Below are 57113 nucleotides of genomic sequence, written 5' to 3' on the forward strand. Positions count from 1 at the left end.
GGTCAAATACAGTGTCGCGGGATGGAGCAGCCCGGTAGCTCGTCAGGCTCATAACCTGAAGGTCGTAGGTTCAAATCCTACTCCCGCAACCAAAATTATCGGCCAGATATAAAACACTTAGCCTCGCATAACGCGAGGCTTTTTGCATTCGGGCCAACACAACTGGAAGCACTGTGGAAGCAACACTTGCTTCCGGTGAGGTTAGTCGCCGGAGTTAAGCATCAGATTAAGCGTTACAGAAAATATCAAAAAACGGATCATGAGTAACATTTATCTTGCCGCGAATCGATGTGACGCTTATTAACCGACCTATCGGTCAATTATTGGCATGACATCAATTTTGGAGTGTTCGTTACATGGACGCCTTTATCTGCGACGCCCAGCGTACCCCAATAGGACGATATGCAGGCAGTCTGAGCCAGGTGCGTACGGATGATCTGGCGGCAATTCCATTGGCTGCGCTCGTTGCCAGAAACCCTCAGGTGGATTGGGCTAGCGTGGATGACGTCATTTATGGAGACGCCAATCAAGCCGGAGAGAGCAACCGCAACGTGGCGCGGATGGCTGCGTTGCTGGCAGGATTACCAGTCGAAGTTCCAGGTACAACGCTCAATCGGCTCTGTGCGTCCGGTATGGATGCGGTGGGCATGGTCGCGCGCGCCATAAGGGCCGGGGACTATGACATGGCGATCGCGGGAGGTGTCGAAAGCATGTCGCGCGCGCCTTTTGTAATGCCCAAGGCGGCAGCCGCTTATTCACGCACAAACGCGGTTTACGACACCACTATTGGCTGGCGGTTTGTGAACCCGAAGATGAAGCAGGAATTTGGCATCGACTCGATGCCCGAAACAGCAGATAACGTTGCGGAAGCTTACGGTATCAGCCGCTCTGATCAGGACGCGTTTGCCGAACGCAGCCAGGCCCGATGGGCCGCGGCGCACCAGGCCGGGGTGTTTCAGGAGGAGATCACCCCGGTCACCATCCCTCAACGCAAAGGCGATGCGATTGTCGTCGAAACGGATGAACATCCGCGCCCCGGAACAACTGTAGAGAAACTCGCTGGCCTGAAGGGGATCAACGGGCCCAACAAAACTGTCACCGCTGGAAATGCCTCGGGCGTGAATGACGGTGCTGCCGCTATTTTGCTGGCCAATGAGGCCTCGGCGGTCAGGAATGGCCTAACCCCCATTGCCCGCGTGGTTGGGATGTCTGTCGCAGGTGTCGAGCCGCGCATTATGGGTATTGGACCTGTTCCTGCCAGCCGCAAGGTTCTGGCGCGCGCGGGTCTGAACATCGAACAGATGGATGTGATAGAGTTGAATGAGGCCTTCGCGTCGCAAGGCCTTGCCACGCTGCGCGAACTGGGTGTGGCCGATGATGCACCGCATGTAAATCCAAATGGTGGGGCAATTGCGATCGGCCATCCGCTTGGGATGAGCGGCGCGCGACTGGTCATGACAGCGGCCTATCAGCTACGCCGTACGGGCGGACGCTATGCGCTTTGCACAATGTGCGTGGGCGTGGGCCAAGGTGCCGCACTTATTCTTGAACGCGTGTAAGGGAGGAGACCCGACATGTACGCTCAGATGGTAAAATCAGCTGGAACCGGTGTGAAATCCCGCGAGGAGATGACCGAGCAGGAGCGCGCCTTTCAGGACAAGATTGACGCCGATATCAAGATCGAGCCCAAAGACTGGATGCCCGATGATTACCGCGCTACGCTGATCCGTCAGATTGGTCAGCACGCGCATTCCGAGATCGTTGGTCAACTGCCCGAAGGCAACTGGATCACCCGCGCGCCGACGTTGGAACGCAAGGCGATCCTGCTGGCCAAGGTGCAGGATGAGGCCGGGCATGGGTTGTACCTATATTGTGCAGCTGAGACGCTGGGCGTCAGCCGGGATGAAATCACCGAGATGCTGCTGGATGGCCGCATGAAATACTCGTCAATCTTCAACTATCCGACGCTGAACTGGGCCGATATCGGTGCGGTCGGATGGTTGGTTGATGGCGCCGCGATCATGAATCAGGTTCCGTTGCAGCGGACATCCTTTGGACCGTATTCGCGCGCCATGATCCGCATCTGCAAAGAAGAAAGCTTTCATCAGCGTCAGGGCTATGACGCGATCCGCAAGATGGCAGAAGGCACGCCAGAACAGCGCAAGATGGCACAGGATGCAATGAACCGGCTCTGGTACCCGTCGCTGATGATGTTTGGTCCATCGGACAAGGAAAGTGTGCATTCGGCGCAATCCATGGCGTGGAAGATCAAGATCAACACCAATGATGAGCTGCGCCAGAAGTTCGTGGATCAGACTGTGCCGCAGGCCGAATATCTGGGTCTGAGCATCCCCGACCCGGACCTGAAATGGAACGAAGAGCGGGGCCACTACGATTATACTGACCCGGACTGGTCCGAGTTCTTCGACGTGATCAAAGGCAACGGCCCTTGCAACGTCGATCGTCTGGCTGCGCGCAACAAGGCCTGGGATGATGGCGGGTGGGTGCGCGACGGGCTGCTGGCCCATGCCCGCAAGAAACGAACACGCAATCTGGCTGCAGAATAAGACTGCCCTGAGGAGGATACCAAATGAACAACGAATGGCCCCTGTGGGAAATCTTCATCCGCGGTCAGCATGGGATGAGTCACCGTCACGTCGGCTCACTCCATGCACCCGACGCGGAAATGGCGATCAAAAATGCCCGCGATGTCTATACCCGCCGCAACGAAGGTGTGTCGATCTGGGTGGTTGAGGCCAACAACATTTCGGCCTCGTCGCCCAGCGACAAAGGCCCGCTGTACGAGCCCAGCGAAAGCAAGGTCTACCGCCACCCGACCTTCTTTGACATCCCCGATGAAGTGGGGGCAATGTGATGACCCGGGACGAGGCATTCCTGCAATTCCTGCTGCGGATGGGGGACAACTCCCTGATCCTGGGCCATCGCGTTAGCGAATGGTGCGGCCATGCGCCGGTGCTGGAAGAAGACATCGCGTTGGCCAATACCGCGCTGGACCTGATCGGTCAGACCCAGATGTGGCTGGGCTTTGCGGGCGAAATCGACGGAGGCAAAAGTGCCGATGATCTGGCCTTTCTGCGTGACGCGTGGGATTTCCGCAATGTCCTGTTGGTCGAAGTTCCGAATGGCGACTTCGGTCGCACCTTGATGCGCCAGTTCCTGTTCGATGCATGGCATTCGATCATGTTGGGACGGCTGATGAAATCCTCTGACGAACGGGTTGCGGCGATCGCCGCCAAGGCCAGCAAAGAGGTCACGTATCACCTCGAACGCTCGGGCGATACGGTTGTGGGTCTCGGCGACGGGACCGAGGAAAGCCATGCCCGGATGCAGGACGCGCTGAACTATCTCTGGCCCTATGTGGGCGAGATGTTCGCCAGCGACGATGTGGACGCCGAGATCGCCAAGGCCGGAATCGCACCGAACCCCGCCGATCTGCGTGCGGAATACGACGAACTGATCGGACGGGTTCTGACCGAGGCAACGCTGATCATCCCTGAAAGCCGCTTTGCCCATAAGGGCGGGCGCGACGGGTGGATGCATACCGAACATCTGGGCCATCTGCTGACGCAGATGCAGTGGCTGCAACGCGCCTATCCCGGCGCAACCTGGTAAGGACGGATGCGCGCCGCAACGGATCAGATCTGGGGTTGGCTCGATGCCGTTCCCGACCCCGAAATCCCGGTGATATCCGTCGTGGATCTGGGCATTGTGCGCGACGTACGGTGGGAGGATGACACGCTGAAGGTTACGGTCACGCCAACCTATTCCGGCTGCCCGGCGACATCCGTGATTGCGATGGATATCGAAACCGCCCTGCGTGATCACGGGATTGATGATATCCGAATTGAGACCAGCATCGCCCCTGCCTGGACCACCGATTGGCTCAGCGAAAAGGGCCGCGCCAAGCTGGAAGAGTTTGGCATCGCCCCGCCGCAACCCGCAGGCGGCCCCGAACGTTGTCCGCGCTGCGCCAGCAAGGCAGTTGAAAAGGTCAGTCAGTTTGGCTCGACCCCGTGCAAAGCGCACTGGCGCTGCACGGACTGCCTGGAACCGTTTGATTATTTCAAGTGCATCTGAGGAGGAGCACCGGATGGCAAGATTTCACGATCTTGAGGTCACCGACATTCACAAAACCATCCGCGATGCGGTGGTGGTGACACTGAAGCCGGAAAACGGCGCGGCCGAAGAATTCGATTTCACCCAAGGCCAGTACCTGACCTTCCGCCGTGATTTTGACGGGGAAGAGTTGCGGAGGTCCTACTCGATTTGTGCGGGCAAGGATGAAGGCATTCTACAGGTAGGGATCAAACGTGTGGACGGCGGCGCGTTTTCGACATGGGTTAATGCGGACTTGAAAGTCGGTGATGTCGTGCAAGCGATGCCGCCGATGGGAAGTTTCCACACCGCGATCGATCCTTCTGCGGAAAAGCAGTATCTGGGCTTCGCGGGTGGGTCGGGTATCACACCGGTATTGTCCATTCTTAAGACAACGCTGGCGCGTGAACCGCATTCACGTTTCACACTGGTCTACGCCAACAAAGGCGTGAACACGATCATGTTCCGCGAAGAGCTGGAGGATCTGAAGAACCTCTACATGGGCCGCCTGAACGTGATCCACATTCTGGAAACCGACGCGCAGGAGATTGAGCTGTTTACCGGGTTGGTGACTCAGGAGAAATGCGCTGAGCTGTTTGAGCACTGGATCGACATCAAGAACGTCGACACAGCCTTTATCTGCGGTCCTGAACCGATGATGCTGGGCATCGCAGCTGCCCTGCGCACCCACGGGCTGGACGATGGGCAGATCAAGTTCGAACTGTTCGCCAGCGCCCAGCCGGGTCGTGCCAAGCGAAAGGTCAGCGATGCAGGCACTGTGTCTCAGACCAATCAAACCAAAGCATCGATAACAATGGACGGGGCGACGCAGACCATCACGATGCCCAAGGACCAGTCGATCCTCGACGCGGCGTTGGAAAACGCAATGGACGCTCCTTACGCCTGCAAGGCCGGGGTTTGTTCAACCTGTCGCTGCCGCCTGATCGAGGGCGATGTCGAGATGGTCGCCAATCACGCATTAGAAGATTACGAGGTCGAAAAAGGCTACGTGCTGAGCTGCCAAGCCTATCCACTGACCGACACTGTTGTTGTCGATTACGATCAGTAAAGGGGAAGACCAATGGCCGAAGACATGACACTTGAAAGCTATCTGGCCGCAGGCGGGATGCTGACCAATCCCACCAATGTCCCACCGCGTTACCGTGCTGAACTGATGAAACTGATGGCGACGTTTGTTGACAGCGAATTGGCTGGGGCGGCCGGTTTTGCCGATATCATTAATCAGGGACCGGGGATCAAGGAACGAATTGCAGCGGCAAAGATCGTTCTGGAAAAGACCGACAATGCCGAACGTGTGCTAAGGCTCATGGGTGAATTTGGCGCCAACGCCGACCGTTATGCAACCCACCACCCCTGGACCACCCGATTGGATCGCAACGCCGATATCGGCACCACCCGGACCGGGCATGACATGCGTCTTGCGGTATTCAACTACCCGATCGAAGGCTGGGAAGACGCGGTTGTAATGAACCTGTTGATGAGCTGCGCTGTCGCGGTTCAACTGTCCGAGTTCTCGCAGATCTCTTATCAGCCGCTGGCCGAAGCCTTCCGTGATATCACGCCTGTTGAAGCACATCATGGCGAACTCGCTTTGGAGGGCGCGGTAAAGCTGATCGAGCAGGGCAAGGCGACGCAGATGCAGTCGTCAGTCGAATACTGGTGGCCACGCGTCGCGGCGAGCTTTGGCGCAGGTGGTGCAGAAAAAACCGAAGCTTTACATAGGATGGGATTGCGAAAACGAACCGGGGCAGAGCTGAGAGACCTTTGGGCGACCAAGGCTGAAGAAATGGTTCGTCACCTCGGGCTGAAAACACCCTAGCGCATCATGCCCGACGTCTGCGACTGAGCAGGCCATATTTCACAGCCCATCCGCGTAGTGATCAGCGCTTGCGTCTGCCCTGCTTCAGCGCCTGTTTCGACGGCGCGCCGCCTATTCGGTTAAACTCGAATACGTCGATAATGCGTTCAGCGCAGCCGCAGGTCTCGCCCTTTGTGACTGGGGTGATCCCGTGGCATTTTTCCTTGGCGCTCGCGTGCTTCAAACGGGCGATATGGGCCATGCTGGATCACACCACCAATTGCCCCAGAATACTCTGGTGACGGAACTTCAGTTATTCTGATAGTAAAACGAAAGCCTGCGGCTTGACCCGCTTGGTGGGCGCGGAAACGGGGCTGCTCGCATGACTTGCTCTTTTGCCGCGCGTTCGATCTCTGGCGAGCCTGAGCTGTCTACAATGTCAATCCAGGCCAATGATCCGTCGGGATTGATTTCAAAGAACACCTGAGCGAAGCCACGAACCGGCACATAGACAACAGGCGCACGGTTCAAATGGACAAGGACCTGACCCGCATAGTTGGTAGTATTGGAATTGCCCGTACCACGACCTGTAGATTGATTTCGATTGGCCGTGAATGGATCAGTTCCTTCCTTTTGATAACGGCTCAGAGGCGATTCCAATGTTGTTTCAGGAAAGCGTAATTTGTCGAAATTCTTGAATCCACTGAGACCACTCTGGGTCTCTGGCGCTGGTCTGCGATCCGGAAGGCGCGGGCGTTTCGAAACAGTCACCGCCTGTTCTGAGGTGTCCGTTTCCGGCTCATCGATTGCACTCGGGATTTCCGGATCAACCTCTGCGTTCTCGGAAGGGATCACCGGGGCAGCGGGATCGTTTGCAGGAGGTAGCGCGGCCAACCTCTCTGGTTCCTGAGTAACGGGAGGCGTTACCGCAGCGTCGGAGTTCGCAGTTGTTTCGGTGCTGGACGGGGCGACCGGCTCGGTCAGAACTTCTTCCTGCACCTCCGATTGTGGAGAGGCAGGGGCCCCTACATCGGGTGAAGTTACCTGCTTTGGATCGGGAGATGCGACATGGGTTTCGCTGATCGGGATTTCAGCACGCTCTGGCGTGATGACCTCTTCGATCGGCGGTTCCGGGGTTACAGCGGGTTCCGGTTGAACCGGATCGGGTGTGATTTCGGTAAAATTTTCGAATGAGTTACCCAGTTCTACTGCATTAATCGGGCCGTCATCAGATCGATTCTCGGTCAGGTTGGGTCCGAAAAAGTTGATCCCCAGGAAATGCAGGAAAAGTGATAGCAGACCAGCCGCAGCGGCGACCAACGCCGACTTCCGGATCATTTCAGCGCCTGCGCGGTCACGAGGAACACCGATGATGCACCATGCCTTCGAAGGTCGCCGGTGACCTCCATCAATCGTTGTCCCGAAGCATTGCGATCAGGGACAATCCTGACAGGCCCCTGATCACGGCTGGCCATGAAGGTTTCGGGGTCCGTTTGCGCTCCACGAAAACTGAGCACCCCATCTGCTTTCAGCACCAACGCGTCGGGCGGTTCGCGCCCCTCGAGTTCTGAAGTGTCAACGAGTTGAAGTTCGGGGTCGAGCGGTGGGGCCACCGTGCCGGCAATCAGAAAAAAGATCAGCATCAGAAAAACGACGTTGATCAACGGTATGGTCGAGTCACGCTTACGGTTTGGGCGAACGTAGCGGATCATCGGCTTACTCCAGTACCGTCACTGCCAACCCATCGCGTCCGCGCAGCCTGACCAGCAGGTCAACAAGTCGCTGAGCTGACGTGTCGGCGTCAAGACTCACCAGGGCTTGTCCGGTACCGACCTGCGCAGACAGCTCGTCAAGCGTTACGGGTTCACCGTTCAAAACTATCCGCTCGGCACCGATCTGGATGAATGCTCGCTCTGTTGGCTCTTGCGCTGCGGTTGCTCCTGCGGTCGCGCTGCTCAGTTCGATTTCCGCGAACTTGGAGAATGTCGAAGACAACATGAAGAACAGCAACAGCAGAAATATGACATCAATGAGTGGTGTCATCGACATAGGTCGTCTGACAAAGGGTGCCGTGTTACGCATGTTCAGCGCTCAGAAACGCGTTGGGGTCAGCCTCGGGATTGATGGATTGGTTCGGCACCAGAACCGTACGCAGCGCTTTGTCTGCAAAGACACGTTCCCGCGCGGTTCTGCTTTCAAACCAGGACAATACCATTGAAGTTGGCATTGCCACGGCAAGGCCGACGGCGGTCGTTACCAATGCAACCCAGATGCCACCTGCCAACAACGACGGATCGACCGAAGAGCCAGCGGACTGAAGGCTTTGGAACGCTTCGATCATCCCCAGAACCGTTCCGAACAATCCAAGCAGTGGGGCAAGCTGGGCAACCGTATCCAACAGGCGAAACCCGCGTTCCAACCCGGCCAGCGCCAACCCGGCCTCGGCATCCAGACGGGCGTCAAGATCCGGAGTATCCGGCGCATCCATTGCTGCTTGTACAAGAGGAGCGAGATAGCTGCTGCTCTGTGCTAGGCGCGTCCGTGCATTGGCCCGATCACCCGCATCCCAGGCCTGCAGTGCTTGCGATAAAATTTTGTGCCGACCCACACCACACGCCGCGAATTGCCACAGCTTATAAAGGCTAACCGCCACCGTCAGGATCGACATGACAATCAGGATTGCGACTACGGGCCCGCCGAGGGCCAGGATTTCACGAATAGAAGACAATACACTCATCCTAGCAATTCCACGTCTATCCGGCTGCTGAGCGATAACGCTGATTGACATATATCGCTCTGAGAGCCGTTTATCACACACGAACTTGCACCATTAATCAGTGCACGCCCTACCGCGGCGCAAGCCATCCCCGGCAGATCGAACTGACGCACACGCGGACGATCCATTGGGAGATCACGAAAATCAAACAGCGAAAGCGTAACCACACCACCATCAGCGTTAAAGATCACAGTCTCGAACACGGCTTCGTCAATTGCCGATCCGGATTGGTTGTTAACCAGAAATGTTAACCTGCAGGCTTCACCGACATCCTGAACGGCATTGAGTTCCAGTGAAAGCTTGGCAAGAGGAGTCTCGGTGGTTTGTGCCAGGGCTCCAAATGAATAAAGACATGCGGAACATGCAGCAAGGAGACGAAGTATTAGCATTGGCGGGTACCCATTTGCTTGTACGAACCTAGATTGTCCGCGAATTAATACCGACAATGATAGTTCCTTACCTGATAGTACAAGCACATCAAGGGATCGCTGAAACTATTGTGAATTCGTCAGTAAAGACAGGTGCGTTTTGGAATGATGTATTTGCATGACATAAGTGGCGAACCACAAGTCACATGATCGATTTCGATCACAAGGCCATAAGGCGGCAAGATATGATCGCAGGTACGGCCCACACCCCTTTTCAGCGTCATTTGCCGACGATGGGGGCTGCGAACTGCAACGTCGAAGATCAGAGCTTCAACGGCTACTTCGTAAGCAGACCCGGTGGTCCTCCAGTGCAGCAGTTTTGACCGATGTTCACAAAGTCCATGACAGGACCATGCTGATTGCCTAGAAATGTCAATTAAGTTTGCGATTGGAACCAGGTGATCCAAGTGGAGCAATTGGCATTTACTTACGAGATGGGTGTGGTTTCCGCGCTTTTGGCCTTTACGGTTTTCTTGTTTGTATCCGAAATCGTCAGAATTGATCTCTCAGCCATTCTTGTTTTGGTGATCGTTGGCCTTCTAAGTTATGCACCTGGGCTCGAGAATCTGGCGGATGTCCCTCATCTGTTTGATGGTTTTGCGTCAAACGCAGTCATTTCGATCATCGCGGTCATGATCGTGGGGGCAGGGCTGGATAAGACCGGTTTGATGAACAAGGTTGCCTCGGTCATTCTGAAATATGGCGGCAAGTCCGAAAAGCGTGTGCTGCCGATCATATCGGGCACCGTGGGCGTAATCTCATCATTCATGCAGAATGTTGGGGCGGCGGCGTTGTTTCTGCCAGTGGTCAGCCGCATTTCATCGAGATCGGGCATCCCGCTATCACGTTTGCTGATGCCCATGGGGTTCTGCGCCATTTTGGGTGGGACAATGACAATGGTCGGGTCATCGCCTTTGATCCTTTTGAATGACCTGATCCAGACCGCAAACGAAGGGTTGCCAGAAGCACAGAAGATGCAGCCATTTGGACTGTTTTCGGTCACGCCCATCGGGGCGGTGCTCATCCTTACGGGGATCGGATATTTCTTGCTTCTGGGCCGGTGGGTGTTGCCGGGCGATTCAGGGTCGAAAAGCACGGGTACCGGGCGGGGAACGAAAGAATATCTCCAGCGGGTTTATGGACTGAAGGCGGATGTTTTTGAGGTCGTGGTGCCGGCCGACAGCCCATTGGTCGGGCAGATTCTGGCGGATATCAATTTCGAAAACCACCTCTATATCATTTCGACCTTCTATCGCGGTAAAACGTCAATGGTTCAGGTGCTGACGGCCGAGATTGCCGCGCCCTGCAGATTGGCAATTGTCGGGCGGCGCTGGGTTGTCGAAGAATTTGCCCAAAAGTATGGGCTGACTGTGCTGCCGGATCTGGATGTCTTTGTCGAGGAATTTGCACCGACAAATGCCGGGGTGGCCGAAGTGGTGGTAACGCCCGATAGCAAGTTGATTGGCAAATGCCCCCGCGAACTTCTGTTCCGCAAAACATATGGAATGTCTCTGCTCGCCATCCACAGGGGGGAAGAGACGCTGAGCCATGTCGAGACAGACACGCATGAATCCACGCAGATCGGGCTTGAAGAATTCAAGGCCGGTGACATGTTGGTTGCCCATACCCGTTGGGACAACCTGATGCGGATCAAGCGTGATCCGGACTTTGTTGTTGTCACGTCGGACTTCCCGCAAGACGAATTGCGCCCGCAAAAGGTTGGCTGGGCACTTTTGTTCTTTGCAATCTCATTGTCGCTGATCCTGTTCACGGATGTGCGGTTATCGCTCTGTTTGCTGACCGGCGCTGCAGGAATGATGTTGACCCGGGTGCTGAGCGTGGACGAGGCGTACCGGGCAGTCGGGTGGAACACGGTCTTTTTGCTGGCTTGTCTGATTCCATTGGGTCAGGCCGTGCAGAATACAGGGACTGCAGCGTGGATCGCGCAGCAGATCATGATCATTCTGGACGGCTGGCCCATCTGGTCGCTGCAGGCGGGGGTTGCCATTTTGGCGACGGCGTTTTCGCTGGTGATGTCGAATGTCGGGGCCACCGTTTTACTGGTACCCCTTGCGGTTTCAATTGCCGTTGCCGCCGGTGGCAATCCGGTGGTCTTTGCGCTGACCGTCGCGATTTCGACCTCGAACAGTTTCATTATCCCGACCCATCAGGTTAACGCGTTGATCATGGGGCCTGCAGGATACAAGGTGACGGATTTCGTACGCTCCGGCGGTATCATGACGATCATTTTCTTGATCGTCTCGCTGTTGATGCTCAACGTGATCTTCTGACTCAATCGACTATTCAGTCAGTCTAATCGTTCGGCCCTGTTCGGATGCCTGTTGCGCAGCAAGCCCGATGCGGACGGCCCATATCCCATCACGCAGAGTGACTTCGGGTGTGGTGCGCTCCCCCCGGACCAACTCCAGGAAACCTTTGTGTTGATAATAGGTCGAGCCATTGTGGTCTCCCGCCGCCAGCAATTCGGGATCAACTGGGATGTTACGCTGGATTGGGCCCTTTGGTGCGCGAGGGCTGATGATCAACTGTGGCATAGGCGCGTCGCTCAGATGCTCGGGCCAGAATCGGCCAGGGCCCGGGACCAGCGCTTCGATCTTGGCTTTAGACCCGATTGCCGAGATCTCCTCCTGATAGCGTGCGCCTTCAGCAAACATGCAAAGCTCCAACATGGCGCGTGCGCCTGAGGCGAAATCGACGATGACATAGCCGTGGTCCAGTATGTCCGGAGTCTCGCCGTCATACTCTTCGTCCAGGTGATTGACGGCTTGGCCGCCGCTTGCTGAAACCCGCACAGGGTCGGATTGCAGGATCAGGCGCATGAGGTCAAAGAAATGGCAGCATTTCTCGACGAAAGTCCCACCGGTATTGCGGCTAAATCGGTTCCAGTCGCCGACTTTTTCCAGGAAGGGGAAACGATGTTCGCGGATCGACAGCATTTTGACCCCACCGCTGGTGGTTTCAGCTTTGTCGATCAACGCGGCGATGGGTGGCATATAGCGATATTCCATCGCAACCCAGATCGGGTGAGGATAGCTGCGTTCCAAGTCCTCAAGCCGGTCAAGATCGGCGGGATCGGTGAACAAAGGTTTCTCGATCAGCAGGGGCAGGGGGCGGGTCTGCGCTATCTCGGCCAGCTGTTCGACATGCAAGTGGTTGGGGCTGGCGATGACCAAACAGTCCAAGTCGCTGATGGTCAGAAGGTCCTGAATTGACGAAACCATCTGCGCCTCGGGCGCGATGGCCTGTGCCTTTTGCGCCATCGCCGGGTCAGGTTCAAATATTGCAGCGACGCGTGTGCCCTTTAGCAGAGCGATATTGTGCAGGTGTTCCTGCCCCATCATGCCGCATCCGATCAGCCCGTAATTGGTGGTCCGGGTCATGCGCAGTTCCTTTTACTTCAGGCGTTGGACGTATGTGGCCCGATCCGGGTCGAACCATGTTTTCGAGAATTCGACGGGTTCAGCTTTTTCAGACCAGCTAAACCGTTCGATATACCCTGCGGTCTGGCCTGCAGGTTTGGTGAAGCCACCGGGAGTCCAGTCGGGCAGGGTGCCTATCGAAACGCGATCCTCGGCCCTGGTAATCCAGAAGCCAAGCTGTTGCTGATAATAGCGATACAGCGAGTCGGATAGCAGACTCCGGTCGATGATTCCGGCCGATTCGTCCAGCCAGATTTCTTCGACCGCGATGATTGTGTCATTCAGATAGCGCATCCGGCGCACGCGCGAACCGTAGTCAGACAGGCCAAACCTTGGCAGGTCTGCGGGCTTCTCCAGATAATCGACCGACAAGATATCGGCGCGCGGCAAACCACCGCCTTCGGGCAGTTCTAGCCGGAACATCGCATAGACGCTGTTCTGCGTTCCAGTCTCGCGTATGTAATTGCCCGAGCCATGAATACGCTCCAACATGCCTTTTTTCTCAAGCTCGGCAAGCGATTTTCGCAACGTGCCGACCGAGACATTCAAGCTGACAGCCATGTCGCGCTCAGGCGGTAGTCGTTCGCCATCGATCAGACGGCCTGCCGCGATGTCGCGGATCAGCAGTTCGGATATCTGTACATAGATCGGCAGGGCGTTGGGGTTGCGGTTGTTTGGGGTCACTTGCGGGCGCTTCATTCGGTCGCAGGAAAAATTGATACACTATTGATCTACATCAATGTGATTGCTACGCAAGAGAAAAGTAAAAGATGCACGGAGCGCGAATCAAATGACCATCGTCCCCATCACATCCCCCGACCTGGATGCGGCCGAGGTTTCGTGGTTTGCAGCACTATGCTCGGATGACTATCAGTTTCTGGGTGTGCCCGATGGTGATCTGCGATCCAGTTGGGATCATTGTTCTGGCATCGTGAAAGAAGCCGAGGCGCAAGGGTTCCGCAACATCCTTTGCCCATCGTCTTATCAGGTCGGTCAGGACACGCTGAGCTTTGTCGCAGGTTGCGCGCCGATCACGGAAACGATCAACCTGCTGGCCGCCGTGCGGTGTGGTGAGATGCAGCCCATCATGCTGGCCCGCACCATCGCGACGCTGGATCACATGCTGAAAGGTCGGTTGACGGTTAACATCATCTCGTCCGATTTCCCCGGTGAGAAAGCCGACAGCGCGTTCCGCTATCAGCGCTCACGCGAAGTGGTCGAAATTCTGAAACAGGCCTGGACACGAGATGAGATCAACCATGCGGGTGAGGTCTACAACTTCTCGGGCCTGACTACGGACCCGGCCCGGCCTTATCAGAGCGGTGGCCCGCTGCTCTATTTTGGTGGCTACTCACCATCTGCTCTGGATCTGTGCGGCGAGCATTGTGACGTTTATCTGATGTGGCCAGAGACCAAAGATCAACTGGCTGAGCGGATGAAGGCGGTTCACGCAGTGGCCGACAGCTACAACCGTACGCTGGATTATGGCCTGCGCGTTCACATGATCGTCCGCGATACCGAGGCCGAAGCACAGGACTATGCGGATTACATCGTCTCGAAACTGGATGACGACTATGGCCGCGCCATCCGTGAACGCGCGCTGGATGCGACCTCGCTGGGCGTGGCGCATCAGTCCAAGAACCGCGATCTGGCGGATGAGTATGGCTATGTCGAACCCGGACTGTGGACGGGTGTGGGGCGCGCGCGGTCGGGCTGTGGTGCGGCGCTGGTCGGGTCGACCGATCAGGTCATGTCCAAGATTGAAGAGTATCAGAAGATGGGCATCCGCGCGTTCATATTCTCGGGCTACCCGCACATGGATGAGGCCAAGCATTTTGGCGCCCGCGTGATGCCCAACCTGAAAACCTGCTCGTTGCCCGAAGCTTATGGGCGCGTGCCTGCAAACACCCCGGCGACCCCGCTGGGCAACGGAGTTCGTCGCTGATGCAACGTGTGAAACTATCCGACAGGCTGGAATTGAGCCGCCTTGTCTACGGCATGTGGCGGCTGGGCGATGATAGCGATACATCAACTGCGCATGTTGAGGCCAAAATTCAGGCTTGTCTGGATCAGGGTATAACCACCTTCGATCAGGCTGACATTTATGGCGGATACGCGGCTGAGGCCGTTCTGGGCAACGCCTTGCGCGCCAATCCCAGCCTGCGTGCGAAGATGGAGATCGTCACCAAATGTGACATCGTTGCGCCGATGGGGCGCTATGCGGAGGCGAAGGTCAAATACTACGACACGTCGCGCGCGCATATTCTGAAATCGGTCGGGACGTCTTTGTCGGAAATGGCCATTGACCATATAGACTTACTGCTGATCCACCGACCTGACCCATTCATGGATCATCATGAAACCGGCGCGGCGTTGGACGAGGTTGTGGCCAGCGGCAAGGTCGGCGCGGTTGGCGTATCCAATTTCCGTCCGTGGGACTGGTCTTTGCTGCAGTCGGCTATGAAAAACCAGCTGGTCACCAATCAGGTTGAGATTTCTCTGGGCGAGATCAGCCCATTTACCAACGGCGATCTAGCGTTCCACCAGCAGCATGGGCATCCGTTGATGGCGTGGTCTCCGTTGGGCGGGGGCCTGCTGATGGCCGGGAACCCCCCGGTCGGTGTTGTTGCGGATGAAATTGCTTCAGAATTCGGTGTGGATCGAGCCGCTGTAGCGGTTGCCTTCCTGCTCGCGCATCCGGTGAACATCCTGCCGGTTCTGGGCACCAATAATCTGGGCCGCATCAAGCGCGCCTCGGACGCTTTGAAGGTCAAAATGGATCGCGAAACCTGGTACCGCCTGTATGAGGCGGCGCTGGGGCATGAGGTGCCATGATGAATGCAATCTCGCGTGACATGACCTATACATTCGTCCCCCGTAAGGACGATACCCGTACGTTGCGCGACGCGTTTGGCCGTTTTGCCACCGGTGTCACCGTCGTGACCTGCGACAGCGAAGATGGGCCGATCTGCATCACCGCCAACAGCTTTTCTTCCCTGTCGCTGGATCCGCCGCTGGTGATGTGGGCCGGCGATCGTAGTTCACGCCGGTTCCGTTATTTCCACGCGGCGCGTCACTTCAGCGTACATGTCCTGTCTGCCGAACAGGCTGAGCTGTGCTTTGGCTGTTCGAAAGATGCCCACGCGCTGCGTGAAATCGAACATGACCGGTGTGAAAACGGCACCCCTTTATTGCCGGGCAGCCTTGCCCGGTTCGAATGCGAGCAGCATGCCTCTCACGATGCAGGCGATCACGTGATCGTGGTGGGCAAAGTTCTGAAGGTCAGCATGGCGGATGGAGACGCGCTGACCTTTTACGCCGGAAAACTCGGCCAATTCGCGCAGGACTAAGCGCGATATGACGACTGCGGGAAAAACCCGCAGCCGAAATTGGGAGGATCCGCATGGGCGGACTGGCATCGGTGCTGGCGCCGATTGCATTCGTGAACGAAACCGCGCTGCGTCTGGGCCGCGCGGTTGGTGTCGTTGCGATTGCATTCATGGTCATCGCAATCCTGATCCAGGTGTTTTTCCGATATGTATTGGGAAACGCCCTACCTTGGCCCGATGAGGCCGCGCGGTTTTGTATGCTGTGGATGACCGGCCTGATGGCCCCCACCGCGTTTCGCCGCGGGGGCTTTGTCGCTATCGATATGCTGCAGCGTTTCCTGCCACGCGTGTTGGGCCTCTCACTCAATCTATTCCTGCAGCTGATCTCGCTGGCTGTCCTGCTGGTCGCGGTCAATATTGGCTGGTCCGAGGTCACTGGCTTTGGTGGCCGTTTCACCACGGCGGCTCTCTATCTTCCCACCTCCTTCGGGTTCGATGAATGGTACCGCATTCCGCGAAGCTGGATGATGGCTTCGCTGTTGGTGGGGATCGTCCTGCTGATTTCGGTCAATATCGAACTGATCCTGCGGTCTGTCGTCACCCTACTTGGTGGCGCACACCTTCTGCCTGAAATTCCCGAAGCTGCAGTGGGGGCTGAATAAATGCTGATCTGGTTCCTACCCACATTCCTGATCTTCCTGCTGATCGGCCTGCCGGTCTTTTTCGCACTGCTTGCAGCGCCTGGCATCCTTCTTTGGCTAAACGGTCAAACCAACGACATCACGCTGCTTTACCGCAATGTCTATAACGGCATGGACAGCTTCCCATTGATGGCGATCCCCTTTTTCATGCTGGCCGGAGAGCTGATGAATCGGGGCGGCATCACCATCCGTCTGGTCGAGTTCAGCCAGGCCTTGATGGGCCATTTTCGTGGCGGTCTGGCTCATGTGAATGTCCTGAGTTCTATCCTGTTTGCTGGTCTTTCGGGGTCGGCGGTTGCTGACACCTCGGCGCTGGGCTCGATGCTTATCCCGGCGATGGAGAAACAAGGCTATACTCGGAAATTCGCCGCTGCGATTACGGCTGCCAGTTCCGTCATCGGACCGATCATCCCTCCATCTGGCATCATGATCATCTACGCCTATGTCATGGGCGAAAGCGTCGCTGCTCTGTTCCTTGCGGGCATCGTGCCTGGCGTAATGGTCGGCGTTGGTCTGATGCTGATGATCAAGGTCATGGCCGACAAATATGACTTTCCCGTTGCCAGCCGCAAATACACCTGGCCCGAACGGCGCCAAGCCAGCCTCAAGGCATTTTTTCCGCTGATGACCCCGGTGATCATTCTGGGCGGTATTCTGGGTGGTATCTTCACACCAACCGAGGCTGCAGCGGTGGCCGTGGGATATGCGTTCATCATCGGGTTCTTTGTCCTGCGCACCCTGACACTGAAGGAAGTTCCCGAGATCCTCAGCAACGCCGGCATGACCTCGGCGGTTGTGCTTCTGTTGGTCGGGGCCGCGATGGCGTTCAAAACCGTGGTCAGCCTCAGTCACGCGCCGGAACAGCTGGCCTCGCTGATCCTCAGCCTGTCGGAAAACCCGCTGATCCTGTTGTTCCTGATCAATCTGCTGCTGTTCGTCGTCGGCATGTTTCTGGACGCTGGCCCCGCGATTATCATCCTTGGCCCGATCCTTGGCCCCATCTTCACCAGCCTCGGCGTCGACCCGATCCATTTTGCCATCATCATGAGCGTCAACCTGACCGTTGGGCTGGCCACGCCGCCGATGGGGCTGGTGCTGTTTGTGGCCGCCGCCGTGTCACGCGAACGGGTCGAAACCATCGCCAAGGCGATCCTGCCATTCCTGGCAGTCGAAATCATAGTGATCTTTCTGATCACATACATCCCGGCACTATCGATGACGATCCCGAGGATAACGGGATTTGCAAACTAACTGAGTATCACAGGGAGGAAACGCATGCTCAGAAGATTTATCAAAACCGCAGCGGTGGCGACATCGCTGGTGGCCGCGTCCGCCATCGCCGCGACAGCGGCCGATTACACGCTGCGCGCCACCGCGAATTCAAACGAAAACGATGAGGACTATGACGGCCTGGTCGTTTTCAAGAACTATGTCGAGGCCGCATCGAACGGTGCAATCGAGGTGGAACTGTTTATCGGTACGCAGCTGTGTTCGAACGGGGCAGAATGCCTGCAGGGCGTGGCGGATGGAACCATCGACATCTACATCTCAACTTCGGGCGGGGCCTCGGGTATTTTTCCTTACGTGCAGGTGCTGGATCTGCCCTATCTGATGGCCGATGACCGCATTGCCGAGCATGTCCTTTCCGGTGATTTCACCCGGCAGATGCGTGATATGGCACTGGAGGATTCTGGCGGCGCGATCCGTCTGATGACCATTGGCAATACCGGCGGTTGGCGCAACTTCGCCAATACACAGCGCCGCGTGGCCGAGCCTGCCGATATGGAAGGCTTGAAAATCCGCACCGTTGTCGCCGACTTGCCACAGGAACTGGTCAAGGCGCTGGGCGCGTCGCCGACCCCGATCCCGTGGCCGGAACTGTTCACCAGCTTCCAGACCGGTGTTGTCGAGGGGTCCAAGAATGGGATTACCGACATCATGGGGATGAAATTCCCCGATGCGGGTCTGCAATATGTCACCCTTGATGGTCACGCCTACATGGGCGCCCTGTGGTGGATGAACAATGCAAAATTCCAGGAAATGCCCGAGGACATGCGCCGCGTTGTTGTCGACGGTTTCTATGCTCTGCAGCAGGCCACCTTTGCCTCGCCCAAGCGTAAGTCGATCCAGGCTTATGAGGATTTCGTCGCCGGTGGAGGTGATCTTTACGTTCCCACGCCCGAGCAGAAAACCGCGTTCAAAGAGGCCGCGACTCCGGTCTATGCCTGGTTCCAGTCCAATGTGGCGCGCGGAGACGAAGTGTTCAATGCTCTGAACGAAGCGGTCGCAGCGGCCGAGGTAGACGTAAACGCCTCACGCGATGCGGACCTGAACTAAACTGTTGGGTCGGGCCATTTGGCCCGGCCTTTACCGAAACGGGTACATCCACCCCTTGTAGTCATTGACCAGAACATGCGCCCTTTCGATTTGCTCCGGTGTCATTTTCTTGATTACTTCCTCAAGGCTGATCGCCGCATCGGGATCGCCGCCAATGGCGCTGAGCGTGTACCACATATAGGCCCGAACCAGATCAGGCGCGGGCAAGCCCAGACCCAGTTCATAATACCATCCGATACCGGACTGCGCCCCCGGATGCCCTTTCATCGAGGCGCGCAGATACCATTCGAACGCCCGTTCATAGTCCTGTTCGACCCCAAGACCCAGCCCGTACATGACACCGATCAGTTCCTCAGCCTCGGCATTGCCCGAACGCGCGGCGGGCAGCAGTTCCTCGCGGGCGGCCTCGAAATCCCCGGACTCCATCAGATCGCGTGCTTGTTCCAATTCGGCCAGCGCCGGCGATGCAAGCAGGCAAAGGGCAAATACAAACTGACGCATGGCGTTGCTTTCCTTTTGGCCGGGGCTGCGGCAGCACAGGATTTGCCGCGCCCTCTGACGGATGACGATTTCATCCCCTTTGATATGGAACAGGCCGCCATCGGTCATCAACTGTTTTACGATCCGATCCTGTCAGGTAATCACAACATCGCCTGCGCCCATTGCCACCACCCGGATTTTGGTACCTCGGACGGGTTGTCTTTAGGCATCGGCGAGGGTGGGCAGGGTCTTGGTCCTGACCGTACGCCCGGCACCGGAGCAGACAAGATCCGTAAACGTATCCCGCGGAATTCTCCGGGCCTGTGGAACTTGGGCGCGAAAGAGCTGCATACCGTCTTCCACGATGGCCGCCTGAGCATATCTGACGTGTATGGCAACGGCTTCAATTCCCCCGCGCAGGAATGGCTGCCCGAGGGTCTGAATTCGCTCTTGGCCGCGCAGGCGTTGTTCCCGATGACGTCGCAGTTCGAGATGGCGGGGAATGTGGCTGAAAATGAAGTCACTGGCGCGGTACATGATCGGATCGACAAGGGGTGGCCGATCCTCGCCAAACGAGTACGCACCGATCCGCGGTATGGCCCTGCCATGGTTGCAGCTTTTGATGAAATCGAGACAACTGAGGAGGTTTCAATCACCCAGATCGCCAACGCGCTGGCCGCTTTCATGGCGATCGAATGGCAGAGCACAGACAGCCCCTTCGATCAGTATCTGGCCGGAGACAGCACCGCCCTGACGCCGCAGCAAAAAAACGGGATGGCCCTGTTCTTTGGCAAGGCTGATTGCGCATCTTGCCATTCCGGCCCGCTTTTGTCGGATCAGGGGTTTCACGCGCTCGGCTTACCTCCGTTTGGTCCGGGCAAAACCCGGCCCTATGATCCCTATGCACGCGATGTTGGCCGGGTCGGAGAAAGTGACCGGACCGAGGATGCCTACCGGTTCCGCACACCGATGCTGCGCAATGTCGCCAAAACCGCTCCCTACGGCCATAACGGCGCCTTCCCTGATCTTGAGGGTATCATTCGCCATCACCTGAACCCCGGCGAAAGCCTGGCGGCGTGGACCCCGGACATGGCGGCTTTGCCCAAGGTGCCGTGGCTGAGGAGTATTGATTTCATCGTCTGGCATGACCGTCTGGAAATGGATCGCCAGCGTCGCAAGGTCGATGTTGCACCACTGGATTTGACGGATGAACAGATCGCCAGCCTTGTTGCCTTTATGCACTCGCTGACCGGAACCACCCTTGATGCACCTGTATTCGGCGCCCCGGACGATTTCGAACCCTAAGGCAGACCTGTTGCGCCCGCGCAAAAAGCCTGCGCCCGACGCCGTGTCAGCATTGGACATCTGTTCGAAATCTCTTAATGCTCCGGCGCAAGTATTCGGGTCGGACGCAGCCCGACATAAGCCACGGAACAGAACAACCTCCGAGGGGGCACATGCAATATCACAACAAGCCTTATGACAAGTTGAAGGTTGGCGACTCGGCTGAGTTGACGCGCATCTGTACCGAGGACGATTTCTTTGTTTTTGCCTCGAACTCGGGCAATCACAATCCACTGCACCTGTCCACCGAGGACGGAGACGGTGACTCTGTGAACGAAGCGATTGCCCCGGCCATGTTCGTGGGCGCGCTGATTTCTGCCGTGCTTGGAAACATCCTACCGGGGGCAGGAACGCTCTATAAATCGCAGAGTTTTGAATTCGGCACCAGGGCAAATGCAGGTGATGAACTTGCGGCGCGCGTAACCGTAGTTGAAATGCGGGCCAGCCGCGAAGTTGTTCTGGACACCAGTGTGATCCGGCCCCGTGACAATGCGGTGATCGTGTCCGGCAGTGCGGTGGTGATTGCGCCGGAAAAAGAGATGTCATTCAGCGAGATTGAGGTGCCTGGCCTGGTGGTTCAGCGGCACCGGCACTTCGACGCATTGCTCGATCGTTCGCGCCCATTGCCGCCGATCCCAACTGCGGTTGTTGCGCCGGAAGAACCCAACTCGTTGGGTGGTGCTTTGCTGGCAGCGCGTGAGACCATTATCAAGCCGATCCTGATTGGCGATCCCGATAAGATTGCTGTGGCAGCGCGTGACCTGGATCTTACTTTGCAGGATGTCGAGATCGTTCCCGTTCACGGCCATCTAGATGCCGCCAACAAGGCGGTTGATCTTGTTGCGGACGGGCGCGCCGAGGCATTGATGAAAGGGCACTTGCACACCGACGATCTGCTGCGCGCAGCACTTCGGCGCGATCGCGGCCTTAGGGCGGGTCGCCGATTTACTCATGTATTTGTCATGGATGTGCCGGGGCAGCCGCACCCGCTGTTGGTGACAGACGCCGCGATCAATATCGAGCCGGATCTGGAAACCAAGATCGATATCACGCAGAACGCGATTGATCTGGCGATTTCGATCGGGATTGGCGCGCCGAAAGTCGGGGTTCTTTCAGCGGTTGAGACAGTGAACCCTGCGATTCGGTCATCGATCGACGCGGCGTTGCTGTCGAAGATGGCTGAACGCGGGCAGATCAGGGGCGGGCTGGTCGACGGGCCGCTTGCCATGGACAATGCTGTCAGCCTTGCGGCGGCGCGCACCAAGGGTATCGTGTCCGAGGTGGCTGGGCGGGCGGACATTCTGGTCGTGCCCAATCTGGACGCTGGCAATATGCTGGCCAAGCAGTTGACCTATATCGCCCACGCCGAAGCTGCCGGGGTCGTGCTTGGCGCGCGGGTGCCGATCATCCTCAATAGTCGGGCGGATGACGACAAGGCGCGGTTGGCATCCTGTGCCGTTGCGGCGCTACACGCGGCACGCATGTCGGGCAAGATCTGATGGACCACATCATTACGCTGAATTCGGGTTCTTCTTCGTTGAAATTCGGGCTGTTCGCAGCAGGCGGCGCTGATCCGATCCTGATCTGCTCGGGCGAGGTTGAACGTATTGGCAGCCCTGATGCGCGGATCAGTGCAACTACCACGGATGGTCGAGTGCTTGCAGATACTTCCTCCGAAGTGCTGCGGGATCAGGCCAGCGCGTTGGATTACATTCTGGATTTGTTCGAGCGCCAGTTCCCATCTGCGCGCGTGGCGGCGGTGGGGCATCGCATTGTGCATGGTGGGCCGGACAATGATCAGCCCATTTTGCTGACCCCTGACAGTTTGCGGATGCTTGAGCAGTTGGAACCTTTTGCACCGCTCCACCAACCCTATAACCTGCATGGCGCGCGCGCTGCGATGGAGAGATTCCCCGAGGCCAAACAGGTTGCCTGTTTCGACACCGCCTTTCACCGCCATCACCCTTGGGTCAACGATACCTTTGCGTTGCCGACCGAGTATTACGACATGGGCGTTCGGCGTTATGGTTTTCATGGGTTGAGTTATGATTATATCTCCGACCACCTGGCCAAGACCGCACCATTGATTCACGGGGGGCGGGTCGTTGTGGCGCATCTTGGAAACGGGGCCTCAATGTGCGCCATGATCGGGGGCCGCTCGGTCGGGTCCAGCATGGGGTTCTCGGCCATGGATGGCTTGCCGATGGGGACACGCTGTGGTCAGCTTGATCCGGGTGTTGTGCTGTATCTGATGGATCAGCAAGGCATGAATGCAGACGAGATTTCTGACCTTCTGTATCGCAAATCCGGTTTGCTCGGCCTGTCGGGGATGACGAATGACATGCGCACGCTTGAGGCATCAGACACGCCAGGTGCGCGCAACGCGATCAACTATTTCACCTTCCGAATACGTCGCGAGTTGGGGGCTTTGGCCGCTGTACTGGGCGGATTGGATGCGGTTGTGTTCACCGGGGGGATCGGAGAGAACTCGACCTATATCCGTGATCGGATCTGCACCGATATGGGGTGGTTGGGCGTTGAGCTGGATCATGATGCCAATGCGGATAACGGGCGGGTTATTTCGACCGATCTGTCTCGTGTGAAACTGATGGTCATCCCCACGAACGAGGAACTGGTCATTGCCAGGGCGGCGGCCGCGAACGCGGCTTGAAAACCGGTTTTCAAGACCCGGCCGGTTAAAAATTCTTCAGTGCCGGAAAAAAAATTTCGGGCACTACGGGAATCCCCCAATATCGCGGTTCGCATGGGTGCGTTAAACATTGATTAACTACCGGGCCAGTGCGCCCAATCCACTTTCACTGATTTCCCCCGATGAGGGGCTGGCTTCTTACCCCCTCAGCCGGCCCCTCAATCTTTTTGAGGCCGTGCTTGCAACGCCTCGTCCTGCACAATTTGTCGAACAAGATCCGGCAACGCGGCACTGTTGTCATAGCTGAGCGTGTGCGGCAGCGCCGAGACGGGTGATTTCCGATATCCCCGCTCAAACAGCAAAAACGGCACCTGCGCGCGCTGGGCTGTTTCGGCATCTACCTCACTGTCACCAACGAATAGTCGCGGCCCGACGGATGGCAAGGCGTCGAAGCTGGCGTGCAGATGTGCCGGATCGGGTTTGCGTGTCTCCAGCGTATCGCCGCCCAAAACCGCATCGAAATAGGTCAACAGGTTCAATTCGCTCAGCACATGCCGGGCAGGCGCTTCGGGTTTGTTGGTGCAGATGCCCAGAACGCAGCCCATTTTGCGCAGTTCATCCAATGCCCCGACCACGCCGGGATAAACGGTCGTCCGATCACACGCGCCTGCATTGTAATGCGTCAGAGTAAGTTGCGTGAGTTCACTGTGGCGTTCCGGGTCCAAAGCGCAATGGGTCATCACACGCTCGACCAGTTTGGGTAGGCCGTTGCCTACGAATCCGCGGATCGTTTCCTGCGGCAGAGCGGGCAGTCGCTGATCGGACAGCATTCGGTTTGCTGCAGCCGCAAGGTCTGCAAGGCTGTCTATCAGGGTACCATCCAGATCAAATACTACAACTGCTGTCATCTGCGAATCTGCCTTTGTTTACTGGTGTTCAATGCCTAGAACGCGCCGCGTTACGGCGCAATAGCGACCCGAGAAAGACGTCATAAAAACCCAAGCTTGACATATCTTACTATTTTTATCAGATTAAGCTCACGAACAGATAGCCAACCCGGTTCAGGGTCAGCCAGATAAAGCGAAACAAAGACAGACAAGGCCATGTGCCAATGACGCTCTGGAGATGTCCGATGAACGCGCAATCCCCTACTTCGACTCAAAGCTATGCTGTTTCTATGCTGCCGTCCCACAAGGCTGAAGACCTGACAAAAGGTGGCAATCTGGCTCATATCGAGCTGGGCGATCAGCTTTATACGCTGCGCATTACCCGCGCAGGCAAACTGATCCTGACAAAATGAGCGCGCCAACTTCGCGTGGTGGGGCAGCCGTTGGTCGCCTGAGCGACCTAAGCCCTGTTGAGGCGGGTGCCGTCATGTACCTGCGCCTCTGGGGCGATGGGGTTGAAGGCCGCGCCAACGCCGCAAGCGATTTTGACATCGCGCTGGGTGCAAATCAGGGCCGCGCCACGATGCTGACGCTGGATCGGCTGTGCTCACTGTGTGCACATCACGGCCGTCGGCCTCTGGTTCGTCACGGGTTGGGATGTGCGTGTCTTGGGGCGGATGAAAACTGTTTTGCCCAGATGATTGCAGCCGCTTCCGAAGGTGCGCGCGAAGACGCAATGATGATGGCCTCACTGATCGTGCGACCAGATTTTGCCCCAGCGCTGGCATCATTATCCGAAGAACTGGGTCTGGCTTTGCGCCGAATGACTGCAGCGGTACCTTTGCCGACGACCGGGCACCAACCCCCAATTTCGGTGCTCCACTGATCGGTGGTAGCAGAGCCCCGGCTATTTTGCCGGGGTTTTGTTTTCTCAGCAGCAACCACAACCTGCATGATGGTGGTCGTGTTCGCACTCGGGAACTGGAGAATAGTCGCCGACCTCTGCAAGCACATCGCGCAGTGCCCACAAGATCATGTCCACATCCTCGGCCTCGATGGTCAGCGGTGGCCGGATTTTCAGAATGTTATCCTTCGGCCCCTCGCTACCAATCAGGATGCGGTGATCGCGCATCCGATTTTTTACATAGCCGCAAATCTCGCCACTTTCCGAGCCGTCCGGATTGATCAGTTCAACACCCAGAAACAGGCCCATACCGCGCACATCACCAACGCAGCCAAAGTCAGCCTCGATCTGTTTGAGCCCGTCCATTAGACGCGCCCCCATCGCGCGGGCGTTCTCTTGCAGGTGTTCGTCATCTACAACATCCAGCACCTCTTTCCCGATCCTGCAGGACAGGGTGGAGCCACCGAAGGTCGAGAAGAACTCGATCCCGTTATCGAAGCTTTGGGCGATCTCTTTGGTGGTCACTAGCACGCCCAACGGATGGCCATTGCCGATGGGTTTGCCCAAGACAACGATATCGGGCAACGCTCCTTGATGTTCAAAGCCAAAATAGTACTCGCCCAACCGTCCAAGGCCGGTCTGGACCTCATCGGCAATACAGACGCCTCCGGCAGTTCGGATCTTTTCGTAGACCGCAGACAGATAGCCCTTGGGCGGGATGATCTGCCCCCCTACCGAAGGGAAGGTTTCGGCAATGAAACCGGCTACACCATGACCCTTAGATTGCAACGCGGCTATTGCGGGGTCGACAAAATTCGCGAATTTAGCGGCACGGTGCGGGTCATCACGCTGGAACGAACCGCGATAATCATCCGCGACCTCCACCAACTCTACCCAATCGGCCTGCCCGATTCCACCGGGTTTGTTGAATTTGTAGGCTGAGATTGCCACCGCAGCGTTTGTATTGCCGTGATAGCCATGATCCGGCGTTACGATCCCCTTTGCCCCGGTATGCGCGCGCGCCAGACGCAGGGCCAGTTCATTGGCCTCAGTCCCAGAGTTCACGAAAAAACAAACCTCAAGATGATCTGGTAGCTTCGATAAGATCTTATCGGCAAAGGCGGTCTGCGCTGGATGCAGATAGCGCGTGTTCGAGTTCATTCGTTTGAGCTGATCAGCTGCAACCGTCTGAATACGAGGATGCGCGTGGCCCACATGCGGAACGTTGTTATACGCATCCAGATAGGGCCGCCCCCATTCGTCGAACAGGTGATGTTTCCAGCCGCGCACTAACATAACCGGGTCATCATAGGTCAGGCTGAGATTGCCGCCGAAGTGATCCCGGCGCTGCTGCAGGATCGAATGCTTATCGGTGGGGTGATAAAAAACCTTCTCATCAGGCAGGTTCAATAAAGCTGCCGGATTGGGGCACACCGCGTGCCACAGCTCAAGCTCATCCGGGTCGGCGACGCCGGGCCAGTCGGCCTGCATGCCGTCGGTGGTCAGCGCCAGCTGGAAATGCACATGCGGTGCCCAGCCGCCATTCTGGCTGGCATCACCCAACCGCGCAAAAGCTGCGCCTTGTGCAACTGGATCACCGGATTTCAAGCGCTCGCACAGCTCGGGATCCAGATGGCCGTATAGCGTATAGAACGCATCACCTTCGGGTGTTTCGTGATGCAGGATCACAACCCCGCCGTAATCGAGATGAGAGTTCCGGTTTTCAACCGCCTCGACCCGACCACTCAGTGGCGCATGAAGCACGGTTCCGGCGGGCGCAAAAACATCCACTGCCAAATGCACTGTACGCCGATCCGACGCTTTCCAAGGGCCTTTGCGGAATCCAGGCTCTGCATAGATCAGGCGGGGTTCACTGTAGTACCCAAGCCAGAGACCTTCCCCGAATTCTTCTCCGACCCGTGCTGCCTCTTTAAGTGGCATGTGGAACGGATTCTGTGGCCAGGTCGAATTTTCAACGGATAATGAGCCCATTGGCGCGTCGCTCAAATCCTGCCCAAACATGTGCGCGAAATGCCCGCAATGACTGGACAGGTAGGCGTGGACCCGTTCGGCACCGTCAACAACCGGCAGGCCACAGGCGGCGCGCAGGCGGGCGGACATGAGCGCGCCATTGATTGATGCGTCCTCCAGAAACCGCCACGCCGGGGCTTGGCTAATCGTCACATATGGATCGTCCGGGTTCTCGGCCGCCATCAGGGTCGAGTTCACCACGGACACCGCCAGCCGCATCTTCAGCAAAGGCCAGATCAGATCAATCTCATCGGGTCGCAAACGGTTGGCGGCATGATAGCCGCGCACCAATGCTGCCAATGCGCGTTCGGGTTTTGGGTGGTCTAGAACGACATAAGCCCCGGCAATGGCCAAGTCGCAAACACGCGGTGCCGCGCACATGTCGCCAAGGTCGATCAAGCCCGAGACGCTCCGACGTTCACTCAGCTCGCCTTCTACCAGGATATTGTAATCATTGGCATCGTTGTGAATCGCCTGTTTCGGCAACCCATTTAGTTGATCACCAATGGCATCAAAATCCGAGGCTATCTGCTGCAGCCTCGCACGCCTCGCCGGATCAGAAATCGCCTCCAACCGATCGACGATCCAACCAGCCTGGGTCAGGTCCCATTTGAAATCGGCACGATGCAGGCCATCATGCTTGAACCCCTCCAGCGCCCGGTCCGTTGCACCTAGAACGCGCCCCAGCTTGAGTATCAGGTCCTCGCTTTTGGGGGCGCTGCGGGCAAAGCATTGGCCTGGCATTCGTTCAAGCAGCCAGACCAGCCGCGGCTGCCCTTGCGCATCGGCTATTTCTGGCAACGGTGCTCCGTTCAGATCAGAAACAACGGCAGGAAACGGCAGGCCCGGCGCCTCGGCATCAAGGTGCTCCAGCGTCTTGATCTGCAAATCCACCAGATCAGCATCGCACCCGGCCCGCATCACTTTGAGCACATAGTCCTGCCCATTCGTGGCCTCGACCAAAAAGTTGAGGTCATATTCCCCATCCAACCGCGTCAGGCGGGCTTCCAATCCCCAGTTCTGACGCAGCATTCCAGCCCAGTATGCATTCAGATCGCCCATGCGTTACCCCTTGCCATTCCCAATTTGATCCACTTCATCTGGCCGAAAATACCTTCGGGGGAATCGCGCCTTGGCGCGATGGGGGCAGACAGCCCCCTTTGTCCTTAACCCAACGTGCGCAACCGTTTGAACAGCGAGGAGGTATCCCACCGGCTACCACCAAGCTTCTGCACGTCCTTGTAGAACTGATCGACCAGCGCGGTCACCGGCAGCGAAGCTCCGGTCTCATTCGCGGTATCCAGACAAATACCCAGATCCTTGCGCATCCAGTCCACGGCGAAACCATGTTCAAAATGATCGTCCAACATAGTCTCGTACCGGTTCGCCATCTGCCAACTACCTGCGGCACCCTGGCTGATCACCTCGACCACGGCGCGCCCATCCAGACCAGCCTTTTCAGCAAAGTGCAGCGCTTCGCTGAGACCTTGCACCAGCCCGGCAATGGCGATCTGATTACACATCTTGGTCATCTGGCCGGCGCCGTTGTCACCAATGCGGCGGCAGATCTTGGAATAGACCTGCATCACTGGTTCAGCTGTGTCATAGGCCACTTGATCGCCGCCACACATGATCGACAATACACCATTTTCAGCCCCCGCCTGACCGCCCGAAATCGGGGCATCCACAAAAGCGATCCCCTGCGCTTTGCCGACCTCGTATAACTCGCGGGTCACCTTGGCAGAGACGGTGGTGTGATCGACAAAGATCGCTCCCTCGGTCATTCCGTGGAACGCTCCATCCTTGCCGGTGCAAACCATACGCAGATCGTCGTCGTTGCCGACACAGGCCAATACGAAATCTGCCCCTTCTGCGGCCTCGCGCGGGGTCAGCGCCATGGCTCCACCATGTTGCGTAACCCAGTCTTCGGCCTTGGATGCAGTGCGATTGTATACAGTGACGTCGTGGCCCGCAGCTTGAAGGTGCCCAGCCATTGGGTAACCCATGACACCAAGGCCAAGGAAAGCAACTTTTGCCATGTGAAAATCCTCTCTGTAAACTGACCCCGGCCTGATCGGCACGACAGGGCGTGAAGTCTAGCAGAGACAAAGCAAAGCTTGGGCCAAAGGGCAACCCTGCGTTAGGGTTTGCCGCCCAGGTCTTTCAGGATCGGGCAATCCGGGCGGTCATCTCCGGCACAGGCGTCGACAAGATGGCTGAGTGTTTCACGCATACCCTTGAGATCGTCGATCTTGGCGTCAATCTGCGCCAGATGGTCCCGCGCGACACGTTTAACGTCAGAGCTGGCCCGGGTCTCGTCCTCGTAAAGGGCCAGCAGTGTGCGGCAATCTTCGATCGTGAACCCCAGCGCGCGGGCGCGACCCAGGAATTTCAGCTTGTGAATATCTTGATCTCGAAACCGGCGATACCCGTTGTCGTCTCGCAGCGGTTTTATCAGGTCAATATCTTCGTAATAACGGATGGTTTTGACGGGCAGGCCCGTATGGGCTGAGACCTCTCCGATGTTCATGCCGCCACCTCCTGACGAAATGCTTTGTCGCCGATATCCGGCATGCTGGTCTGGATACGCCGTAGCCTCAGGGCGTTTGAGACGACAAAGACGCTGGACAACGCCATGGCCCCGGCGGCCAATGCCGGTGACAGTAGATGGCCACCCAATGGGTACAGCGCTCCGGCCGCAACCGGGATCAGCAATGTGTTGTATCCGAAGGCCCAGCCGAGATTCTGGCGGATGTTGCGCATTGTGCGCTGGCTGATTTCGACCGCATTCGCGACCCCGCGCAAATCGCCGGACATCAGCACGACATCTGCAGTTTCAATTGCCACATCTGTGCCGGTTCCGATAGCCACGCCAATATCCGCCGCCGCCAGAGCAGGTGCATCGTTGATGCCATCACCGACAAAAGCGAGAGTGCCGAATTTGTGTTGCAGCGCTTTGATTGCTTCAACTTTACCCTCTGGCAGCACTTCGGCGGTAACGTGATCGATGCCCAGCTTTTCAGCCAGTGCCTGCGCAGTTTGTGCGTTATCGCCAGTGACCATGGCCAGAGTCACGCCCATCGCGTGTAATCGTGCCAGCGTCTCTGCCGTGCCCGGTTTGATCGGGTCTGACACCGTGAGGGCTGCGGCGGATTGCCCGTCGATCGCGACATAGATCGGCGTTGCACCCTTGGCGGCTCGTTCCTGGACTTTAGGCTGCAAGTCACTGATGTCGATGTTGTGCTGCTCCATAAGCCGGTCAGCACCGATCAGAACCGAACGCCCTTCGACCTGTGCGCGCAGTCCGAGACCGGTCAAAGATTCGAACTCCTCCGGGTTGGGCAACTCGGCGGGTCCTGCGCGCACGATTGCAGAGGCAATCGGATGCTCGGAACGCGCCTCGGCAGCGGCAGACAGGCGCAGGACATCGGCCCGGTCAAATCCATTTGCTGTCATTACATCTTCCAGCTCTGGACGGCCCAAAGTCAGAGTGCCCGTCTTGTCTAACGCGATCACTCTGGCCTGTTGCAAGAGTTGCAGCGCATCGCCCTTGCGGAACAACACGCCCAGTTCAGCCGCACGCCCGGTGCCCACCATGATTGAGGTTGGCGTAGCCAGACCCATCGCACAGGGGCAGGCTATAATTAAGACCGAAACCCCGGCCACCAACGCCAGCGGCAAGGCAGGGGCTGGCCCATAGATCAACCACGTAGCAACCGTCATCAAGGCCATGCCCATGACGGCAGGCACAAAGTAGTAGGTGATCCGATCCACCAACCCCTGAATGGGCAGCTTTGCACCCTGCGCCTGTTCGACCATACCGATGACCTGCGCCAGCACCGAGTCAGCGCCCACATGCGTCGCGCGAATGCGCAGCGCACCAGTTCCGTTCACGGTTCCGCCAACAACCGGATCGCCCTTGGCTTTTCCGACCGGCACGGGTTCACCGGTGATCATGCTCTCGTCGATATACGTGGTGCCGTCCAGCACGTCTCCGTCAACAGGTATGCGCTCACCTGGGCGGATTTGCACGATATCCCCTGCGACGATTTCAGCGAGGGGCCGATCAAGCGTAGCCCCGTCCCTCTCAACCCGGGCAGTTTTGGGCTGTAGCCCGACCAGTTTGCGGATCGCGGCCCCGGTTCGCCCCTTGGCGCGGGCCTCCATCAGACGGCCCAGCAGGATCAGCACAACAATGACAGCTGCGGCCTCGAAATAGACATTGGCGGTGCCCTGCGGCAGCAACTGCGGCGCAAAAGTCGCCAAAACCGAGTATAGATATGCAGCGCCTGTCCCCAGCGCGACAAGCGCGTTCATGTCGGGCGCTCCGCGAAGCAGCGAGGGGATGCCTTTGGCATAAAACACCCGTCCCGGGCCGATCAGCAGCGCCGAGGTCAGGGCAAACTGGATCAGATAACTTGTCTGCAGGCCAATGGCCGCGTGCACCCAATGGTGGAATGCAGGGATCAGGTGGCCTCCCATTTCCAGCACAAAAACCGGCAAGGCCAGCGCTGCAGCAACCAAAGTCGTCCGGCGCAGGCTGGCGAGCTCATCGGCTCTATCATCAGGATCCGGAACACCACAATCGACTGGATGTGCGGGATATCCCGTCTCGGTCAGGGTTCTGGCCAGCGTCGCTGGATCGGTTGCACCTTCGACATAGGTCATCATGGCACTGTTGGAGGCAAGATTGACAGTAGCTTCGGTCACACCCGGGATCGCCTTCAGCGTACGCTCGATCCGGGACACGCATGAGGCGCAACTCATGCCGTCTATGCTCAGACGAGTCTGCCGTGTCGCTGCTGGATACCCCGTTGCTTTGAGGGCGCTCAGAACCTCAGAAAACGATCCATCGTAGGTGACATCCGCCGATGCGGTTGCAAAATTGACCTCAGCAGCGCGTACGCCTGATGCAGCAAGCAGCGCACCCTCGACCCGGCCAACACATGAGGCGCACCCCATCCCTGTAATCTTGATTTGTGTCTGCAGTGAACCAGTCATGCGAGTCGTCCCGACAATGAACTTCGCCCATGACATAAGGGTTCCAGTGACGGGAAGGTCAAGGCACAGTTCTTATCTGCGCCCGACCGCCGCACCTGGCCTTTCTATGCGCCCGCTGCGCGAAGCTCATCCAGTTCCCGCTGCAGTCGCTGGTTTTCCGTCTGCAAAACAGCAAGTTGCTGACCCAGAGTGTTTAGATGGGGCCGAAGTTCGGCTTCTGTGAACCGCGGCGTAATGTGGCGGGGGCAGTTCCAGTCGAGCGCTTCGACCTTTATGATTGCGGCGCGTTCGGCCCCGGCCTCAGCGCCTTCGGTAATAACATCGGCGGCTGCCTCGACGCCTTCTGTGAAGGTCATTCGCCCCAGAATCTTGAGGCGACGCTGGTTCGCATAATCCATCAGGATCAATGCCACGCGATCATTCCCATCCAGATTCCCGCGCGAGATATACTGCTTGTTTCCGGATAGGTCCGCATAACCGATGGTTTGCGGGTCCAGCACTTTCAGAAATCCGGCTGGTCCGCCGCGAAACTGAACATAGGGCCAGCCGGTCTCGGACACCGAGGCCTGATAGAATCCGTCACGGCCCTGAATGAACGCCTCTTCCGCAGGGCCGATTTGATGACCTTGTTGCGGACCGGATTCAATGAACTTCGCATAGGTCGCGGCAGAGCCCATCCTTTCCTGATGGGCGCGCACAGCGGGCGTGAAGGTCAATGCAGAAAAGGCGCGGGGCATTGTGCTGTCTCCTGAGGCGGTCTGGGTTTCACTGATATATGAGCGTCGGTTCTCGGGATTGTCAGCAGCGGGAACGGAGATGTGAACACATCCCTACATGATGCGGCGGGTGCGCAAAAAGACGTTGCGTTGCGCTTGCCCCGGACGCCACGTCACACCGATTGGAAGAAATCGCACGCAGGGGTAACCTTGGGCAAACACCTGATCTGGAGAGCTTTTTGATGTCGCTTTTTACCAGCACTGCCGCCTGGGTTACTGACGAACACCGGATGTTTGCCGAAATGGCGGGCCGCTTCATGGATGATGCGCTGGTGCCCAATACCGAGAAATGGGCCGAAAACGGGATGGTTGACCGCGCGTTCTGGTTGCAGGCGGGACAAACCGGGCTGATGGCCGGTTCGATTGCCGAGGACTATGGCGGCGTCGGGGGCGGCATGGGGTTCGATGCCGTCACCTTATATGAACAGACCGCGCGCGGTGATGCGGGTTGGGGTTTTGGAATCCAGTCCATCGTGACTCACTATATTACCGCATATGGCAGTGAGGATCAGAAGCAGAAGTGGCTACCGAAGCTGGCCTCGGGTGAAATGGTCGGCGCGCTGGCCATGACCGAGCCGGGCACCGGGTCGGACGTGCAGGCGGTGAAGACCACAGCCGAGAAGGACGGCAACTCGTACCGGCTCAACGGGTCCAAGATTTTCATCACCAACGGGCAATCCGCCGATCTGGTCATTGTCGCGGCCAAAACCGACAAGTCTCTGGGTGCGAAGGGCGTTTCTCTGATCGGGGTGGAAACCGAAGGGGCTGAGGGGTTCCGACGCGGGCGCAACCTCAAAAAGCTGGGAATGAAGGGCAACGATACGGCCGAGCTGTTCTTTGAGGACGTTAAGGTGCCGATGACCAATCTTCTGAGCCCGGAAGAGGGGCGGGGATTCTATCAGTTGATGAAACAACTGCCGTGGGAGCGTCTGACCATCGGGATCATGGCGCTGGGCGCGATCGATTTTGCCATCGCCGAAACCGTGAAATATGTGCAGGAACGCAAAGCTTTCGGTCAGCGCGTCATGGATTTTCAGAACACCCGGTTCAAGCTGGCCGAGTGCAAGACCAAGGCTGAGGTGCTGCGCAGCTTCGTCAATGACTGCATCGGCAAACTCGAAGCCGGTGAACTGGACGCAGCGACCGCTTCGATGGTGAAATACTGGGGCTCGGAGGCGCAGAACGAGGTCATGCACGAGTGTTTGCAACTCTTTGGCGGTTACGGATTCATGATGGAGTATCCGATCGCACGCCTTTATGCGGATGCGCGGGTTCAGATGATCTATGGCGGAACCAACGAGGTCATGAAAGAACTCATCGCGCGTTCATTGGATGTCTGACCCAATGACCTCCCGCGCGTCGTCGACATTCCTTGCGGAACGTCTCCTCCCGTTGGGCCAGGCAGGCGCGGGCGCAGCCCGCGCCTGCCTGGCCCCCGCCGTCCGCAGGACGCAAGGCCTTAGGCCGCGCAGGTTATGTTAGGCATTGACGTTGATGATATTTGTCCCCGCTGCCATTATACTTAAGGATCGTTTCACAAGGGGGCTTCACCATGGGAATGTCAAACAGAGACCGCATATGTGCCCTGCTTAAAAGCATTGAGACCGGCGACCCGGCTCCGGTATCAGTTGTGAACGAAGCCCGGTACATTCAGCATAATCCGCAGACTCATGAGGGCAGCGAGGGACTTGCGGCCTTGTTCAAACGTCTGTCTGAAACCTCACCTCGGGTGAATATAGTGCGCGCATTCGAAGACGGTGACTTTGTCTTCGCCCACACGGAATACGATTTTTCGCGCCGCAATATCGGCTTTGAGGTGTTCCGGTTTGAAGGCGGTCAGGCGGTGGAGCATTGGGACAATATCCAGAAACGAGAGGGACCGAATGATTCGGGCCATTGTATGGTCGACGGCCCAACAGAGATCCGCGATATTGAGAAAACTGAGGAGAACCGGAGCTTCGTCCGGTCTTTCGTTGAACAGGCGCTGATTGCCAAGGAACTGAGTCAGTTTGCTGCCTGTTTAGACGCGGCAACCTTTGTGGAGCACAGCCCCCGATTCACTGATGACCTGATGGCATTGCAGACCGCGTTATCTGATGCGGGGGGCGTGAACTATCGACATCTCCATCGTGTATTGGCCGAAGGGAACTTTGTGCTGACGGTGTGCGAAGGCGCGCTTAAGGGCCAACACAGCTCTTTCTATGATCTGTTCCGCGTAGCTGAAGGCAAGATCGTCGAACACTGGGATACGGTTGAGGCCATTGCCCCACGCAGTGCCTGGAAAAATGACAACGGCAAGTTCTGATGCGGGCCTAATGGCCAGCGTCTGCCTCAAGCTGGTCATTGATCCAATCCCGGAATGACCGCAACGGTTCGGGCACAGATCGGTCGTTCGGCCAGACCAGATAGTAGCTGCCCAGGCTTATGCGCGGCCCGCCCCACGCCGAAACAAGCCGCCCGGTGCGCAGATCGTCCTGCACCAGATAAAATGGCAGCAGAGCCACGCCCAGCCCGTGGATTGTCGCCTGTATCATGGTTGAGAACTGGTCAAACAGCATTCCGCGCAGGCCTACAGCCGCGTGACCCTGCATCTCGAACCACCGCTCCCAGGCGTCGGGGCGCGACTCCAGGTGCAACAGCGGCGCAGAACTCAGCGCGTCCAGATTGGCGAAACCGGTGGTCGCAAGGGTTGGGGCGCAGACCGGCAGGACCTCTTCCCGCATGAGGGGCAGATAGTAGACACCCGCCCAATCCTGTTGACCGAAATGGATGGCACCATCAAAGGGTTCCAAATTGAAATCAAACGGTTTGAGCCGGGTGCCCAGATTGACCGTGACTTCTGGGTGACGCCGGGCAAAGTCCTGTAAGCGAGGTGCAAGCCAATGCATCCCGAACGCGGGAAGGATTGACAGGTTAAGCGACCCACCCGCCGGGTTTGCTTTGAGTTTCAATGCCGCTTGAGCCAGTTCCTGCACCGCAGACCTTGCGATTTGCACATAGTCTTTGGCCGCAGGCGTCAGGTGCAACCGCATCTGGCTTCGCTCGATCAGCTGAACCCCAAGTTGGTCTTCCATCGTCTTCAATTGGCGGCTGATTGCACTTTGGGTCAAGGACAATTCGGCAGCCGCGGCCGAAGCGCTTCCCAACCGGTCCACAGCCTCAAGCGCAAGCAGGGACGAGATCGAAGGTAAAAACCGTCGAGGCGCAATCATATAACAAATCCTCATACCTTATGAATGCAATAACACTGGTTTTTTCCAACCGCCAGCGCGATGACTGTTGGATCGCATCGCTTAGGTGACTGACTGCGCGCCCACGCATCTGCGATCTTGAAATTCACGCCTGAGCGCGGGACTAATCAACCGGCGGGTCAAGCCCGCCCAGAAGCCAGCCAAGGCCGATGATACAAACCAGACAAAAGCGAGAGCCATGGACCGCGCCCAGATTGTACATGAGAACTTCCTGACCCGCGTCGCAGATCGCAACCTTCCTGACGGTCCACCGCCGCGCCCGGGATTGAGCGATTTGGATGCTGTTTCGCTGTTCCGGTCGCAGGTTCTCAGCCGGGCTTTGGATCGGACCAGTCGGGCAATGCAAAAGGCCGGGCAGGGGTTCTACACCATCGGCTCGTCCGGGCACGAAGGCATGGCCGCCGTCGCGCAGGCATTGCGCCCGACCGATATTGCATTCCTGCATTACCGGGATGCGGCGTTCCAGATTGCCCGGGCCGAACAGGTTCCCGGCCAGCAGATCACGTGGGATATGCTGCTGAGCTTCGCGTGTTCGAAAGACGACCCGACCTCGGGCGGGCGGCATAAAGTGCTTGGGTCAAAGGCGCTGATGATCCCCCCGCAGACTTCGACCATTGCCAGCCATTTACCCAAGGCGGTGGGAGCGGCCTATGCGCTTGGGGCCGCGCGCCGTCATGCGCCTGAACATCTTGTGTTGCCAGAAGACGGGATTGCGATGTGCTCGTTCGGGGACGCTTCGGCGAATCATTCTACTGCGCAGGGGGCGATCAACACTGCGGGTTGGACCAGTGTGCAATCGACGCCTTTGCCTTTGCTGTTCGTGTGCGAAGATAACGGCATCGGCATCTCGGTCAAAACGCCCAAGGGCTGGATCCAGGCATCGATGGAGCATCGTCCGGGGATCAAGTATTTTCAGGCCAACGGGTTGGATATCTATGAAACCTTTGCCGTTGCGACAGAGGCCGCTGAGTATGTCCGCAAACGCCGGAAGCCCGCCTTCCTGCATCTGAAAACCGTTCGTCTGTATGGGCATGCCGGGGCGGATGTGCCGACGACCTATTTGCCGAAATCCGAGGTTGAGGCGGATGAGGCCAACGATCCGCTGTTGCATTCAGTGCGCCTGCTGGATCAGGCGGGGGCGTTGTCGCCGGATCAGGCATTGTCCATCTATCGCGACACCTGTGCCCGCACGGATCGCGTGGCCGCTGATGCAGTAACGCGCCCGCATTTGGTCACTGCGTCCGAGGTGATGACCAGTCTGATCCCGCCCAAGCGCGTCTGTAAACCCACCAATGGTCCCAGTGCCGAGGCGCGCGCCAAAGCCTTTGGCGGTGATATGCGTGTGATGGCTGAGCCGCAACCGATGAGCCGTCTGATCAACTGGGCGCTGACCGACCTGATGCTGGAACATACTGAACTCGTCTGCATGGGCGAAGACGTTGGTCGCAAGGGCGGCGTCTATGGCGTGACGCAGAAATTGCAGCAGCGCTTTGGCCCGGACCGAGTGATTGACACGCTGCTGGATGAGCAATCCATACTCGGGCTTGCCATCGGCATGGGTCACAACGGTTTCATCCCGATCCCCGAAATCCAGTTTTTGGCCTATCTGCACAACGCCGAGGACCAGATACGGGGTGAGGCTGCCACGCTACCTTTCTTCTCGAACGGTCAGTATTCGAACCCGATGGTTCTGAGGATCGCCGGATTGGGATATCAAAAAGGGTTCGGGGGGCATTTCCACAACGACAACTCATTGGCCGTGCTGCGTGATATACCCGGTGTGATCATCGCCTGCCCGTCTAACGGGGCCGATGCGGCGCGGATGCTGCGCGAATGCGTGCGACTGGCCCGTGAAGAGCAGCGCGTCGTGGTGTTTCTTGAACCAATCGCGCTCTATCCGATGCGCGATCTTCACGGGGCGCAGGATGGAAGCTGGATGACCACCTATCCGCCTCTGGACCAGAAGATCGCGCTGGGCGAGGTTGGGGTGCATGGCGACGGAACAGATCTGGCCATCGTAACCTATGGCAACGGGCATTACCTTTCACATCAGTCCTTGCCTGAACTTGAAGCAGCGGGATTGAAAACCCGGATCATCGATCTGCGTTGGCTGGCTCCGTTGCCAACCGAGGCCTTGCGCGAAGCCACCAAAACATGCGCGCATGTTTTGGTCGTTGACGAATGTCGTCGGACCGGCAGTCAATCCGAGGCGCTGATGACTTTCTTCGTCGAAGAAAGTCCCGCCACGCCGACCGCCCGTGTTGTGGCCGAAGATTGCTTTATCGCGACTGGTCCGGCCTATGCCGCACCTCTCCCATCGAAAGACAGAATAGTTTCTGCGGCGCTGACCCTTACCGGAGCAAAATCATGACCCGTACCGCTGTTTTGATTTGCCCGGGTCGGGGCACATATAACAAGCCCGAGCTTGGCTATCTGCATCACCACCACACAGAGCGAATGGACCTGTTTCGTAGCTTCGATGCCATCCGTGCCGAGGCTGGGCAGGATGCAATCACGGCGCTTGACGGGGCCAGTCGCTATGGCGTTGGCAAATACTCGCGCGGGGATGTGGCCTCACCCCTGATCTATTCAGCATCGTTGGCAGATGCGCAGGCGCTGGCCGAAGATATCGAAGTCGTCGCAGTCACGGGCAATTCGATGGGATGGTACATCGCATTGGCCGCCGCAGGGGCACTAACACCCGAGAACGGCTTTCGCGTGGTCAATACAATGGGCACTTTGATGCAGCAGCATCTGATCGGCGGCCAACTGGTATACCCTTTCGTCGGCGACCTGTGGAAGAATGATCCGGCACGAAAGGCCGACCTGTTGGGCGAGGTCGCGCGGATTAACGAATTGAACTACCATACGCTGGCGCTTTCGATAGATCTTGGCGGAATGTTGGTGCTTGCGGGGGATGAGGCCGGACTGCAGGCGTTTGAGGCCACCCATCCTGTTGTGCAGGACCGGTTTCCGCTGCGGCTGGCCAATCACGCCGCCTTTCACACCGCGATGCAGGCCCCTGTGGCCGCAGAAGGCCGGGCGCGACTGGGGTCTGATCTTTTCAGTCAACCCAGGCATCCGATGATCGACGGTCGTGGTAAGATCTGGTGGCCCGGCGCGACGGATACCGAGGCGCTATGGGAATATACTCTTGGGCATCAGGTGACCGCGCCCTATGACTTTACCCACGCCATTCAGACCGCTGCGCGTGAATTTGCCCCAGACCTGTTCATCGTCACCGGTCCGGGTGCTACGCTGGGCGGCGCGGTCGCGCAATCTCTGGTACTTGGGGGCTGGCGGGGGATGACGGACAAGGCGTCGTTCCAGACGCAGCAGGAAGCGGACCCGTTTCTGGTCGCCATGGGACGGGCAGATCAACGGGCCCTTGCAACCGGATGACGCCGGTCCGATGATCTGCGAGATTCTGGCAGGGTTCTGGTATGCGTGATTATGATCAATCATTATGGCTGCAAACTAGTCGCGAGCGTGTTGCCGCGCAGACGCTTTCTGGTGATCTGACCGTTGATCTTGCGGTTATCGGTGGCGGGTACACCGGATGTTCTGCCGCCCTGGCGGCAGCACAATCGGGGGCGTCTGTCTGCCTGCTTGAGGCGCACCAGATCGGCCATGGTGGATCCGGGCGGAATGTGGGGCTGGTCAATGCCGGGCTCTGGCTTCCGCCAGACGAGATACGGTTGCATCTGGGGCAGGCGGTGGGTGACCGGCTGATTGCTCTATTGGCCAAGGCGCCTTCCGAAGTGTTTGAGTTGATTGATGCGCACGGGATCGCATGCGAGCCGGTCAGGAAAGGCACGTTGCACTGTGCGCATTCGGCCTCGGGCTATGGGGATTTGTGTACGCGCCATGCACAGCTGAGTACATCCGGTGCACCGGTCGAACTGCTTGACGCCACTACATCGCGCCAACGCACGGGCAGCCCCGCCGTCCATGGAGCGTTGTTTGATCCGCGCGCGGGCACGATTCAGCCGCTGGCCTATGCGGTGGGTCTGGCCTGCGCCGCGCAGGACGCGGGCGCGCAGATTTGCATTCAAAGCCCGGTCCGATCCTTGCGCAAGGATAACGAGGGATGGGTTTTGCGCGTAAATGGCGGAACCGTACGCGCCAAATCGGTCATTCAAGCGACCAACGCCTATCATCAAGATATCGCCATTACTGCGCCTGACTATGTGCCGGTCTATTACTTCCAATACGCCACCGCACCGCTGTCACATAATCTTCGGGCCAGCATATTGCCCCAAGGCGAGGGCTGCTGGGATACCGGCTTGATCATGACGTCGTTCCGACTGGATCAGGAGGGCCGCTTCATTGTTGGCGGCATGGGGAACCTAAGCCACGCCGGTGGCTTCGCCCACAAGGCCTGGGTCAGGCGCAAGCTGGCGACGTTGTATCCACAGCTTGCAGATCAGCCACTGATCGAAGGTTGGCACGGACGGATTGCGATGACATCGGACCATATTCCCAAGATCACGCAGATTGGTCCAAATGCGCTAGCCGCGCATGGGTTTTCCGGGCGTGGGATTGGGCCGGGAACCGTGTTCGGGCGTCTGATGGCCGAAAGCCTGCTGAACGGTGATCCATCTCTGCTTCCCGTGCCTCCGGTGCCAGAGTACAGCGAAAATTGGACCGGCCTGCGCCACGTCTTTTTCGAGACGGGCGCAGCGCTGACGCATTTCATCAAGGCACGTTTCTGACACTAAACAGAGCGTGTGATGCCGCCATCCACACGAATGTTTTGACCGGTGATGTAACCTCCGCCCTCAGACGCGAGCATGGCCACGACCGAGGCAATTTCATCATAGCTGCGCCCATAGCGGCCCAGCGGGATGCGGGCACGGAATTCCTCTTTCTCGGGCAGGCTGTCGATGAAACCGGGCAACACGTTGTTCATGCGGATATTGTCGGCCGCATAATTATCCGAGAACAGTTTGGTGAATGCCGCCAGCCCAGCGCGAAAGACGCCTGAGGTGGGGAAAACAGGATCGGGTTCAAACGCGGCAAAGGTCGAGATGTTGATGATCGAACCGCCGCCTTGCTTTTGCATGATTGGGGTCACCAGTCGAGTGGGGCGCACCGCATTCATGAAATAAACATCCATGCCAGTGTGCCAGTCCTCATCCGTCAGTTCCAGTACCGGCGCGCGCGGACCATGCCCTGCGGAATTGACCAGCACATCGACGCGCCCCCAATGGGACATTGCGGCGTCGACCAAATTCTGCAGATCATCATTTGACTGGTTCGACCCGGTGATGCCGACACCGCCCAGCTCTTGCGCCAAGGCCTCTCCCTTGCCCGAGGACGAGAGAATGCTGACCTTGAACCCATCTGCGGCCAGCCTTTTGGCAGAGTCTGCGCCCATGCCGCTTCCGCCAGCCGTGATCAAAGCTACTTTTGTCATCTTTTTTGCTCCAATGCGTTGTCTGTAACCAAAATGGGTGTCTTTGGTTAAATTGACCAATCAGTTCTGCTGCGTTAAATATGTAGAAAATCTACAGTCTGGTCTTATGACAGCACTCCCACCCCTCAACGCTCTGCGCGCCTTCGAAGCGTCCGCCCGGCATCTAAACTTTCGTTTGGCCGCGGAAGAGTTGGGCGTCACCCAAGGCGCCGTTGCCCAACAGGTAAGGGGGCTTGAAGCCCGATTGGGGGCTGGCCTGTTCGAACGTTTACCCCGTGGATTGCGCCTGACCGAAGCGGGGCGCAGGTTCCACGCACCCTTACGGCGGGCCTTTCGTCTGATCGAAGAGGCTGTGGATGACCTGTCGGGTCAACGCCAGATCACCATCTCTGTCACGCCCAGTTTTGCCTCGAAATGGTTGGTGCCGCGCCTGAATGGATTTATGTCCAGCTATCCCGATGTTTCGGTGCAGGTCGATGCGGGTGAACGGCTGGCCAATTTCCAGTCGGACGGGATTGATATTGCCGTGCGGCAGAGCCGTGCACCAATTGCACCGGATTTGATTGCGACACCGCTGTTTTCTACTGAGTTCGTTGTGGTGTGTAGCCCGGAACTGGCTGCAGAGATTACAGTACCAGCGGACTTGATGAAACACGTATTGCTTAGTGACTCGCACGGGCTGTGGCCGCTGTTTCTTGAGCGGGCAGGGGTCGAAGGTCGCCCTCGGATGATGAGCTTCAGCCAGACGAGCCTGGCGATAGACGCGGCAATCTCTGGTCAGGGCTTTGCCTTGGCGAATGCGCCGCTAGTCTCGTCGGAACTGGCTGCGGGGCGGCTGGTGCAACCCCTGTCCGAAGTGCTGATCGACGATCTGAGCTTCTTCATCGTCACCCCAAAGAAACCACGCCAGCCGGAACTGGTGAAACAGATGCGCGATTGGCTGTTATCTCAGGTTTGAAGCATTGTTGCGATGGTTTCGATCCGCCTGCGCAGCCAGCGATGGGCTGGGTCATTGGTCGATCGCTGATGCCAGACCATGTAGATCGTCACGGGATCACTGGCAAATGGCAGCGGTGCACAATCCAGACTTGCCAGCGGGCCCAGTTTCATCAGCGCCGTGTCGGTCGAGATCAGAGTGCTGCCTTTCACGAACGGCGGGATTGCGTTGAAATGGGGCAGGGTCACGATCGGTGCTCGGATTTGGCTTTGATCCACCCCGCGCATAACCGCACGTGCATTGCGCCCATCGGCAAAGCGCACTTCGACATGATCACTGTCGCAATAAGCCTGCCAATCCTGCGGAGGATCCCGGTGTGCGGCGTCGTAAAACACCATCAGCGGACTGGTCACCAGTCGTTTCTGAAATATGTCTGGTCCATCCGGAGGCAGTGGGGTCAGCATCAACTGGCACCGGTCGCTCCGCAGCAGATCCGGGTCAGGTACACCCGAGGGGATGAATTCCAGTTGCAACCGAATATCTTCAGCCCGGGCCTCCCGCAGCAGGTCGGGAAAGATCAACTCACGCGGCATGTCATTGGTGGCGATCTGGATGTCCATCCGTTCAGACAACGGATTAAATGGCCGCTCTTCAGTAAGGGCCCGCATATTATCCAGCACCTGCTGAACTGGTTCTTTGAGTGACAGCGCGCGCTCTGTTGGGGTCAGCCCTTGACCTGATCGTACGAACAGCGGGTCTCCTAGTATCTGCCGCAATTTTCCCAGGGTATGGCTGATGGCCGATTGCGTCACGCCTAGTCGATCGGCGGCTTTTGAGACTGAACTTTCCTCTAGTATCGTCAGAAAGATGCGCAGGACTTTACCGTCCAATTCCATAAAATCAATTTTACTCATACCATCTATGATTATTCATGAATGGATTTGGTGTCTATGCCGGGGTAGGGGGTAGGCAGCAAGCAGGAGGCGCGCAATGGGGATCCGCTTTTTCTCGGACAAAAACCGACCCGTTCACATGGGATCGTATCCGCTGGAACGGTTGGCGCGGCAGGACCGGATGCCCGATCTGATGCAGGTCAATCGGATGCGCGCGCTTAGCTTTCACCGGCCTGACCAGCCCGAAAGCATCGTTAATGCGATGGGTGAATTTCAGGCGATGCTGGATGCGATCCGGGATGGGTTCGTGAATCCGGTTACCTCGGACATTCCCGCCGACCCAATTGACCGGGCCAACCACTTAAAGGCGTTTGGCTATTTCAACGACGCGTCGATGATGGGCTGCGGGCCGTTGCCTTCAGAAGCGATGTTGCCCGATCCTCGGCGAAACCCGGATATTGACCGCCTCGCGTACGCGCTGCGAACCCGCCAAACCAAGACCCTGGCCTCGGGTATAGATCTGATCATGGCCGATCTGAAAGAAAGCATGGAGGCCGCGCCCAGGCCCATCGACAACCATTGCCATGCGATTGTGTTTCTTTATGAGCTCAATCGCGATCCTGACTCATCGGAAACCGGGGCTGAATGGATTTCGGACGCGCAGGATCACCGTGCCTGTCTGCTAGCGACTGAAAATGCGGTCGTCATCGCCAACTACATCCGATTGCTGGGTTTTGACGCGCGGGCTCATTCGGCGATGTCGTCCGAGGTTGATTTGGGTAAGCTGGCCGTGGCGGCGGGGTTGGCTTCGATGGAAGCCGGCGAAGTCGTTGTGCCATGGTTGGGCAAACGCTTTGGCCTGGCTGCGGTTACGACCGAGATGGAAATCAGTCACGATCGTCCGCTGTGCCCCATGGCAGAGCAACCTTGGTTCCGCACCCAGGGTCCCGCATGGTGGCTGGGTACAGGGTTTGCCAAAAACGCCCTGAACCGCGATCCGTATGCCAAGCGTCGATATGTCGACGGTGCTCATGCGTTCGAAAATCTCAAACGAGTAGACGACCCGACCACCTATATCGACGAGGACAATGTTGCCCGCGTTCCCAAACGCGCGGATATGTTCGCGCGTGCTCAATTCGGAGACATGGGGAAAAAACTGCAGGATGCAGCCAAGGGCGGCTATTATGTCCGCAAGGCTGCACCCAGCTTTGCCCAACGCCGAGCACTGGGCGCGTTTGTTTTGCTGCAAGATGGGGGCAGCGCCGAGGTCGAACAACCAACAGATGCCGAACGGAATGCGGCAAACATCAAGGCCGCGACCTATTTCCTTGGGGTCGACGCGGTGGGCCTCAGCCGGTGCCCGGAATGGAGCTGGTATTCTCACGATGCCACCGGAGAAGAGATCGTACCACCCCACGATCAGGCGATCAGCATGATCATCGATCAGGGTTATGAAACGATGGAGGGCGCCAGCGGGGATGACTGGATCAGCGTGGCCCAATCCATGCGGGCTTATCTGCGGTTTTCGCTGCTGGGTGGCGTGATCGCGCAGCAAATTCGAAATCTTGGCTATAAAGCCAAGGCCCATACGGTGATGGATGGCGAAGTGCTGCAACCGCCGCTTCTGCTGCTGTCGGGATTGGGAGAGGTCAGCCGGATCGGTGAGGTCATCCTGAACCCTTATCTCGGCCCGCGTCTGAAATCAGGTGTCGTTACCACCGATATGCCGATGGTGCATGACAAACCCATCGATTTCGGTCTGCAGACCTTCTGTGAGTCTTGCAACAAATGCGCACGGGAGTGCCCGTCGGGCGCGATCACTGCCGGACCGAAGCTGATGTTCAATGGCTATGAGATATGGAAATCCGACAGCCAGAAATGTGCGACCTACCGGGTCACGACACCAGGCGGTGCCATGTGCGGGCGATGTATGAAAACTTGCCCCTGGAACCTTGAAGGTATCTTCAAGGAACGCCCGTTCCGATGGGCCGCGATGAACATACCTTCAGCCGCACCCGTGCTGGCGAAACTGGATGATATTGCTGGCAACGGCGGTCTAAACGACGCCAAGAAATGGTGGTGGGATATCGAGTTGGAGGCCGACGGTGCCTATCGCCCAACGCAACATCCCCTGAACCGGCGTGATCTGCAAAAGGACCTCGACCTGAAATATGAGGACCAGACGCTTGCAGTCTATCCGGCATACCTTGCCCCGCATCCGTGGCCCTATCCGTTTGTGATGGACCGCGAGGCCGGGATTGCAGCCTATGAGGCAATGTTGACCGCAGATGAATACAAGGCCCGCAAAGAGGCGGGTGATATGTCGGCGATCCATCGCTATCAGATTGCCGGGGACGCTCCGGTGATGCGGGTTGAATTGACCAAGGTCGACAAGATGACCGCGGATGTTACGAAGTATGAATTTTCGACCCTCAATGGTGCGCCGCTGCCTGAATGGACCGCTGGCGCGCATCTGGACGTGCTGGTCGCGCCCGAGTTTTTGCGGCAATACTCCATGTCCGGCGATCCATCTGATCGATCGGCCTATCAGATCGGAGTGCTGCGCGAAGATGAGGGGCGTGGCGGATCAGCCCTGTTGCATCGGATTTTCAACGAAGGCCGCAAGGTTTTTATTTCCAAACCCATCAATCATTTCGAACTGGATGAGAGCGCATCAAAAACCTTCCTGATGGGCGGCGGCATCGGTATCACTCCGATGATCGCTTTCGCGCATCGATTGCACGCACTAGGTAAACCATTTGAGTTGCATTATTCCGCCAGCACGCGCGCCGGAGCAGGATATCTGGACGATCTGGCCGCGATGCCATGGGCAGATCATGTCCACTATCATTTTTCTGATGAAGGTACCCGCGCCGATCTGGATGTAATCCTTGGCGGATATCAAGAGGGTTGGCATGCCTATACCTGCGGCCCGGATCGTTTCATGGATGGTGTCATGCAAGCCGCCAAAGCGCAGGGGTTCCCGGAAGAAGCGCGGCATCTGGAGTATTTCTCAGTCCCTGAAAAACCGGAATACGAGAACCACGACTTCACTCTTAAATTGGCGAAATCGGGTCGGGAACTGAGTGTACCTGCTGACAAGGATGCGGCTGAGGTCCTGAATGAAGCGGGGATTCACGTCGATGTGAAATGTGCAGATGGCATCTGTGGTGTCTGCAAATGCGGAGTGATTTCGGGTGAAATCGAACATCGTGACTTTGTGCTTTCGAACAAACAGCGAGAAGGGGCGATCATCCTCTGCCAAAGCCGTGCGGCGGAAAAAGACGGTGTGATCGAAATCGATCTCTGAACCCAAATTGTTTGGATTAAAAATAGGTCGCGCTTGCCATGGACGAACAGGGGTTGCTGCACTAACGTCCCTCGCAAAACCCAGTGAACCCTGATTAACAGGTGCGAGGTACTTACATGGACTATCACAGCCCCGCCAGTTTTGCCGAAGCATCGGCGCTGGCAATTAATGCAACGGGCATTACGCGGTTTCTGGCAGGTGGCACCGATGTTCTGGTGCAACTGCGCTCGGAACTGGTAACGCCTGACACGCTGATCGATATCAAGAAAATCAACGGCGTACACGACATCACCCGCAATTCAGACGGCAGTTGGACATTGGGCGTTGCCGCGACCGGCGCAGAGATGAGCGATCACCCTGAGCTTGGCCTTGACTGGCCCGGCGTGGTCGAAGCGATGGACCTGATTGGATCGACACAGGTGCAGGGGCGCGCAACTTTGACCGGCAACCTTTGTAATGGCTCTCCGGCGGCTGATTCCGTACCCGCCATGGTGGCGGCCGGTGTGACGGTCACGATCACCGGCCCTGAGGGTGTTCGAGACATGGCGGTTGAAGACATCCCGACCGGCCCTGGCAAAACCGCGCTGGCCAAAGGTGAGGTGATCTCAGCGATCAACATCCCTGCGCGTGGTGAAAACGGTGGGGATGCCTATCTGCGGTTCATCCCGCGCACCGAAATGGACATTGCCGTGGTTGGCGTAGGAGTAAACCTGCGCTTGGACGGCGACACCATCACCGAGGCGCGCGTATCGCTGGGGGCTGTTGCTCCGACTGTTCTGCTGGTCGATGATGCGGCCCGCGCAATCATCGGCACCACGCTGGATGACGCCGCGCTAGATGCCCTAGCCGCCGCCGCGTCGGGCGCGTGCAACCCGATTGATGACAAACGCGGCACCATCGCGTTTCGGACCGAAGTCGCGGGCGTTCTTGCCAAGCGCACCGCCAAGATCGCCTATGCCCGCGCCAAGGGAGAACAAGCATGAGCAAGCTCCACGTCACGACCACCGTCAACGGCGATGAGGTCGAATATCTCTGCGATCCGCGTGAAACCCTGCTGGATTGTTTGCGCGACAAATTGAATCTGACCGGGGCGAAAGAGGGCTGCGGTACCGGAGATTGCGGCGCCTGTTCTGTCACCGTAGATGGGCGGCTGGTCTGCTCATGTCTGATGCTGGGCGTCGAGGCCGAGGGCAAGCAGATCGAAACCGTCGAAGGGATTGCCGATGGCGACGTTCTGCATCCGCTGCAGAAGAAATTCATCGAGTATGCTGCCCTGCAATGCGGGATCTGCACGCCGGGTATTTTGGTTGCGGCCAAATCCTTGTTGGAAAAGAACCCCGATCCGACCGAGGAAGAGGCACGCTATTGGTTGGCAGGCAACCTGTGTCGCTGCACCGGGTATGACAAGATCATTCGCGCCGTGATGGATACGGCTGCTGAACTGCGGGAGGCTTCGTAATGGCACTCGACGATCAAAAATCCATCTTCACTTTTGTAGGCACCCGACCAGATCGTCCGGATGGGTTGGATAAGGTCACGGGTCGCGCCAGGTTTGGTGCGGATGCTCATGCACCGGGGATGTTGCATGGTGCGATTTTGCGTTCTCCCCATGCTCATGCGCGCATCGTGAAAATCGACGCCTCGAAGGCCGAGGCATTGAAGGACGTCAAGGCCGTGGTCACGCGTGCCGATTTCGCCGAAGTCCCGTTTGAACCCGGTCTGGAAGGTGAATTCTGGAACGTGCTGGAAAACGTCATGGCAGGTGAAAAGACGCTTTATGACGGGCACGCCGTTGCAGCCGTGGCCGCAACCTCAGCGCTGGCGGCGCGCGATGCGCTGAAGCTGATCGAGGTAGAATACGAAGTCTTGCCTCATGTCACCGATGTGGACAAGGCCATGGAAGCTGATGCGCCTGTCATCCGGGAAGGCGCCGCAGACTATTCAGTTCCCGAAGGAATGCACCCAAACGTCGTGCGCTATCACGAAAGCGGCCATGGCGATGTCGAGGCAGGCTTTGCCGAGGCTGATCTGGTTGTCGAAGACAGCTTTGTTACCGAGGCGACCCATCAGGGCTATATTGAACCCCATGCCTGTTTGGGTTCGCTGGGCACTGATGGCAAGGGTGAACTGTGGTGCACAACCCAAGGCCATTGGATCGCGCAGAAAACCTGTGCGGCACTACTGGGAATCGAAACCTCGCAACTACGCGTCACCGCATCCGAGATTGGTGGCGGGTTCGGCGGCAAGACCACAGTCTTTATCGAGCCGGTCGCACTGGCGTTGAGCCGCAAGGCCAATCGCCCGGTCAAATTGGTGATGAACCGGTCCGAGGTTTTTCGCGCCACCGGCCCAACCTCGTCCGCGTCGATGGATATCAAGATTGGTATGAAAAAGGATGGCACGATCACTGCCGCCGAAGGGACATTCCGCCTGCAGGGCGGTGCGTTCCCCGGTGCACCCGGTGACATGACCGCCATGTGTGCTTTTGCGCCTTACAACCTGACCAATGTGCGGCAGGTGGGCTACGATGTGATGGCCAACCGGCCAAAGCAGGCGGCCTATCGCGCACCGGGTGCGCCGATGGGGGCGTTTGCAGTTGAATCCGTGCTGGATGAGCTGTGCAACCAACTGGGTCTTGATCCCGTCGACATGCGCCTTAAGAACGCAGCAGCTGAAGGCTCAAAGGCCAGCTATGGCCCAACCTATGAACGCATCGGTCTGGTTGAAACGCTGGAAGCGGCCAAGGCGCATCCGCATTATTCCGCTCCGCTGAAACCGGGGCAGGGGCGCGGGATTTCCTGTGGCTTCTGGTTCAACCATGGGGGCGAGACCTCTGTTTCGCTGGCCCTGTCCGAGGATGGCTCGGCGCAAGTGATGGTCGGCACGCCGGATATCGGCGGCTCGCGTGCGTCGATGGCGCTGATGGCGGCCGAGATCCTGGGAATTCCATATGAGAACATACGGGTGACCATCGCAGACACTGCTTCGCTGGGCTATAACGACGTCTCGCACGGCAGCCGGGTGACTTATGCCAGCGGCCTTGCCACGATCAAGGCGGCGAAACATGCGGTCGAGAAGCTGTGCGAACGGGCGGCTGCAAAATGGGGCATCCCGGTCGATGCGGTGAAATGGGAAAACGGTTGCGCGGTGCCGTCGGGCCCGAACGCGGGCGACTTCGACCCCTTGCCATTGGCTGACATTACCGCCGATATGGGCGCGACGGGTGGGCCGATCTCGGGCCATTTCGAAGCGACACCCGAGGGCGCGGGCGTATCCTTTGGCACCCATATCGTCGATGCCGAGGTGGACCCGGAAACCGGCAAGACCAGTGTTACCCGCTATACGGTCATTCAGGACGCTGGCAAGGCGATCCACCCGACCTATGTGGAGGGTCAGTATCAGGGCGGTGCCGCGCAGGGTATCGGCTGGGCGCTGAATGAGGAATACATCTATGGTGAGGATGGTCGATTGCAGAACTCGATCTTCCTTGACTACCGCATCCCAGTCGCGAGCGACTTGCCCATGATCGACACAGTGATTGTCGAAGTGCCCAACCCTGGTCACCCGTTTGGCGTGCGTGGCGTGGGCGAGACTGGCATCGTGCCGCCCCTCGCGGCCATCGCCAACGCGGTTTCCAATGCGGCCGGTGTGCGGATGCGGCAATTGCCGATGTCACCTCCGCGCATTCTGGCGGCGCTCAAGGACAAATGATCGAGGTTCACCTCTGGTCCAGCCTCCGGTCTTTGACCGGAGGTCAGCAGGTGGTCGAAGTTGAGGCCGCTACCACCGGAGAGCTGCTGAAGGAACTGGTGCGTCTGCATCCCGGGTTGCAGGCCCCGATCGACGCGGGCGTATCGGTCGCTGTTGACGGGCGCATCATCGCAACCGGGCTATCCGAGCCGATCCCCGAAGACGCCGAGGTTTATCTGATGCAGCGCCTTAGGGGCGGTTGAGAGCCCAAGGACCGCCCTTAAGCAAAGTCACATGACAAGATGAATGCACTGCACTGATCGGTCAGGTCCTGAAACCGTGATCGTTCGCGGATGTACAGATATACCTGTCGTTTATCGTGCAGGTCCGAAATCGGGCGGAAGCTGACTGCTTCGGGCAGATATCCGGCAACAGTCTGTGGCAGAACGGTGATCCATTCGCCTGTTCGAACCATTGTGATCAGCGAATGGGTATTGTGAATGGTGATCTCGGCGTTTTCGATGGCCGGCAGGAAGGCAGGCGCCTGTATAAGATCGCAAAGAGCATTACGAACAAATGGTGCGGTCAGGATGTCCGCAATTGTCAGCGGTTCCGATCTTGTAATAAGCGGGTGATCCGAGGCTGCAACTAGACCAAAGGAATCCTGAAACATCGGAATGGTCCTGACCCCGTTCAGAGGATGATACCCTGATGCAATACCAATATCGGCCTGGTCTTCGGCTATGCTATCCAACACCTGCTGAGTGTGCGTATCGCGCAGTTCGATCTTCACCCCGGGAAATTCGCGCATCATGTAGTCCAGTAACGGTGGAAAGATCAACGCGCCAACCGAAGGAACGGATACGATCCGGATAAGCCCCCGTTCGGCCTGAGCCGCGGCTTCGATGTTCTGGACGGCCTGATCAAACTGCCGAACCTGCCTCAGTGCCAGATCAAATACGCCTTCACCTAATGGCGAAAGCTGGTTTTTCCGTTCGCCTTCGAACAGCTTCTTGCCCAGATGCTCTTCTAGCTGTTTCAACGTCATTGAGACGGCTGATTGCGTGCGGCCAAGGCGGTCTGCGGCCTCAACCAGATTGCCGGTCTGCGCGACGGTGCAAAAACAGCGCAACATTTCGATTTTAATGGCCACGCTTCAGCTTCCTTGAAGTTTGCTTAAGTTATTTGAGTTTGACTGATGCGCCCTCAAAAATCCATCCTGTGACAAACGAATTCTGACTCTGGGGCGCATTGTGACAAAACTGAACCTGATCGCTGGCGAATGGCTGGCAGGCGAAAGCGAAATTGAAAACCGCAACCCTTCTGATCTGAGCGATCTGGTTGGTATGTTCGCGCAAGCCAGCGCTGACCAGCTTGAGGCGACGCTGGATCAGGCGCGCGTGGCGCAAGCCGAATGGGCCGCCTATGGGCTGGAGCGCAAGCAGGCCGTTCTGAATGCGATCGGCAATGAATTGATGGCCCGCGCCGAAGAGCTGGGCACGCTGCTGGCCCGGGAAGAGGGCAAACCGCGGGCCGAAGGCAAGGGTGAGGTCTATCGCGCGGGACAGTTCTTTACCTACTATGCCGCTGAATGCCTGCGTCAGATCGGTGAGAACGCCGATTCCGTGCGCCCGGATATCGAGGTGGATGTACGCCGCGAGGCCGTTGGCGTTGTTGCGATCATCAGCCCATGGAACTTCCCCACCGCGACCGCATCATGGAAAATCGCTCCGGCGCTGTGCTATGGCAACGCGGTTGTGTGGAAACCGGCCAACATAACCCCCGCTTCGGCAGCGGCCTTGGCCGAAATCATCGAGCGTCAGGACATCCCGAAGGGCCTGTTCAGCCTTGTGATGGGGTCTGGTCGTTCGATCGGCCAACGGCTGGTCGAAAGCCCCAAGGTCAATGCGATCTCCTTCACCGGTTCGGTGCCGGTGGGCAAAGGCATTGCCTCTGCTGCCATTCAGAATCTGACCAAGGTGCAGATGGAAATGGGGTCGAAAAACGCACTGGCAGTGATGGACGATGCTGATCTGGATCTGGCAGTAACGCTGGCCTTGGGTGGCGCGTTTGGCGGAACCGGACAGAAATGCACTGCCTCGTCCCGGCTGGTGGTTCACGCGGGCATTCACGATGCCTTTGTCGAAAAACTGGTAGCAGGCACGCAGGCGATGAAAGTTGGCCATGCGCTGGAAGACGGGGTTCAGATGGGCCCTGTCGTCAGCCAGCAGCAGCTGAACGAAAATCTTGCCTATGTTGATCTGGGCAAATCCGAAGGCGCGGAACTGGCCTGTGGTGGTCTGCGCCTTGAGATGCCGCATGAGGGCTTCTACATGTCGCCGGGCGTTTTCCTGAACACCAACAATGACATGCGCATCAACCGCGAAGAGATGTTTGCCCCCCTGACCAGCGTCATCAAGGTCGGCAGCTATGACGAGGCGCTGAGCGTGGTCAATGACACCAACTTTGGCCTGACGTCGGGTATCGTGACCAAGTCACTGGCCCGTGCCACGCATTTCCGCCGCAATGCCCGCACCGGTGTTGTGACCGTCAACCTGCCCACCGCAGGTACGGATTACCATGTGCCCTTCGGCGGGCGCGGTGACAGTTCGTATGGTCCGCGTGAGCAGGGCAAGGCAGCAGCCGAGTTCTACACCACGGTCAAGACGGCTTATATCAGTGCAGGCCCTGTCTGATGCTGATCGACGGCCTGCAATATGCCAACTGGTCGGAAAAGATTTTCCGCCAACTGCGCGAAGGCGGCGTGGACGCGATCCACGTCACCATCGCCTATCATGAGAATTTCCGCGAAACCGTTCTGAACTTTGAGAAATGGAATCGCTGGTTCGAGCAATATCCGGACCTGATCATGAAAGGCCGCTGGGCCAGCGATATCGACATCGCCCGCGAGACAGGCCGGACGGCGGTGTTCTTTGGGTTTCAGAACCCGTCCCCGATTGAAGATGACATCGGTTTGGTCGAAATCCTGCACGACCTGGGCGCGCGCTTCATGCAGCTGACCTATAACAACCAGTCCCTGCTGGCGACCGGCTGTTACGAGGCTGAAGACACCGGCATCACCCGCATGGGTAAGCAAGTCATCAAAGAGATGAACCGCGTGGGGCTGGTGATCGACATGAGCCATTCGGCGGATCGCTCGACCATCGAAGCAGCAGATATTTCGGACCGGCCAATCGCCATCACACATGCCAACCCCCACGAATGGTCTCCGGCCCTGCGCAACAAGCGTGAGGATGTGATCCGGGCGGTGACGGAAAAAGGTGGGATGCTGGGCTTTTCGGTCTATCCTCATCACCTGAAGGACAAATCCGACTGCACGTTGGAAAGCTTCTGCGAGATGATCGCGCGGGCAGCCGACAAATACGGCGCCCAGCATCTGGGGATCGGCACCGACCTGTGTCAGGATCAACCCGACAGCGTGGTTGAATGGATGCGGGTCGGACGCTGGACGAAAGAAATTGACTATGGCGAAGGCTCGGCTTCGAACGCCGGGTTCCCGCCGATGCCGCCCTGGTTCCGTGACAATCGGGATTTTGGCAATATCGAAGCTGGATTGCACGCCGTTGGGATGAATGCTGGGGAAGTTTCGGGGATCATGGGTGGAAACTGGTATCGGTTCTTCGCTGAGAACTTTGGACCGCAAAAGCCATGAACACCGCGAACCCAAATATCGAACGCCGCGATCCCGCCACGGTGATGCGCCTTTCGCGACTGGGATCGCTTCATCAATGTCGGCTTAGTTTCATGCGCCAGCTCACGCGCCGTATGGCCGCTGAACAGTGGGTCTTCACCCGCCCGGTCTTCGATATCGATGACAACGGCGTGGGTCACGCGGTCTATTCCGCGCAAAGCCCCGATCACATCTATTCGTTGGTCGCCTTCGCCCATGACCTGCCACCCGAGCAGCGCTCGGACCGCGTGATTGCCGAGGCGTGGGATGCTACCTTTGCCCTGTTTGACGGTGTGCCGAGCAAAGACGACATTCAACGCTTGTCGCAAAACGTGCCATTGCAAGAGGCCGGTCGGATCAGCGAAAGCGAACTGTCGTTGTCTCGTGCCAATCGCTCGGTCCGGTTGTGGACCCATGTGGTTGACCGGCTGGCCGCTGGTCAGCAACCCGATCTCGAACAGATCTACAAGGTCGGCTACCTGATGCGTACCACGGCTGTCTACGGATCGGGCAAGTTCGGTGCGGCAGACCGGGAGAAGATCGCAGATCGCTCTGAGGTCAGCGGCCCATTTCAGGCTGAGATGCTATCGGTTTACCTGACGCGAACTTTCGTGCGCGACCTCGTTCAACATATGGCATCGGTCAAAGGTGGTACGCAGACCGCGCAGTTGGACCCTCAGATTGCCCGCTGGCTGGGCATCGGCAACTCGACCGGTCTTGGAATGGCGCCGTTCATTGTTAATCACCCGATCCTGTTCAACAACTGGATCATGGTGCGCGAAGAGGCGATCGCGCGGGTTCGGTCCATCGAGACCGCAACAGAGGCAGAAGTGGCCAAGTTCCTCGACATCTTCGAGCGCAGTAAACTGTCGATCTCGTGGTGGCGGTCAGAGCATCCGATTCAGATTGAAAAGCTCACCGCGCTGAACGCTGACCTGCGCGCAATCTCAGACTATCTCGACCAGACCGATCTGACGGGCAATCGACCCTGGGACCGCTTGATCCTGTGGTCTCAGGCTGCACTTAGCGAAGAGGGGCAGGAGTTGCTGGCCTCGCTGATCCTAGAGCCTTATGGAGAATTGGTTGATGGGCTGAGTAGTTGCATGGCCGACGCCAACAAATCCGCCTTTGCCATCGACGGTGCGATGCCTGTTGAAACCGTGCGCCACCTGATCGGCAACAGCTTTGGCTGGGCGCTGGACTTGAACTGGAGCGACCCAGTGCATTGCGCGCGTGCGTGGTATGTTTCTGAAGAAAAGCTTGAACCCCGGCTGGGTGAGCGGTTTGACGAGCCCATCGCCGAGTATGAGCAGCCTCTCGCCCCGGCGCGCGATGCAGCGTTTGCCTATGAGGCTTTGTCGGACTGGCCGGGCAAAGCACCGATCGCCGAATTCCTGCTGCGCCACCCGGAACATCGCCATACGGTACGCCGTGCGCAAATGAGCCGTCTCGCGCCATATGGCGAGATTCGCGACAATACGATCAGTGCTGACGTCCTGCCCATCGACATGCTGCGCGCCAAATTGTCATTCTTTGGTGCGACCCATTTTGACCCACGTTCGGATCGGTGGGTGCGCATCTGCATGTATTCGGGCGCACCTTACCCCGAGGAACTGAGTTCACAGAGCGCAGATTTATGGGTGTATCCGGAGCGTGGGCAATGAATTTCTCCCTCAACGAAATCGAAGCCACCGCCAAACGCGCGACGCGGGGTGCAGGCTATGCCTGGGGTATAGCTGAAGATGCCGCCAAGGCGACACGTTGGCTTTGTTCACAAGGCGTCGACGGCGTGGTGGAACTGGCGCGTGTGCTGGAACGCGAGTTCACCGGCTCACTGGATGATCACGTGCCAGCAGGGTTGTATTGCGATTGGGATGGCGGCAAAGACCTTTGCCCTTTGACGGTTGGAGTTCTGCTATCAGATTGTTCCCACATGCTATTAACGGGTCCCTTCAGGATCAGGCAAGTTGCGTCACCGATGATGCTGCTGCCATTTGCAGCCCATGCCGCGCGCAGCCAGAATGTGGTGGCTATCGTCACAACGGGTGATTTTTCCGCTGCAACGGATGGTGCGAGATTGGCACTGAGAAACGATTGCCCCGATTGGGCGGATCATGTCGAGGTCGCACTGGGCGATATCCTGACGGAGCCGTGTTCACCACAAACCCGGGCAACGCCTGATCCGATTGCGTGGAAGATCCTCAACCGTATTGCCCATCGTACCTATGCTCCTGCGACCGAAGAATCCCGCTTGCTCGGCGCTGGGGCCGGGCTTTCCGATAACGACTGAAAAGAGGCCGTCATGATTGAAACCCGCACCCTCTCGCTCGCTGAAATCGAAGACTTGTCCTTTCGGGCACTGGTGGCTGCGGGCACCAGCGAAGAAAACGCACGGCCATTGGCGGTTGCGACAGCGGCGACCGAGGCCGATGGGGTTGCCAGTCATGGCCTCGCCTATATCTCGATTTATTGCGAGCACGTCCAATGCGGCAAGGTGGATGGGCAGGCCAGACCCGTCCTGGCGCAGCCACGCCCCGGCGTTGTAACCGCCGATGCGGCAACAGGCTTTGCGCATTCTGCGATCGATGCCGGGTTCGAGATTCTGATCCCCGCTGCCAGGGCGCAAGGAATTGCCGCTCTGGCGATCCGAAACAGCTATAATTGTGGTGTTCTTGGCTACCATACCTATCGGCTTGCACAGGCTGGGCTGGTTGGCCTCGGCTTTACCAATGCCCCGGCCTCGATTGCTCCTTCGGGTGGGTCCAAACCAGTAGTTGGCACCAATCCGTTCTCAATCGCCGCCCCGGGCACTGATGGGCAGCCCGCCCTTCTGATAGACCAGAGCGCCAGCACCATCGCCAAAAGCGAGGTCATGAAACACGCGCGCGAGGGTAGGCCGATCC

General features: G+C 57.9%; 54 protein-coding genes and 1 tRNA gene (1 of these 55 running past the window's edge). 36 read left to right on the forward strand and 19 right to left on the reverse strand.

Going from position 1 to position 57113, the window contains the following annotated elements:
* Positions 1 to 15 precede the first annotated feature (15 nt).
* The 8 genes from BLU89_RS15640 to BLU89_RS15675 all read left to right on the forward strand — a co-directional run bounded on the left by BLU89_RS15640 (position 16) and on the right by BLU89_RS15675 (position 5956).
* Positions 16 to 92 (forward strand) — tRNA-Met (locus BLU89_RS15640).
* Positions 93 to 356: 264 nt separating this feature from the next.
* A complete protein-coding gene (pcaF, locus tag BLU89_RS15645) occupies positions 357 to 1559 on the forward strand; it encodes a 3-oxoadipyl-CoA thiolase (protein WP_074737788.1) in 1203 nt (400 codons plus the stop codon).
* A 15-nt stretch (positions 1560 to 1574) separates the two neighbouring features.
* Complete coding sequence (paaA, locus tag BLU89_RS15650) at positions 1575 to 2567, forward strand: 1,2-phenylacetyl-CoA epoxidase subunit PaaA (protein ID WP_074737789.1); 993 nt, start codon at positions 1575 to 1577, stop codon at positions 2565 to 2567.
* A gap of 23 nt (positions 2568 to 2590) precedes the next feature.
* Positions 2591 to 2875, forward strand: coding sequence for a 1,2-phenylacetyl-CoA epoxidase subunit PaaB (gene paaB, locus BLU89_RS15655; protein WP_010437865.1), 285 nt, complete (start codon positions 2591 to 2593; stop codon positions 2873 to 2875).
* Entirely contained in the window at positions 2875 to 3633 is a 759-nt protein-coding gene (gene paaC / locus BLU89_RS15660; protein WP_074737790.1) for a 1,2-phenylacetyl-CoA epoxidase subunit PaaC, read from the forward strand. Before paaB ends, paaC begins: the two co-directional genes overlap by 1 nt.
* A gap of 6 nt (positions 3634 to 3639) precedes the next feature.
* On the forward strand, positions 3640 to 4098 hold the full coding sequence (gene paaD, locus BLU89_RS15665) for a 1,2-phenylacetyl-CoA epoxidase subunit PaaD (protein WP_074737791.1): 459 nt from the start codon (positions 3640 to 3642) through the stop codon (positions 4096 to 4098).
* Between the two features lie 13 nt (positions 4099 to 4111).
* A complete protein-coding gene (locus BLU89_RS15670; RefSeq protein WP_074737792.1) occupies positions 4112 to 5185 on the forward strand; it encodes a 2Fe-2S iron-sulfur cluster-binding protein in 1074 nt (357 codons plus the stop codon).
* Between the two features lie 12 nt (positions 5186 to 5197).
* Positions 5198 to 5956, forward strand: a complete 759-nt coding sequence (locus BLU89_RS15675) for a Phenylacetic acid catabolic protein (protein ID WP_074737793.1) — start codon at positions 5198 to 5200, stop codon at positions 5954 to 5956.
* A 61-nt stretch (positions 5957 to 6017) separates the two neighbouring features.
* Here the strand turns inward: BLU89_RS15675 and BLU89_RS15680 are convergent, their stop codons facing one another.
* The 6 genes from BLU89_RS15680 to BLU89_RS15705 are packed head-to-tail and all read right to left on the reverse strand — an operon-like array spanning position 6018 to position 9100.
* On the reverse strand, positions 6018 to 6197 hold the full coding sequence (locus BLU89_RS15680; RefSeq protein WP_074737794.1) for a hypothetical protein: 180 nt from the start codon (positions 6195 to 6197) through the stop codon (positions 6018 to 6020).
* Between the two features lie 47 nt (positions 6198 to 6244).
* Positions 6245 to 7273, reverse strand: coding sequence for an energy transducer TonB family protein (locus BLU89_RS15685; RefSeq protein WP_074737795.1), 1029 nt, complete (start codon positions 7271 to 7273; stop codon positions 6245 to 6247).
* On the reverse strand, positions 7270 to 7647 hold the full coding sequence (locus BLU89_RS15690) for an ExbD/TolR family protein (protein WP_074737796.1): 378 nt from the start codon (positions 7645 to 7647) through the stop codon (positions 7270 to 7272). Before BLU89_RS15690 ends, BLU89_RS15685 begins: the two co-directional genes overlap by 4 nt.
* 4 nt (positions 7648 to 7651) lie before the next feature.
* Positions 7652 to 7978 carry an ExbD/TolR family protein gene (locus BLU89_RS15695; RefSeq protein ID WP_074738067.1) on the reverse strand — a complete coding sequence of 109 codons (327 nt, stop codon included), beginning with the start codon at positions 7976 to 7978 and terminating at the stop codon, positions 7652 to 7654.
* A gap of 31 nt (positions 7979 to 8009) precedes the next feature.
* On the reverse strand, positions 8010 to 8672 hold the full coding sequence (locus BLU89_RS15700) for a MotA/TolQ/ExbB proton channel family protein (RefSeq protein ID WP_074737797.1): 663 nt from the start codon (positions 8670 to 8672) through the stop codon (positions 8010 to 8012).
* Positions 8669 to 9100 carry a hypothetical protein gene (locus BLU89_RS15705; protein ID WP_074737798.1) on the reverse strand — a complete coding sequence of 144 codons (432 nt, stop codon included), beginning with the start codon at positions 9098 to 9100 and terminating at the stop codon, positions 8669 to 8671. Before BLU89_RS15705 ends, BLU89_RS15700 begins: the two co-directional genes overlap by 4 nt.
* Before the next feature lie 473 nt (positions 9101 to 9573).
* Between BLU89_RS15705 and BLU89_RS15710 the strand changes: the two genes are divergently transcribed.
* Positions 9574 to 11430 (forward strand): SLC13 family permease, encoded by a 1857-nt coding sequence (locus BLU89_RS15710; protein ID WP_074737799.1) that lies wholly within the window; start codon positions 9574 to 9576, stop codon positions 11428 to 11430.
* Between the two features lie 9 nt (positions 11431 to 11439).
* Here BLU89_RS15710 and BLU89_RS15715 read toward each other — a convergent pair whose 3' ends face one another.
* Both BLU89_RS15715 and BLU89_RS15720 read right to left on the reverse strand, forming a co-directional pair.
* Entirely contained in the window at positions 11440 to 12540 is a 1101-nt protein-coding gene (locus BLU89_RS15715; RefSeq protein WP_074737800.1) for a Gfo/Idh/MocA family protein, read from the reverse strand.
* A 12-nt stretch (positions 12541 to 12552) separates the two neighbouring features.
* A complete protein-coding gene (locus BLU89_RS15720; RefSeq protein ID WP_074737801.1) occupies positions 12553 to 13278 on the reverse strand; it encodes a GntR family transcriptional regulator in 726 nt (241 codons plus the stop codon).
* Between the two features lie 91 nt (positions 13279 to 13369).
* On the opposite strand from BLU89_RS15720, the gene BLU89_RS15725 reads away from it, so the two are divergent.
* The 6 genes from BLU89_RS15725 to BLU89_RS15750 are packed head-to-tail and all read left to right on the forward strand — an operon-like array spanning position 13370 to position 18946.
* Positions 13370 to 14524: an LLM class flavin-dependent oxidoreductase gene (locus tag BLU89_RS15725; RefSeq protein WP_074737802.1), complete on the forward strand. Its 1155-nt coding sequence runs from the start codon at positions 13370 to 13372 to the stop codon at positions 14522 to 14524.
* Positions 14524 to 15414 carry an aldo/keto reductase gene (locus BLU89_RS15730; protein ID WP_074737803.1) on the forward strand — a complete coding sequence of 297 codons (891 nt, stop codon included), beginning with the start codon at positions 14524 to 14526 and terminating at the stop codon, positions 15412 to 15414. Before BLU89_RS15725 ends, BLU89_RS15730 begins: the two co-directional genes overlap by 1 nt.
* Positions 15414 to 15929, forward strand: a complete 516-nt coding sequence (locus BLU89_RS15735; RefSeq protein WP_074737804.1) for a flavin reductase family protein — start codon at positions 15414 to 15416, stop codon at positions 15927 to 15929. The genes BLU89_RS15730 and BLU89_RS15735 overlap by 1 nt, the downstream gene beginning before the upstream one ends.
* Positions 15930 to 15982: 53 nt before the next feature.
* Positions 15983 to 16570: a TRAP transporter small permease gene (locus BLU89_RS15740; protein ID WP_074737805.1), complete on the forward strand. Its 588-nt coding sequence runs from the start codon at positions 15983 to 15985 to the stop codon at positions 16568 to 16570.
* Positions 16571 to 17860 carry a TRAP transporter large permease gene (locus BLU89_RS15745; RefSeq protein WP_074737806.1) on the forward strand — a complete coding sequence of 430 codons (1290 nt, stop codon included), beginning with the start codon at positions 16571 to 16573 and terminating at the stop codon, positions 17858 to 17860. It begins immediately after the preceding gene.
* Between the two features lie 24 nt (positions 17861 to 17884).
* Positions 17885 to 18946: a TRAP transporter substrate-binding protein gene (locus BLU89_RS15750; protein ID WP_074737807.1), complete on the forward strand. Its 1062-nt coding sequence runs from the start codon at positions 17885 to 17887 to the stop codon at positions 18944 to 18946.
* A 30-nt stretch (positions 18947 to 18976) separates the two neighbouring features.
* On the opposite strand, the gene BLU89_RS15755 is transcribed toward BLU89_RS15750, so the two are convergent.
* Positions 18977 to 19447, reverse strand: coding sequence for a tetratricopeptide repeat protein (locus tag BLU89_RS15755; RefSeq protein ID WP_074737808.1), 471 nt, complete (start codon positions 19445 to 19447; stop codon positions 18977 to 18979).
* A 15-nt stretch (positions 19448 to 19462) separates the two neighbouring features.
* On the opposite strand from BLU89_RS15755, the gene BLU89_RS15760 reads away from it, so the two are divergent.
* The 3 genes from BLU89_RS15760 to BLU89_RS15770 all read left to right on the forward strand — a co-directional run bounded on the left by BLU89_RS15760 (position 19463) and on the right by BLU89_RS15770 (position 23441).
* Positions 19463 to 20731: a cytochrome-c peroxidase gene (locus BLU89_RS15760; protein WP_074737809.1), complete on the forward strand. Its 1269-nt coding sequence runs from the start codon at positions 19463 to 19465 to the stop codon at positions 20729 to 20731.
* Positions 20732 to 20883: 152 nt separating this feature from the next.
* A complete protein-coding gene (locus tag BLU89_RS15765) occupies positions 20884 to 22269 on the forward strand; it encodes a bifunctional enoyl-CoA hydratase/phosphate acetyltransferase (protein ID WP_074737810.1) in 1386 nt (461 codons plus the stop codon).
* Entirely contained in the window at positions 22269 to 23441 is a 1173-nt protein-coding gene (locus tag BLU89_RS15770; protein WP_074737811.1) for an acetate/propionate family kinase, read from the forward strand. The genes BLU89_RS15765 and BLU89_RS15770 overlap by 1 nt, the downstream gene beginning before the upstream one ends.
* Before the next feature lie 197 nt (positions 23442 to 23638).
* Here the strand turns inward: BLU89_RS15770 and gph are convergent, their stop codons facing one another.
* Positions 23639 to 24328 (reverse strand): phosphoglycolate phosphatase, encoded by a 690-nt coding sequence (gene gph, locus BLU89_RS15775; RefSeq protein ID WP_074737812.1) that lies wholly within the window; start codon positions 24326 to 24328, stop codon positions 23639 to 23641.
* Between the two features lie 224 nt (positions 24329 to 24552).
* Here gph and hemP point away from each other — a divergent pair, with 224 nt between their 5' ends.
* Both hemP and BLU89_RS15785 read left to right on the forward strand, forming a co-directional pair.
* On the forward strand, positions 24553 to 24720 hold the full coding sequence (gene hemP, locus BLU89_RS15780; protein WP_074737813.1) for a hemin uptake protein HemP: 168 nt from the start codon (positions 24553 to 24555) through the stop codon (positions 24718 to 24720).
* The gene (locus BLU89_RS15785; RefSeq protein WP_074737814.1) at positions 24717 to 25193 is read left to right on the forward strand and encodes a hypothetical protein; all 477 of its coding nucleotides are present in this window, start codon (positions 24717 to 24719) and stop codon (positions 25191 to 25193) included. The genes hemP and BLU89_RS15785 overlap by 4 nt, the downstream gene beginning before the upstream one ends.
* A gap of 45 nt (positions 25194 to 25238) precedes the next feature.
* Here the strand turns inward: BLU89_RS15785 and BLU89_RS15790 are convergent, their stop codons facing one another.
* From BLU89_RS15790 to BLU89_RS15810, 5 genes are all read right to left on the reverse strand, one after another.
* Positions 25239 to 28304 (reverse strand): aminotransferase class III-fold pyridoxal phosphate-dependent enzyme, encoded by a 3066-nt coding sequence (locus BLU89_RS15790; RefSeq protein ID WP_074737815.1) that lies wholly within the window; start codon positions 28302 to 28304, stop codon positions 25239 to 25241.
* A 104-nt stretch (positions 28305 to 28408) separates the two neighbouring features.
* Entirely contained in the window at positions 28409 to 29281 is an 873-nt protein-coding gene (locus tag BLU89_RS15795; RefSeq protein ID WP_074737816.1) for an NAD(P)-dependent oxidoreductase, read from the reverse strand.
* 101 nt (positions 29282 to 29382) lie between these two features.
* Positions 29383 to 29772, reverse strand: a complete 390-nt coding sequence (gene cueR / locus BLU89_RS15800; RefSeq protein WP_074737817.1) for a Cu(I)-responsive transcriptional regulator — start codon at positions 29770 to 29772, stop codon at positions 29383 to 29385.
* On the reverse strand, positions 29769 to 32243 hold the full coding sequence (locus tag BLU89_RS15805; RefSeq protein WP_074737818.1) for a heavy metal translocating P-type ATPase: 2475 nt from the start codon (positions 32241 to 32243) through the stop codon (positions 29769 to 29771). Before BLU89_RS15805 ends, cueR begins: the two co-directional genes overlap by 4 nt.
* 104 nt (positions 32244 to 32347) lie before the next feature.
* Positions 32348 to 32980, reverse strand: coding sequence for a pyridoxamine 5'-phosphate oxidase family protein (locus BLU89_RS15810; protein ID WP_074737819.1), 633 nt, complete (start codon positions 32978 to 32980; stop codon positions 32348 to 32350).
* A gap of 221 nt (positions 32981 to 33201) precedes the next feature.
* On the opposite strand from BLU89_RS15810, the gene BLU89_RS15815 reads away from it, so the two are divergent.
* The gene (locus BLU89_RS15815) at positions 33202 to 34359 is read left to right on the forward strand and encodes an acyl-CoA dehydrogenase family protein (protein WP_074737820.1); all 1158 of its coding nucleotides are present in this window, start codon (positions 33202 to 33204) and stop codon (positions 34357 to 34359) included.
* Positions 34360 to 34571: 212 nt separating this feature from the next.
* Entirely contained in the window at positions 34572 to 35324 is a 753-nt protein-coding gene (locus tag BLU89_RS15820) for a nuclear transport factor 2 family protein (protein ID WP_074737821.1), read from the forward strand.
* A 7-nt stretch (positions 35325 to 35331) separates the two neighbouring features.
* On the opposite strand, the gene BLU89_RS15825 is transcribed toward BLU89_RS15820, so the two are convergent.
* The gene (locus BLU89_RS15825; protein WP_074737822.1) at positions 35332 to 36231 is read right to left on the reverse strand and encodes a LysR substrate-binding domain-containing protein; all 900 of its coding nucleotides are present in this window, start codon (positions 36229 to 36231) and stop codon (positions 35332 to 35334) included.
* 217 nt (positions 36232 to 36448) lie between these two features.
* Between BLU89_RS15825 and BLU89_RS15830 the strand changes: the two genes are divergently transcribed.
* The 3 genes from BLU89_RS15830 to BLU89_RS15840 are packed head-to-tail and all read left to right on the forward strand — an operon-like array spanning position 36449 to position 40985.
* Positions 36449 to 38641, forward strand: a complete 2193-nt coding sequence (locus BLU89_RS15830; RefSeq protein ID WP_074737823.1) for a dehydrogenase E1 component subunit alpha/beta — start codon at positions 36449 to 36451, stop codon at positions 38639 to 38641.
* Positions 38638 to 39672 carry an acyl carrier protein gene (locus tag BLU89_RS15835; RefSeq protein ID WP_074737824.1) on the forward strand — a complete coding sequence of 345 codons (1035 nt, stop codon included), beginning with the start codon at positions 38638 to 38640 and terminating at the stop codon, positions 39670 to 39672. The genes BLU89_RS15830 and BLU89_RS15835 overlap by 4 nt, the downstream gene beginning before the upstream one ends.
* Before the next feature lie 41 nt (positions 39673 to 39713).
* On the forward strand, positions 39714 to 40985 hold the full coding sequence (locus BLU89_RS15840; protein WP_074737825.1) for an NAD(P)/FAD-dependent oxidoreductase: 1272 nt from the start codon (positions 39714 to 39716) through the stop codon (positions 40983 to 40985).
* Positions 40986 to 40987: 2 nt separating this feature from the next.
* On the opposite strand, the gene BLU89_RS15845 is transcribed toward BLU89_RS15840, so the two are convergent.
* Complete coding sequence (locus tag BLU89_RS15845; protein ID WP_143030593.1) at positions 40988 to 41689, reverse strand: SDR family oxidoreductase; 702 nt, start codon at positions 41687 to 41689, stop codon at positions 40988 to 40990.
* Positions 41690 to 41795: 106 nt separating this feature from the next.
* Between BLU89_RS15845 and BLU89_RS15850 the strand changes: the two genes are divergently transcribed.
* Positions 41796 to 42647 carry a LysR substrate-binding domain-containing protein gene (locus BLU89_RS15850; RefSeq protein WP_074737826.1) on the forward strand — a complete coding sequence of 284 codons (852 nt, stop codon included), beginning with the start codon at positions 41796 to 41798 and terminating at the stop codon, positions 42645 to 42647.
* On the opposite strand, the gene BLU89_RS15855 is transcribed toward BLU89_RS15850, so the two are convergent.
* Complete coding sequence (locus tag BLU89_RS15855) at positions 42638 to 43540, reverse strand: LysR family transcriptional regulator (protein ID WP_074737827.1); 903 nt, start codon at positions 43538 to 43540, stop codon at positions 42638 to 42640. The two genes, BLU89_RS15850 and BLU89_RS15855, sit on opposite strands and share 10 nt — an antisense overlap.
* Before the next feature lie 76 nt (positions 43541 to 43616).
* On the opposite strand from BLU89_RS15855, the gene BLU89_RS15860 reads away from it, so the two are divergent.
* From BLU89_RS15860 to BLU89_RS15880, 5 genes are all read left to right on the forward strand, one after another.
* Positions 43617 to 46829, forward strand: a complete 3213-nt coding sequence (locus BLU89_RS15860; protein ID WP_074737828.1) for a reductive dehalogenase — start codon at positions 43617 to 43619, stop codon at positions 46827 to 46829.
* 116 nt (positions 46830 to 46945) lie between these two features.
* Positions 46946 to 47812, forward strand: coding sequence for an FAD binding domain-containing protein (locus BLU89_RS15865; RefSeq protein WP_074737829.1), 867 nt, complete (start codon positions 46946 to 46948; stop codon positions 47810 to 47812).
* A complete protein-coding gene (locus tag BLU89_RS15870; protein WP_074737830.1) occupies positions 47809 to 48288 on the forward strand; it encodes a (2Fe-2S)-binding protein in 480 nt (159 codons plus the stop codon). The genes BLU89_RS15865 and BLU89_RS15870 overlap by 4 nt, the downstream gene beginning before the upstream one ends.
* A complete protein-coding gene (locus BLU89_RS15875) occupies positions 48288 to 50540 on the forward strand; it encodes a xanthine dehydrogenase family protein molybdopterin-binding subunit (protein WP_074737831.1) in 2253 nt (750 codons plus the stop codon). The genes BLU89_RS15870 and BLU89_RS15875 overlap by 1 nt, the downstream gene beginning before the upstream one ends.
* A complete protein-coding gene (locus BLU89_RS15880; protein WP_074737832.1) occupies positions 50537 to 50782 on the forward strand; it encodes a MoaD/ThiS family protein in 246 nt (81 codons plus the stop codon). Before BLU89_RS15875 ends, BLU89_RS15880 begins: the two co-directional genes overlap by 4 nt.
* 17 nt (positions 50783 to 50799) lie before the next feature.
* Here the strand turns inward: BLU89_RS15880 and BLU89_RS15885 are convergent, their stop codons facing one another.
* Positions 50800 to 51672: a LysR family transcriptional regulator gene (locus BLU89_RS15885; protein WP_074737833.1), complete on the reverse strand. Its 873-nt coding sequence runs from the start codon at positions 51670 to 51672 to the stop codon at positions 50800 to 50802.
* Positions 51673 to 51772: 100 nt separating this feature from the next.
* Between BLU89_RS15885 and BLU89_RS15890 the strand changes: the two genes are divergently transcribed.
* The 5 genes in view from BLU89_RS15890 to BLU89_RS15910 are tightly spaced (at most 12 nt apart) and all read left to right on the forward strand, a layout consistent with a single transcriptional unit that may run on beyond the window.
* A complete protein-coding gene (locus tag BLU89_RS15890; RefSeq protein ID WP_074737834.1) occupies positions 51773 to 53215 on the forward strand; it encodes an aldehyde dehydrogenase family protein in 1443 nt (480 codons plus the stop codon).
* Positions 53215 to 54192: a membrane dipeptidase gene (locus BLU89_RS15895; protein ID WP_074737835.1), complete on the forward strand. Its 978-nt coding sequence runs from the start codon at positions 53215 to 53217 to the stop codon at positions 54190 to 54192. The genes BLU89_RS15890 and BLU89_RS15895 overlap by 1 nt, the downstream gene beginning before the upstream one ends.
* Positions 54189 to 55874, forward strand: a complete 1686-nt coding sequence (locus tag BLU89_RS15900; protein WP_074737836.1) for a hypothetical protein — start codon at positions 54189 to 54191, stop codon at positions 55872 to 55874. Before BLU89_RS15895 ends, BLU89_RS15900 begins: the two co-directional genes overlap by 4 nt.
* Positions 55871 to 56500 carry a DUF3726 domain-containing protein gene (locus BLU89_RS15905; protein ID WP_074737837.1) on the forward strand — a complete coding sequence of 210 codons (630 nt, stop codon included), beginning with the start codon at positions 55871 to 55873 and terminating at the stop codon, positions 56498 to 56500. Before BLU89_RS15900 ends, BLU89_RS15905 begins: the two co-directional genes overlap by 4 nt.
* Positions 56501 to 56512: 12 nt before the next feature.
* A protein-coding gene (locus BLU89_RS15910) for an Ldh family oxidoreductase (protein WP_074737838.1) crosses the window boundary here: on the forward strand, positions 56513 to 57113 show its 5' portion. 410 nt of this gene lie beyond the right edge of the window; 601 of the gene's 1011 nt are visible here — the first part of the coding sequence; it begins with the start codon at positions 56513 to 56515; its stop codon lies off the right edge, out of view.

The sequence above is a fragment of the Ruegeria halocynthiae genome, assembly GCF_900106805.1.
Lineage (GTDB): Bacteria > Pseudomonadota > Alphaproteobacteria > Rhodobacterales > Rhodobacteraceae > Ruegeria > Ruegeria halocynthiae.

Bases quoted from the DNA above. Each gene is read 5' to 3' on its own strand.
- BLU89_RS15810 (WP_074737819.1), bottom strand. From the start codon at position 32,980: ATGCCCCGCGCCTTTTCTGCATTGACCTTCACGCCCGCTGTGCGCGCC.
- BLU89_RS15905 (WP_074737837.1), top strand. From the start codon at position 55,871: ATGAATTTCTCCCTCAACGAAATCGAAGCCACCGCCAAACGCGCGACG.
- BLU89_RS15895 (WP_074737835.1), top strand. From the start codon at position 53,215: ATGCTGATCGACGGCCTGCAATATGCCAACTGGTCGGAAAAGATTTTC.
- BLU89_RS15690 (WP_074737796.1), bottom strand. From the start codon at position 7,647: ATGATCCGCTACGTTCGCCCAAACCGTAAGCGTGACTCGACCATACCG.
- BLU89_RS15720 (WP_074737801.1), bottom strand. From the start codon at position 13,278: ATGAAGCGCCCGCAAGTGACCCCAAACAACCGCAACCCCAACGCCCTG.
- BLU89_RS15785 (WP_074737814.1), top strand. From the start codon at position 24,717: ATGAGCGCGCCAACTTCGCGTGGTGGGGCAGCCGTTGGTCGCCTGAGC.
- BLU89_RS15705 (WP_074737798.1), bottom strand. From the start codon at position 9,100: ATGCTAATACTTCGTCTCCTTGCTGCATGTTCCGCATGTCTTTATTCA.
- paaA (WP_074737789.1), top strand. From the start codon at position 1,575: ATGTACGCTCAGATGGTAAAATCAGCTGGAACCGGTGTGAAATCCCGC.
- BLU89_RS15710 (WP_074737799.1), top strand. From the start codon at position 9,574: ATGGGTGTGGTTTCCGCGCTTTTGGCCTTTACGGTTTTCTTGTTTGTA.
- BLU89_RS15700 (WP_074737797.1), bottom strand. From the start codon at position 8,672: ATGAGTGTATTGTCTTCTATTCGTGAAATCCTGGCCCTCGGCGGGCCC.
- BLU89_RS15815 (WP_074737820.1), top strand. From the start codon at position 33,202: ATGTCGCTTTTTACCAGCACTGCCGCCTGGGTTACTGACGAACACCGG.
- BLU89_RS15745 (WP_074737806.1), top strand. From the start codon at position 16,571: ATGCTGATCTGGTTCCTACCCACATTCCTGATCTTCCTGCTGATCGGC.
- BLU89_RS15825 (WP_074737822.1), bottom strand. From the start codon at position 36,231: ATGATTGCGCCTCGACGGTTTTTACCTTCGATCTCGTCCCTGCTTGCG.
- BLU89_RS15845 (WP_143030593.1), bottom strand. From the start codon at position 41,689: ATGACAAAAGTAGCTTTGATCACGGCTGGCGGAAGCGGCATGGGCGCA.
- BLU89_RS15875 (WP_074737831.1), top strand. From the start codon at position 48,288: ATGGCACTCGACGATCAAAAATCCATCTTCACTTTTGTAGGCACCCGA.
- BLU89_RS15830 (WP_074737823.1), top strand. From the start codon at position 36,449: ATGGACCGCGCCCAGATTGTACATGAGAACTTCCTGACCCGCGTCGCA.
- BLU89_RS15880 (WP_074737832.1), top strand. From the start codon at position 50,537: ATGATCGAGGTTCACCTCTGGTCCAGCCTCCGGTCTTTGACCGGAGGT.
- BLU89_RS15735 (WP_074737804.1), top strand. From the start codon at position 15,414: ATGAATGCAATCTCGCGTGACATGACCTATACATTCGTCCCCCGTAAG.
- BLU89_RS15835 (WP_074737824.1), top strand. From the start codon at position 38,638: ATGACCCGTACCGCTGTTTTGATTTGCCCGGGTCGGGGCACATATAAC.
- BLU89_RS15870 (WP_074737830.1), top strand. From the start codon at position 47,809: ATGAGCAAGCTCCACGTCACGACCACCGTCAACGGCGATGAGGTCGAA.
- BLU89_RS15860 (WP_074737828.1), top strand. From the start codon at position 43,617: ATGGGGATCCGCTTTTTCTCGGACAAAAACCGACCCGTTCACATGGGA.
- BLU89_RS15790 (WP_074737815.1), bottom strand. From the start codon at position 28,304: ATGGGCGATCTGAATGCATACTGGGCTGGAATGCTGCGTCAGAACTGG.
- cueR (WP_074737817.1), bottom strand. From the start codon at position 29,772: ATGAACATCGGAGAGGTCTCAGCCCATACGGGCCTGCCCGTCAAAACC.
- BLU89_RS15725 (WP_074737802.1), top strand. From the start codon at position 13,370: ATGACCATCGTCCCCATCACATCCCCCGACCTGGATGCGGCCGAGGTT.
- hemP (WP_074737813.1), top strand. From the start codon at position 24,553: ATGAACGCGCAATCCCCTACTTCGACTCAAAGCTATGCTGTTTCTATG.
- BLU89_RS15755 (WP_074737808.1), bottom strand. From the start codon at position 19,447: ATGCGTCAGTTTGTATTTGCCCTTTGCCTGCTTGCATCGCCGGCGCTG.
- BLU89_RS15820 (WP_074737821.1), top strand. From the start codon at position 34,572: ATGGGAATGTCAAACAGAGACCGCATATGTGCCCTGCTTAAAAGCATT.
- gph (WP_074737812.1), bottom strand. From the start codon at position 24,328: ATGACAGCAGTTGTAGTATTTGATCTGGATGGTACCCTGATAGACAGC.
- BLU89_RS15865 (WP_074737829.1), top strand. From the start codon at position 46,946: ATGGACTATCACAGCCCCGCCAGTTTTGCCGAAGCATCGGCGCTGGCA.
- pcaF (WP_074737788.1), top strand. From the start codon at position 357: ATGGACGCCTTTATCTGCGACGCCCAGCGTACCCCAATAGGACGATAT.
- BLU89_RS15855 (WP_074737827.1), bottom strand. From the start codon at position 43,540: ATGAGTAAAATTGATTTTATGGAATTGGACGGTAAAGTCCTGCGCATC.
- BLU89_RS15715 (WP_074737800.1), bottom strand. From the start codon at position 12,540: ATGACCCGGACCACCAATTACGGGCTGATCGGATGCGGCATGATGGGG.
- paaB (WP_010437865.1), top strand. From the start codon at position 2,591: ATGAACAACGAATGGCCCCTGTGGGAAATCTTCATCCGCGGTCAGCAT.
- BLU89_RS15740 (WP_074737805.1), top strand. From the start codon at position 15,983: ATGGGCGGACTGGCATCGGTGCTGGCGCCGATTGCATTCGTGAACGAA.
- paaD (WP_074737791.1), top strand. From the start codon at position 3,640: ATGCGCGCCGCAACGGATCAGATCTGGGGTTGGCTCGATGCCGTTCCC.
- BLU89_RS15730 (WP_074737803.1), top strand. From the start codon at position 14,524: ATGCAACGTGTGAAACTATCCGACAGGCTGGAATTGAGCCGCCTTGTC.
- BLU89_RS15840 (WP_074737825.1), top strand. From the start codon at position 39,714: ATGCGTGATTATGATCAATCATTATGGCTGCAAACTAGTCGCGAGCGT.
- BLU89_RS15685 (WP_074737795.1), bottom strand. From the start codon at position 7,273: ATGATCCGGAAGTCGGCGTTGGTCGCCGCTGCGGCTGGTCTGCTATCA.
- BLU89_RS15695 (WP_074738067.1), bottom strand. From the start codon at position 7,978: ATGACACCACTCATTGATGTCATATTTCTGCTGTTGCTGTTCTTCATG.
- BLU89_RS15670 (WP_074737792.1), top strand. From the start codon at position 4,112: ATGGCAAGATTTCACGATCTTGAGGTCACCGACATTCACAAAACCATC.
- BLU89_RS15680 (WP_074737794.1), bottom strand. From the start codon at position 6,197: ATGGCCCATATCGCCCGTTTGAAGCACGCGAGCGCCAAGGAAAAATGC.
- BLU89_RS15900 (WP_074737836.1), top strand. From the start codon at position 54,189: ATGAACACCGCGAACCCAAATATCGAACGCCGCGATCCCGCCACGGTG.
- BLU89_RS15805 (WP_074737818.1), bottom strand. From the start codon at position 32,243: ATGACTGGTTCACTGCAGACACAAATCAAGATTACAGGGATGGGGTGC.
- BLU89_RS15675 (WP_074737793.1), top strand. From the start codon at position 5,198: ATGGCCGAAGACATGACACTTGAAAGCTATCTGGCCGCAGGCGGGATG.
- paaC (WP_074737790.1), top strand. From the start codon at position 2,875: ATGACCCGGGACGAGGCATTCCTGCAATTCCTGCTGCGGATGGGGGAC.
- BLU89_RS15750 (WP_074737807.1), top strand. From the start codon at position 17,885: ATGCTCAGAAGATTTATCAAAACCGCAGCGGTGGCGACATCGCTGGTG.
- BLU89_RS15770 (WP_074737811.1), top strand. From the start codon at position 22,269: ATGGACCACATCATTACGCTGAATTCGGGTTCTTCTTCGTTGAAATTC.
- BLU89_RS15795 (WP_074737816.1), bottom strand. From the start codon at position 29,281: ATGGCAAAAGTTGCTTTCCTTGGCCTTGGTGTCATGGGTTACCCAATG.
- BLU89_RS15765 (WP_074737810.1), top strand. From the start codon at position 20,884: ATGCAATATCACAACAAGCCTTATGACAAGTTGAAGGTTGGCGACTCG.
- BLU89_RS15850 (WP_074737826.1), top strand. From the start codon at position 41,796: ATGACAGCACTCCCACCCCTCAACGCTCTGCGCGCCTTCGAAGCGTCC.